Source organism: Pseudomonas sp. NFACC32-1 (genome assembly GCF_900101215.1).
Classification (GTDB): Bacteria; Pseudomonadota; Gammaproteobacteria; order Pseudomonadales; family Pseudomonadaceae; genus Aquipseudomonas.
On sequence record NZ_FMUL01000008.1, the window covers coordinates 1 to 57671 of the forward strand.

A 57671-nucleotide genomic window follows, 5' to 3' on the forward strand; every position below is an offset into this window, starting at 1 on the left:
AGTTGCGCGGCTACACCGAAGTGGCGGGGAAGTCGGCCCATGTCATCGTCGCCAACCCCTATGGCATCACCTGCAACGGCTGCGGCTTCATCAATACCCCACGGGCGACCCTGACCACCGGCAAGCCGGTCGTCGAGAATGGCCAGTTGAGCCGCTACCAGGTGGACCAGGGCAGCGTCGCCATCGAAGGCGCGGGCCTGAATGCGAACAACGTCGACCGCTTCGAAATCATCACCCGCAGCGCCAGGATCAACGCCGAGATCCAGGCGAAAAACCTGACCATCGTCGCCGGACGCAATGACGTCGATGCCGCCACCCTCAACGCCACCGCACGCGCCGACGACGGCAGCGACAAACCGCAACTGGCCATCGACTCCTCGGCCTTGGGCGGTATGTATGCCGGGGCGATCAAGCTGGTGGGCACCGAGGCCGGGGTCGGGGTGAAACTGGACGGCAAGCTGATTGCCAGTGGGAGGGATATCCAGCTCGATGCCAATGGGCATTTGAGCCTGACGCAGACCACCGCGGCCGGGGCTGTCGACCTCAAGGCGCAGAGCCTGGACGCTCGGGAAACGATCTATGCCGGCAGCCGCCTCCAGGTCACGACCCGAGGCGGCATCGACAACCGACGCGCCATGGCCGCGCGTGACAGCGTCACGCTGACGACCGACGGCCAACTCAGCAACCTTGGCATCATCGAGGCGGGGGTCAATGCCGACAGCACTCGCAACCAGGTCGGCGATGTCGTCCTTGCGGCGGCTGCCCTCGATAACCGCGGGCAAGCCGTGATTGCCAGTCGCGACTTGAAAGCCACGACCACCCAGACCCTGGACAATCGCGGCGGTACCTTGTCTGCGACGAAAACCCTGACCGTCGACAGCAAGGCCCTCGACAACCGCGCCGGCACACTGGTCAGCCAGGGCGCATTGAACGCGACAGTCCTCGGGACGCTGGACAACCGCGGCAAGGGCACCCTCGCCAGCGGTGGCGAGCAGGCCCTGGTCGCCGGGACGTTGAAAAACAGTGAAGGCGTTGTCAGCGCCAAGGACAGGCTGAAGATCGAGGCGAAAACCCTCGATAACAGCCGCGGCAAGATTGCTTCGGACGCGGCCCTGACCGTTGGCGCAGGTGACGTTGACAACAGCGGCGGCCAAATCACCAGCCAGGCGGATACGGTCGCCACGCTGGACAGTTTCAAGCAGCAGGGCGGCAAGCTGGTCAGCCAGGGGAAACTGACACTGACAGCAAACCGCATCGATAACAGCGACGACGGCTATATCGCCTCGGTCAAGGCCATGGCCCTGACTGCCCACCAACACCTGCTCAACACTGGCAAGGCGATTATCAGTACCGAACAAGGCCTGACCATCGCTGGGGGAGAGGTCGATAACACCAACGGCAGCCTGCTCAGCCAGGATGACCTGAAGGTTGATATCGCGGGGGACCTTCTCAATCGGGACGGCAGCGCCATCGCCCAGGCCGGTAACGTCGATATCGAGGCGAGCAGCCTCGACAATCGTGGCGGCGTGCTGGCAACGGTCAATGGCTGGTTGAAAACCGCTCTCGACAAGGTACTGGACAACAGCCAATCGCTCACCGCCGGCGGTGACGCCGGATTGATCCAGGCCCAGTCCATCGACCTTGGCGCAACGCAGGCGGTGCTCAACAACGGCGGACAGGTGTCGGCCCTGTCCGGGGCGGCTGAAATCGGCACTGGCGCATTGCACAATCGCAACGGTGCCTTGCTTGCCAGGCAGGGGCTGGCGGTCCGTGCCCATGATCTGGATAACAGCAACGGACGCGTAGCGGCGGACACCATCGATTTCGGACTTGGGGCAGCACTCATCAACCAGGGCGGCCTGGTAGAGGGCAGCAATGGCCTGGCGATCCGGGCTGCATCGATTGACAATCAGCGCGGCAAGTTGCGTTCGGTGGGCCAGCAGGGAGCGGCGACCCTGGAGGCTGGCCAACTGCTGGACAACCAGAACGGCCTCATCGAGGCGGCCAGCCACGACCTGTCCTTGCAGATGGCCGGTTTCCTGAACGCTGATGGCAGCGTTCGCCATGTGGGCAGCGGCACCCTGGACGTGGACATCGCCAGGTTCAGTAACGTCGGCGGCAGCCTGACGACATCGGGCACCTTGACCGTCGACGCGGCACGCTGGGATAACAGCTCGGCTATCCAGGCCGATGTCCTCGACCTGAAGGTCGGCCAGCTCAATCAGTCCGACCGCGGTAGCCTGCTCGCCGTCAAAAGCCTGCTCGCCACGGGTGGCAACTGGAACAACGCAGGCGTCATTGGCAGCGATGAGGCCCTCGATCTGAGGCTGACCGGTGCCTATGTCGGCACGGGCAGCAGTCGGGCTAGCAGCGTCGGTCGGTTCGACTTGAGTGCGGCAAGCATCGATGTTTCGAGCGGCTCGCGCCTGGCTGGAGGTGGCGCTACCACCATCGGCAGCCTCGGCGCACTGAACAATGCCGGGCGGATCACCAGCGGCGACACGTTCGCCCTGACCGCCGCCCGCTTGACCAACACGGGCACGCTGGGCGGCGCTCGGGCGGTCGAACTGACCGCCGACGAGGCGCGCAACGATCATGGCCTGATCTTCAGCGGCGCGGACATGGGACTGCGTTTCAATCGGTTCACCAACCATTTCGCCGATGTCTACAGCCTGGGGGCGCTGAATGTCGCGGCGCGGGACGGTGTGGCCCGCAGCGAACTGCTCGAGAACATCTCCGGCACCCTGGAATCGGCAAAGGACATGTCGCTGCGCAGCAATGTCCTGATCAACCGCAAGGACGTCTTTACCACTACCGATCAACTGGTGTCGGGTTCCATCAGCGTCAAATGCTACGACTGCAGCGGCGACCACCACAACGTCGACTACATCGCCAATGAAACCTACCAGAGCGTGGTGCTCCAGGACTCGGCCAGCGCCACCTTGATGAGCGGCGGCAAGCTGACCATCGACGGCCTTGCGGTAGCCAACCACCACAGCGTCATGGCCTCGGGCGCCGACCTGCTGATCAAGGCGGACAACTTTGCCAACGTCGGCGCCGCTGCCGGCTCCAGCGTCAGGACGCGGACCTGGAACACTGGCAGGGTGACCGACGGAACCGACGAGCGTTTCCGTTCGCGCTTCATCGTTCCCTACAACGCCCAGGCCAACCCCAAGGAAGTCCCGGTCGATGCACTCAACAGCTTCCGCCAGGTGGCTGACATCACCACCGTGACACCGGGTGCGCCGATGGCGCCGGCGGTCGTTCAATCGGGGGGCAATATCGACATCCAGGCCACCCAGAAACTGGAAAACAGCAGCATCGTGCAGTTCCAGGCGCCATTGGCGGGGACGGCCAGAACAGCGGCGACGGACGTCGCCACCTCCACGCAGCCTGCGGTGGTGGTGCTCAACCCGCAGTTACCGCCCGACCTTGCGCAACAACAGGTCAACCCGACCGGCATGCCCGGGTTCAGCTTGCCAACGGGGGAGAATGGCCTGTTCCGCATCGTCGACAGCGCGGCTGCGGCGCAAGGCAGCCGTGACCAGAGCCGGGCCACCGTCCAGGGCTCGGATGCGAGCCGGGTCATTGTCGGGCCCAAGTACCTGATCGAAACCAACCCTGCGCTGACCGACCTCAGGCAGTTCCTGAGTTCGGACTACTTGCTGGGCAACCTGGGTTACGACCCCGACACCAGCTGGAAGCGCCTGGGCGATGGCCTGTACGAGCAGCGCCTGGTCCAGCAGGCGGTGCTTGCCCGCACCGGACAGCGATTCATCGCCGGACAGACCAGCGATGAAGGCGTGTTCAAGTACCTGATGAACAACGCCATCGCCAGCAAGGAACAACTGAACCTGGCCGTTGGCGTGACCCTCACGTCGCAGCAGGTCGCCGCGCTCACCCATGACATCGTCTGGATGGAAGACCAGGTGATCAATGGCGAGCATGTGCTGGTGCCGGTGCTCTACCTGGCCCAGGCCAACCGCCGGTTGATGGCCGATGGCGCGCTGATCCAGGGCAAGGACATCACGCTGATTGCCGGTACCGACCTCAAGAACGCCGGAACGCTGCACGCCAGCGAAAACCTCTCGGCGGCGGCGGGGAACAACCTGGTCAACACGCGCCTGGCCGAAGCCGGCGAGCGGCTCAAGCTGGTTGCCGGCAAAGACCTCGTCAACATCCAGGGCGGGATTCTCAAGGGCCAGGATGTCGAGCTTTCGACCTTGACCGGCGATATCCGCAACGACCGCACCGTCAGCATCATTGAAAACAGCGGCCAGGGTTTCAGCTCGAAAACCTCGGTGGTCGACAATGCCGCACGCATCGAGGCCGGCAACAACCTCACCGCGCGGGCGGCGGGCGACCTGCTGAACGTGGGCGGCGCCATCACCGCAGGCAACGACATTGACCTGCGCGCGGGGGAAGACATCGTCATTTCCGCCGCCCGGGAAGAAAACGGCTCGATGCGCAAGGACAAGCGCCACTTCTGGGAACAGAGTCAGACCGTCCAGCATGCCAGTGAAATCAAGGCCGGCGGCGACCTGAATGCCACAGCCGGCAAAAACCTGACCGTCGTCGCCAGCCACCTCGAAGCCAAAGGCGATATCAACCTGACCGGCACCGACGTTTCCCTGATCTCGGCAGCGAACGAAGACGCCAGCGAATACCGCTACAAGCGCAGTGGCAAGAAGATCAACAAGGAAGAGGATCACGTCCAGCAGCAGGCGACCACCCTCAATGCGGGCGGGGATGTAGCGATTGCTGCGCGCAACAACCTGTCGGTGGTGGCGAGCAGGATTACGGCGGGTGACGAGGCTTACCTGGTTGCCGTTAAGCAGATAAGTCTGTTGGCTGAGCAGAATCGGGATTATTCGCTGTATGACATGAAGAAGAAGGGGGGATGGGGCAGTAACGCCGCAAGGCGGGATGAGGTGACTCAGATCACTCATATCGGCAGCGAGATCAAGGCCGGGGGCAACCTGAAACTGATCAGCGGTGGGGATCAGACCTACCAGGTGGCGAAGCTGCAAAGTGGCAATGACCTGACCCTAGACAGTGGTGGGCGAATCATCTTCGAGGGGGTCAAGGACTACCACGACGAAAGCCACACCAAGAGCAAAGGTGACCTGGCCTGGTACAAGATGAAAGGCGAGGGACGCACCGATGAAACCTTGCGCCAGAGCGAGCTTGTCGCCCAAGGACAGTTGGTCATCAAGGCCGTTGACGGCCTGCGTATCGACGTCAAGCAAGTCGATAAACAGAGTGTCAGCCAGACCATCGACGCGATGGTGAAGGCTGAACCGGGCCTGGCCTGGATGAAACAGGCCGAGGCGCGTGGCGACATCGACTGGCGTCAGGTGAAGGAAATCCACGACAGCTTCAAGTATGAAAACTCCGGTCTGGGTGCCGGAGCCAAAATCGCCATCGCGATTTTGATGTCGTTCATCATGGGCCCGGCCGGCTTCGGACTGTCAGGCACTAACCTTGCGGTAGCCACCAGCCTGAGTACCACCGCAGTCACCAGTACTATTGAGAACAAAGGCAACCTGGGTCGTGCGCTAAAGGAAACAGTGAGCGCCGATAGCTTGAAGAGTGCGGCGATTGCCGGTTTTACCGCCTATGCGTTCGAATACGCGGACAAAGAATGGTTTACCAGTGCCGACAGCGCCAATACTGCAACTCAAGGCGTCGAGCCGTCGGCGGGTTCGACGGGTTCGGCAAGTTCAGCATCAAGCGCGCGTAATTCATCCAAGGATATCTTCCGTTGGAGTAACGCGACTGACACGGCAGTCCGCACAACTGGGAAAGCGCTCATCCCCAGTAGCATTTCCACAGCGATTGGAGGCGGCAGCTTCGGCAGCAACTTCAATGCTGCCCTGCTGGGAGAGGCCGGCAATGTGGCGATGGCGACCGGTTTCAACTGGGTGGGCGATACCATCAAGTTCCCGGATGGCGGCCCTCAGAAAATTGTGGCCCACGCGATCATGGGTGGCCTGCTGGCTGAACTGACAGGCAGTGATTTCAAAACGGGGGCAGTCGCCGCCGGTTTGAACGAAGCGCTGATTCCCAGCATGGTCAAGGTGGCGGATAAAAACGAACATCTGCAACTGATGCTCTCGCAACTAACGGGGCTACTGGCTGCGGCCGCGGTCAACGGCGATCTCGATACAGGTTCGAAGATTGCCGAGAAAGCGACCGCGTTCAACTATCTGTTCCATGCGGAATTGGTGGAGAGAGAACAAAAGCTCAACAGCTGCACATCACCAGCTGATTGCCAATCCATCCGTGATTTTTACAACAACCTCGACACAGCCCGAAACCGGGAGTTTGGACAGTACTGCCTGCAGAATCCGGCGGGCTGTGCGCAGATTACGAAGCAGCTGGCGGATGAGATTTCGGCCAATGAAAAATTGCTGCATGACGGCAGAAGCTCAGGGCTGAATCGCTCGGTAGCACTTTGGGAAATCACGCGGAGTAACGAGCGGGCCATCAATACCGGCATTATCGAGAATACGCGTACCGAAAAAGGCGATGGCGCTGCATTACTGGCCGAGCTTGCGTCGGATGGATTGAGTCCGGATCGGGGATTGTTCGCGTCGACGGCTGGGGGGAAGGGTGGTACAACCGGGGTTAAGGTTGGGGTTGTTGGGGATAATAGTGCGAAAGGTGGGGCGAAGACACCACAAACTCTAGAGCAGATATCAAATCCCCCGCAGGCTCCTGTAATTCCATTCGGATGGATCAGTCGGCCAGGGAAAAATGGTGGGGAAATCTACTACCCACCTGGAACTGATCCGGCAAAAGGAGAGCACATCCGAGTTATGCCGCCTGGCTCATCACCTGTCCCGGGATATGAGAATGGATATTGGCGCTGGCAGAACTCCGGCAAGCAACCAATGAACCCCGCAACAGGCAAACCGGGGAAAGGTCAGGGGGATACACATGTTCCTCTTCTTCCTGACTCTTTGCCGCCGATTCGTCGTTGAAGCTATTTATCAATCAAGGTGGCGTATGTACTCATTACCGGCTGATTTTGACTTTTCACTGCTATCCGGCTGTTATCTGGAGATGGTATGTTTTGGTGTGCGAATGACGAAATTGGAATTTTCACGCCCCCAGATTTCTGCTGGCATCTCTCCATATAGAGTCTCTTTTTGTGTGGAAGGTGGTTTGAAATATGAAGTAAATGGCGTGTTAGGGCAAAGACGGTTTTCTGATTCATCCACAAGTGCGCCGTTATTGGATTTTTTGCTACAGGATGTCCTGTCGGTTAGAGAGGTTGAGGCAGCAGCGCTGCAGATACTATTTAACTCAGGCGACAGTATTGTTGTTGAACCGGATAACGACAGTGGTTATGAGGCTTATACAATTTACTTGGATTCCGGTGATGTAGTGGTTGTTTGAAGCGGTTAGAAAAGGTGGCGAAAAAAGGGGCAAATTTATTTGTCATGCTGGTAAATAAATCTGTCCTTATTTTTTGTCCCCTTTTTTTATTTTTTTGCTTCAGTAACAGCGACTCGGTGATTAACGCCCATAGAGATTTGGGGGATGACAAACGCGATGGTGAATGTTTGATCAAGGGTTGTGTGCCGGCGGTCTACATTATAGAGTAAAGAAATAAAGGTGTTTTATGGGGCCTGAAAAGTACGAGTTGTTGAATAGCGTTCCAGGGCATGCAGATTATGCCGTGAGCGCAGGGGACTTGGATCCGGAGGATATCCCGCAGGAAAGAATTAGTGCTGTGCTAGATCTGCTTCGTAATGCTAGTAATGATGAGGAGAGATTTTTTGCCGCAAAATTACTGACTAGTTTGGGCATCCATGAAGGCTTGATTGCTTTGGAAGCAAGTATGGAAAAGCCAGAGCAAATCGAGGGGATTTATTCTCATCGGGTATATGGGTACGACGATACTTATTACCAGATACTCTTGGCTGTTACTCGGTATTTTTCCAACGTGGCTGATCGTGGGGATATCGAAGTTGCTAGGGCTCAGATATATTCTATCCTTTCAAAAATCATTGCTTTAGCAAGTAGTAAATCTTCGAAATAGCCAAGATTTTTGATTTTGTGAGGCGTGAGAATTAAACGGAATATGTGCCTCTTATTGAAAATCATCTTATTGCTATAATCGATAAGCCCGAGGTGCATCGCTGGAAAGTCTATGACGCTATTGAATTTCTGACAGATTTTAATTCAGATTTCATTGCATCTTTATTGAAAGATAAAAATAAGTCGATTGATGATTATAGGCCAGGAACGTAAGGTGGACGAAAAGGGGGCAGATTTGAATGGCACTTCCTTAGCGGCTAAGCGATTGAACTGAAAGCGAAAAATTAAGAGGGGCTGGTCTTGGTCTACGGTGATAGTTGCGAACACACACCAGCGAACCAAGGACACAGCCCCAATGGATCGTAGACGGCAAATTCTTCAGCATCAATGAACGAAAAGGGGACAGATTTATTTGTCAGGCTGGTAAATAAATCTGTCCCCTTTTTTCTTTTTTGAAGAACTGGAAATAATGTACTCACAAGCCGATCTTGCAACGGATTTAGAAAAAACATTGGTTGATGGTTTCGAGGTTTTTAGGGCTTCGAAAGCCGCATTTGAAATATATCAAAATCATGGCTTAGAAATAACTGCGCCCATGGATCGAGTGCTCCTCACGCTGATTGCAATGGAAGAGGGTGAGGAATTTGAGTTGACTGAAGCTGAGTTTTTGGCTCTGATTTCAGAGATAAAAACTATGTAGATAAGGCGAAATTTACTGTGACGCTATGTAAGCCACAAAAAACGGGACAGATTTATTTTGCAGGGATGGGTTGGCTTTTAGCCTTGATTTGAGGCCGGCTAATGGGTGTCCACATTCTTCTGCATTCTTCTGCATTCTTCGATTCTTCAGTCCTCATTCTTCATAAGCGCGGTCTGTTGTCCCAACGGAGATCCCATCCGTTGGGCGTTATGACAAAGGACACGAGCTCCCCCTGAACCCTCTCAGCCAACCCAGCCAACTGCCGTTTTCGGAATGACCTCGGACTCGTCGAGCTTGGATGCAAACATGCTCACGGCTTCGAGTGCGTCTGTCGTCCCGGTGCGGATCTGTACGATGACCGATCCGGCCTGGTCCGCCAGGGTCACGCCGCGCAGGGCGCCTTCGTGGGTGACGTTCATGCTTGCGACGGCTTCGCGGGTTTCGGAGAGGATCATGCCGATCATCTCGGCGATCTCCGCTGTCGAGCGGCTTGTACGCCCTGCCAGCTGGCGGACCTCGTCGGCCACCACTGCGAAGCCTCGACCCTGGTCTCCCGCTCGCGCGGCCTCGATGGCGGCATTGAGGGCCAACAGGTTGGTCTGGTCGGCGATGCCGCGGATGGTGTTGACGATGGCGGTGATTTCCTCGGAGCGCGATCCCAGTTGCCCGACCAGGCGCGCGGAGGCGCCGATGTTGTCGGCGATCTGACGCATTTCCTTGGCTGTCTGGTGGATAACCTCGGCACCCTGTTCGGCCACTCGTTCGGTCTCGGCGGAGATGTGGTAGGCGCGGGAGGCTCCGCGAGAGTCTTCCTCGAACTTCTCGACTCGTTCGGTGATGTCGCTTGCGAACTTCACGATCTTGCACAACTTGCCCTCGGCGTCGTAGACCGGGTTGTAGCTGGCCTCCAGCCAGACGACCTTGCCGTGCTTGCCGAGACGCTTGTATTGACCGCTGAAGAATTCCCCGGCGTTCAGGCGCCGCCAGAAATCACTATATTCCGAACTGCTTACCAGGTTTGGCTCACAGAACATCCGGTGATGTTTGCCCTGGAGTTCGGTCAAGTTGTAGTTCATGACCCTCAGGAAGTTGTCGTTCGCGGTGAGGATGTGGCCGCTGAGGTCAAATTCGATCACCGCCATGGCACGATCAAGTGCCGCCAACTTGCCGCGGATTTCCGCCTCGTTCGCGACCTTGGCAGTGACATCAAGGGCGTACTTCACCACTTTCACCACGCGGTTGTGCTCATCCACCACGGGGTTGTAGCTGGCTTCCAGCCATACGTTCTGGCCACGCCCGCTACGGCGCTGGAACGTCCCGGAAACGAATTGACCGGCGCGCAACTGATTCCAGAATTCGCGGTACTCAGCGCTGCCCGCCAGCGCCGGGGTGCAGAAGTCCCGATGCGACAGACTGGCCAACTGCTCCGCACGGTAACCCATGGTATTGAGGAAGTTTTCGTTTGCGCGAAGCACCTTGCCGTCGGGACTGAACTCGACCACGGCCATCGACCGTTCCAAGGCACCCACCAGTCCTTTGTATGTCGTTAATTCGGCTGTCCTAGCCGTCAGTTCACTTTTTAGAATTTTGTTAAACATGACGTACCCTCGACGAACCCAGAAATGACTGGACCATGTCTCGGTATCGACTCGCTGACAGCGGAACTGAAGGGGATGGCCTAATCATGTTTCGGCGCCAAAAGGCGCCTTGTCCAATGATCCGGTTCTAAAGGTCCACAAAAAGAAGGGTTAATGCTTGCAGGTGTTGTCGCGAGGTACCGCCAGCAATGCTCCGCGAGCCGGTGGCAGGGGCGGAGCAAGGCGAGCACTCCCGTCCGGGATGCGGGAGTGCTCGAAGAGTCAGAGGCTGAAGCGCCCCACCATGCTGTTCAGGTCCACGGCCAGGCGAGACAACTCGGCGCTGGCGGCGCTGGTCTGATTGGCGCCGGTGGCCGATTGCACCGACAGATCGCGGATGTTCACCAGGTTGCGGTCCACTTCACGTGCCACCTGGGCCTGTTCTTCGGCGGCGCTGGCGATCACCAGGTTACGCTCGTTGATCTCCAGGATGGCCGCGTTGATGGTGTCCAGGGACATGCCGGCGCCACGCGCGATGTTGAGTGTGGACTCGGCGCGCTCGGTGCTGTTGCGCATGGAGTCCACGGCCTGTTCGGTGCCGTTCTGGATGCTGCCGATCATGCGTTCGATCTCGCTGGTCGACTGCTGGGTGCGATGGGCCAGGGCACGTACTTCGTCCGCCACCACCGCGAAACCGCGACCGGCCTCGCCGGCACGGGCCGCCTCGATGGCCGCGTTGAGCGCCAGCAGGTTGGTCTGGTCGGCCAGGCCACGGATCACATCCAGGACCTTGCCGATGTCGCGGGACTCATCGGCCAGGTTGCCGATCAGCGTGGCGGTGCTCTGCACGTCGGCGCTCATGCGCTCGATGGCGCCGACAGTCTCCTGCACCAGGTCCCGGCCGTCGCCAGCGGAGGTGGTGGCATTTTTCGAGGCTTCGGAAGTGCTGACCGCGTTGCGCGCCACTTCTTCCACGGCGCTGGTCATTTCATTGACGGCAGTGGCGGCCTGTTCGATCTCGTCGTTCTGCTGGGTCAGGCCACGGGCGCTTTCGTCGGTAACGCTGTTGAGTTCTTCGGCGGCGGAGGCCAGTTGCGTGGCCGAGCCGGAAATCCGCTGCAGGGTATCGCGCAGTTTTTCCTGCATGGTGGACATCGCCCGCAGCAGGCGACCGGCTTCGTCGCTGCCATCGACCACGATCGGCCGGGTCAGGTTGCCCTTGGCGATTTCTTCGGCGGCGTCCAGGGCGTTGGCGATCGGCCGGGTGATGCTGTTGGTCAGCAGCCAGGCGAACAGCAGGGTCAGGCCGGTGGCAACCACCAGCAGGGTGACGACCCAGTTGAACGCTGTCGAGTACTGTTGCGCCGCGCCCTGATTGAAATCATCGGCTTGCTGGTTGTTGATTTCCAGCAGGCGGCCGAGTACTGCGTTGATGGCTTCGGAGTTGTTCTGCAGTTCAGTGTTGAGCAGTGCCCGCAACTCATCGACCTGATTGTTGCGCGACAGGGTTTTCATCCGCTCTTCGAGTTGGCGGTATTGCCCCAGCAGTTGCACATACTGGTCATAGGCCGCTCGTTCTTCGGTAGCGCTGATGAGTTTTTCGTAAGCACTCTGGGCATCGCGAATCTGCTGGTTGCGTTGCTCGAACAGCTCGAAGGTTTTCTGCTGGATATCCGGTTCGCGGTTGGTCAGCAGGCGATAGGACAATACCCGCAGGCGCAAGGTGAGCTGGGTGAATTCATTCAGGGCCTGGATGCTGGGTACGCTGTTCTGGGCGATGTTTTCGCTGGATGCGCGGATCTTGCTCATCTGGGTCAGGGCGAATACCCCGAGGGCCAGCATTAGGGCGCCGATCAGGGCAAAGCCCAGGAACGCCCGCGGCGCGATGTTCATATTACGTAGAGACATGGAATGTACCGAGAAGGCGCGCCCGTGCGGGCTGTGGCTGGTGTTAATTGCCTTATCGGACATGCGACTGAAGTCTTGAGTGGGATGGGCCCTTTTGTCGCAGCACTACCCTGGCCAGGCGACGAAGGGTAGGAACCGGACTGCCCATTCACAGTCTTTACCACTCGCGAGCGAAGTACCGCCGCCCGTAAATCGTGGCGTCGGCGGTGACTTTTCTTTATCGTACGCGCCCCCTGGAAAAGCCTGGAAATCAATATGTTGGAAACATCCCTCAGCCAACTGGAGCAACTGGTCAACGACCTGGTGCAACAGAACCGCCACCTCGCCGGCCTGAACGAAACCCTGAGTGCGGAACTTGCCAGGGCCAAGGATGAAAACGAGAGCCTGCAATTGAGCCTGATGGAACAGGAAGAACTGCACGGGGCCACTGCGGCCCGCATCCAGGCGCTCATCGAGCGCGCCAGCGCAGGTCCCGTCGGCGCATGAGGCAGGGTGCCGATGGGGTGACAGTCATCTCGATCCTGGGAGAAGACTATTCAATCAAGGCCCCGACCGGACAGGAACAGGCGCTGCTGGACGCCGCGGCGATGCTCAAGGCCGCCCTGGCCGACACGAAGCGAAAATACCCGACGCTGATCGGTGATCGCCTGCTGGTGCTGGCGGCCATGAACCTGTGTTCGCAGCAGATCGAAATGCAGAAGCAGCATCGCGCCGAGCTCGACCGTTACCAGGAGCAGGTCAGCGCCACGGTCGATGTGATCGCCAAGACGATTCAGCAGGCCTGAACCTGCGACTGGCTTGAGAAGCAGCAGGCTCGCTCCACGGTGGAACTGTGTTCACCGAGGATCAAATGCAGGAATGAGCCTGCTGGGCGATCGGTCTCCGAGCGCGCTGCAGAACTCTTCTCAGAACCACTCATCCCGCATCGTCAGGCACGTATCGTCCCGCGCCTCGAGCAGTGTCAGCTCGTGCTGGCATCCTGGTACTTCCCAGGTAAGGAAGTAGCGCGCCGCTTGTAGCTTGCCTTTGTAGAAAGCCACGTCCGCCGGGTTGCCTGCGAGCAGGCCTTGCTCGGCGCGAATGGCCTGTTCCAGCCAGCGCCAGCCGATCACCATGTGACCGAATACCTTGAGGTAAAGAGCCGAGTTGGCGAGGCTGCTGTTGACCTTGCCCTGAGCCATGTCCGTAAGCAGCCCCAGTGTGACTGTCTGCAGGCGTGCTACCAGAGCCTCCAGCGGTTGACGCAGCGCATTCAATGACTCATACGCCTGGGCGCGCTCGGTGGTATCGGCCACCAGGCGGATCAACTGCTTGAGTCCGGCGCCGCCGTTCTGTGCCAGCTTGCGGCCCAGCAGGTCCAGGGACTGGATGCCATGGGTGCCCTCGTGGATCGGGTTCAGGCGGTTGTCGCGATAATACTGCTCCACCGGATACTCCCGGGTGTAGCCGTGTCCCCCCAGAATCTGGATCGCCAGTTCATTGGCCTTCAGGCAGAACTCCGATGGCCAGGATTTGACGATCGGGGTCAGCAAGTCCAGCAATTCATGGGCTCGTCGGCGTTCGGCTTCGCTGTCGAGTGTGGTGGTGTCATCGAACAGCCGGGCCGCGTACAGGCCCAGGTCGAACGAACCTTCGACGTAGGCCTTTTGCGTCAGCAGCATGCGACGCACGTCGGCGTGCTGGATGATCGCCACGGGAGCGGTGGTCGGGTCCTTGCTGTCGGGCACCCGGCCTTGCGGACGTTCGCGGGCATATTCCAGGGAATACAGGTAGCCGGCGTAACCCAGCATCACCGCGCCCATGCCGACGCCGATCCGGGCCTCATTCATCATCTGGAACATATAGCTCAGGCCGTGGTGCGGTTTGCCCACCAGGTAAGCGATGCATTCGCCGTTGTCGCCAAAGTTCAGTGCCGTGGAAGTGGTGCCGCGCCAACCCATCTTGTGGAACAGCCCGGCCAGCAGCACATCGTTGCGCTTGCCAAGGCTGCCGTCGTCGTTGACCAGGAACTTGGGCACGATGAACAACGAGATCCCCTTGACCCCGGGTGGCGCGTCCGGCAGCTTCGCCAGGACCATGTGCACGATGTTTTCCGCCAGCGGGTGATCGCCGCCGGAAATGAAGATCTTGTTGCCCTTGAGCCGGTAGGTGCCGTCGGGTGCCGGTTCCGCACGGGTACGGATATCCGACAGCGAAGAGCCGGCGTGGGGTTCGGTGAGGGCCATGGTGCCGAAGAAGCGACCATCGATCATCGGCTGCAGGAAGCGTCGCTTCTGGGCTTCGTCGCCGAAGCTTTCGATCAGGTTCGCCGCGCCCATGGTCAGGAACGGATAGGACGTCGATGCGGCGTTGGCCGACTGGAAGTGGGCGAAGCAGGCTTGGGACAGCAGCGTCGGCAACTGCATGCCGCCAGCCTCGAAACTGCGCGCGGCATTGAGGAAACCGGCTTCGAGGAATGCGTCCACCGCCGGTTTCACCTCGGGAATCAGGATTGCCTGGCCGTTCTCATAGCGCGGTTCGTTCTCGTCATTCTTGCGGTTGTGCGGCGCGAAATATTTCTCGGCAATGCTGCGGGCTGTGCCGATGGCTGCGTCGAAGGTTTCGCGGTTGTGTTCGGCAAACCGTTCGCGCTGGGTCAGCCCCTCGGCATCAAGGACTTCGTACAGCTCGAAAGCCAGATTGCGGGAACTGAGCAACGTCTCGGACATGGCGGCCTACCTTGTTTTGGGATGGGCCGAGTCTAGGTGTGAGGCAGGAGGGTGAACAGCAAGATTGATTTGGGTGATGGAGTGGCAGAACGCAGGGGGTGATCTGACGCGTAAAAAATGTGGGAGCGAGCTTGCTCGCGATAGCGATTTCACACACAACAAAGATGCTGGCTGTCAGGTCGCTATCGCGAGCAAGCTCGCTCCCACTGGGGCGGTGAACTGAGCATCTATTGTCGATGCTCAGCGAATGTCGCGCTTAACCGATAGTCATCAGGCTGGCGTTACCCCCCGCCGCGGCGGTGTTGACGCTCAGGGCCCGCTCGATCACCAGGCGTTCCAGCGCGATGCCGGTTTCGCCCTGGGACAGGCCATTGACGCCGACGATGGCACCGGGGCGCTTGGCTACCTGCTGGCAGACGCTGCGCAGCTGGTCCGAGTCGCCATGATGCAGGACAGCGTCGAACACCACATCATCCTTGGTCCAGTCGGCAACGCGCTGGATACGTGCCTGGATGTCCTTCGGCAAACGTGCGAACAGCGCCTTGGCGGTGTCGGTTTCCGGCCATACGGCCGAGCCACCCACGGCCAGTACCGCCGCCAGTTGCGTCAACAGGTCTCCTTCCACCTCGGCCAGGCACAGTACGTGTTCGCGCGGCAGGATGGCGTAGCTGTTGCGCTCGCCGGTCGGGCCGGTCAGTTGACGGGTGATACCGCTTTGCGACTGGGCTGCGAACTGCACGCACAACGCACTCAGTTCGGCGAGCTTCTGGCTGTCGGCCCAGGCTTTCAGGGCGTTCAGCGGTTTGCTCAGGGCATCGCGCAGGCGCAGGTCCGGCGCACTGGCGGCATCGCCACGAACGAAGGACTGCTGGATCGCATCGGCAGGACGTGTCGACAGCAGGCGGTACAGGTACAGCGGGCCACCGGCCTTGGGCCCGGTGCCCGACAGGCCTTCGCCGCCGAACGGCTGCACGCCGACCACGGCACCCACGATATTGCGGTTCACATAGACGTTGCCGGCATGGACGTTGTCGATCACCTTGGCGATGGTTTCGTCGATACGGGTGTGCACGCCCAGGGTCAGGCCATAGCCGGATGCGTTGATCTGGTCGATCAACTGATCCAGCTCCTTGCGCTTGTAGCGCACCACGTGCAGCACCGGACCGAAGATCTCCCGTTGCAGCTCGTCGAAGCTTTCCAGCTCAATGAGGGTTGGCATGACGAAGGTACCGCGCTTGCATTCCTCGCTGTCGGCGATTGCCATCTGGTACACGCTGCGACCTTTGTCGCGCATGGCCTGGATGTGCTTCTCGATGCCCGCCTTGGCTTCGGCGTCGATCACCGGGCCGATGTCCACGGACAGGCGCTCGGGGTTGCCGAGGCGCGATTCGGCCATGGCACCCTTGAGCATTTCGATGACACGGTCGGCGGAATCTTCCTGCAGGCACAGGACCCGCAGCGCCGAGCAACGCTGGCCGGCGCTATCGAAGGCCGAGGACACCACGTCGATGACCACCTGCTCGGTCAGGGCCGAGGAGTCGACGATCATGGCGTTCTGTCCGCCGGTCTCGGCGATCAGCGGGATCGGACGACCCTGGTTGTCCAGGCGACCGGCGATGTTGCGCTGCAGCAGGCGTGCGACTTCGGTGGAACCGGTGAACATCACACCCTTGACCCGATCGTCACCCACCAGGCGAGCGCCGACGGTTTCGCCGCGGCCCGGCAGCAGTTGCAGGACGCCTTCCGGAATGCCGGCTTCGAGCATCAGGCGCACGGCCTGGGCGGCCACCAGCGGCGTCTGCTCGGCGGGCTTGGCCAGTACCGGGTTGCCGGCGGCCAGGGCGGCGGCAACCTGGCCGCTGAAAATCGCCAGGGGGAAGTTCCACGGGCTGATGCAGACCACCGGGCCCAGCGGGCGATGGGCATCGTTGGTGAAGTCGTTGCGAGCCTGCACCGCGTAGTAGCGCAGGAAATCCACGGCTTCACGGACTTCGGCAATGGCGTTGGCGAAGGTCTTGCCGGCTTCGCGGGCCAGCAGGCCCATCAGGGGCTGGATCTCGCCTTCCATCAGGTCGGCGGCACGCTCCAGGATCGCGGCCCGCTCGGCCGGTGGCGTGGCCTGCCAGATCGGTGCGGCGTTGAGGGCGCACTGGATGGCATTGTCGACATCCGCCACCGTGGCTTCCTGCACGTGGCCGACCACGTCGCGGTGGTCTGCCGGGTTCAAGACGGGGGTCGGCGTTTCTTCGCTGGCGGCGCAGCCGAGCATCGGCGCGGCTTTCCAATCGTTATGGGCGGTCGCCAGCAGGGCGCAGGACAACGAGGCCAGGCGATGCTCGTTTGCCATGTCGATGCCGCTGGAGTTGGCGCGCTCGCTGCCGTACAGGTCGCGTGGCAATGGGATGCGTGGATGCGGCAGGCCGAAACCGCCTTCCAGGGTCGCCATCTGCTCGATGCTGGCCACCGGGTCGGCCACCAGTTCCTGAATCGAAATGGACTGGTCGGCGATGCGGTTGACGAACGACGTGTTGGCACCGTTCTCCAGCAGGCGGCGAACCAGATAGGCCAGCAGCGTTTCGTGGGTCCCGACCGGAGCGTACACGCGGCACGGACGGTTCAGCTTGCCTTCGGAAACCTTGCCTACGACCTGTTCGTACAGCGGTTCACCCATGCCGTGCAGGCACTGGAATTCATACTGGCCCGGGTAGTAGTTCTGACCGGCGATGTGATAAATGGCCGACAGCGTATGGGCGTTGTGCGTCGCGAACTGCGGGTAGATGGCTTCCGGCACCGACAGCAGCTTGCGGGCGCAGGCAATGTAGGACACGTCGGTGTACACCTTGCGGGTATAGACCGGATAGCCTTCCAGACCTTCGACCTGGGCGCGCTTGATCTCGCTGTCCCAGTACGCGCCTTTCACCAGGCGGATCATCAGGCGATGACGGCTGCGACGGGCCAGGTCGATCACATAGTCGATCACGTACGGGCAGCGCTTCTGATAAGCCTGGATCACGAAACCGATGCCGTTCCAGCCAGTGAGCTGCGGCTCGAAGCACAGGCGCTCCAGCAGATCCAGGGACAGTTCGAGGCGATCGGCTTCTTCGGCGTCGATGTTCAGGCCGATGTCGTATTGCTTGGCCAGCAGGGTCAGCGACAGCAGGCGCGGGTACAGCTCGTCCATCACCCGTTCGTACTGGGCACGGCTGTAACGCGGGTGCAGGGCCGAGAGCTTGATGGAAATGCCCGGGCCCTCGTAGATCCCACGACCGTGGGAGGCTTTGCCGATCGAATGGATGGCTTGTTCGTACGAGGCCAGGTACTTCTGGGCGTCATGCTCGGTGAGCGCGGCTTCGCCCAGCATGTCGTAGGAATAACGGAAGCCCTTGGATTCGAATTTGCTCGCATTGGCCAGGGCTTCGGCGATGGTTTCGCCAGTGACGAACTGTTCGCCCATCAAGCGCATCGCCATGTCGACGCCCTTGCGGATCATCGGCTCGCCGCTCTTGCCGATGATGCGGCTCAAGGAGGAGGTCAGGCCCGCTTCGTTGTGGGTGGCGACCAGCTTGCCGGTCAGCAGCAGGCCCCAGGTGGCGGCGTTGACGAACAGCGATGGACTGTTGCCCAGGTGGGGCTGCCAGTTGCCGGTGCTGATCTTGTCGCGGATCAGTGCATCGCGAGTGCCTTTGTCCGGGATGCGCAGCAGCGCCTCGGCCAGGCACATCAGCGCCACGCCTTCCTGGGACGACAGGGAGAATTCCTGCAACAGGCCCTGAACGATACCGGCACGACCACCGGCACTTTTCTGGTTACGCAGTTTTTCGGCGATTGACGCGGCAAGCTTGTTGGTGGCTTCGGCCATTTCCGCTGGCAGGCGAGCCTGCTCGATCAGCATTGGGACCACTTCCGGCTCGGGGCGACGGTAAGCGGCGGTAATGGAAGCGCGCAGCACCGATTGCGGCAGGATGCTTTCGGCGAATTCCAGGAAGCACTGGTGCGCGTGGTCGACCTGGACATCACCGGCTTCGTCACTGTCGATACGGGTCGAACCGTTCAGCTCGGTCAGGGTTGCACCACCCTCGAGTTTTTCCAGGTAATTGAAAATTGCCTGCTTGATCAGCCAGTGCGGCGTGCGATCAATCGAGGTTGCGGCCGCCTTGAGGCGTTCGCGGGTCGGGTCGTCGAGTTTGACCCCAAGGGTGGTGGTAGCCATATTTTTATCCTCATGTTTACCACGTATTGCGTGGCATCAGCTGGCGGCAAGATTAGCCTCGGGCTGTTCGAGGTGCAACCGGGTGCAACCCTTTTTTTGACGAAATATCCAGCAGCTCATCAGGAAGTGAATCCTGGGCTGCGGTCCGTTGCACCGGCTTAGTGCTTTGGCTTCTAGGCAAGGCTGGCGACTGCGCAAAAAGGGAGCAAAAAACATTGTCAGTGGTGAAAAAACCGATCAGGTGCAACTTATTTGAGCGAAACAGGTTGCACCTTATTTCACTTGTTGAATAGCATTCGCGGCCAAGGTGCAACCGGTTTGACGCCGAGTTGTATCGGCCGATGGCTTTCCTGGGGAAACATCGGTCATAAATTCGCGGGTTTGCAAATCGTCGCTACAACGTCTGCGTTGTCGGCGCTTTCAACTGCCACCGCTACATAAAAACAAAGCCAGGGCGTAACTCATGAGTGTAAGCAATCCCACCCTGATCACCTTCGTGATCTATATCGCAGCCATGGTCCTGATCGGCCTGATGGCTTATCGATCCACCAACAACCTTTCCGATTACATCCTGGGCGGTCGCAGCCTGGGCAGCGTCGTGACCGCATTGTCCGCCGGTGCCTCCGACATGAGCGGGTGGCTGTTGATGGGCCTGCCAGGTGCCATCTACATGTCCGGCCTGTCGGAAAGCTGGATCGCCATCGGCCTGATCGTCGGTGCCTACCTGAACTGGCTGTTCGTAGCCGGTCGCCTGCGGGTCCAGACCGAGCATAACGGCGACGCGCTGACCCTGCCGGACTACTTCTCCAGCCGTTTCGAAGACAAGAGCGGTCTGCTGCGCATCATCTCTGCGGTGGTGATCCTGGTGTTCTTCACCATTTACTGCGCCTCCGGCATCGTGGCCGGTGCCCGTCTGTTCGAAAGCACCTTCGGCATGTCCTACGAGACTGCGCTGTGGGCCGGTGCCGCCGCGACCATCGCCTACACTTTCGTGGGCGGCTTCCTGGCCGTGAGCTGGACCGATACGGTGCAGGCCACCCTGATGATTTTCGCGCTGATCCTGACGCCGATCATCGTGCTGCTGGCTACCGGCGGCGTGGACACCACCTTCCTGGCTATCGAAGCGAAGGATCCTTCGTCCTTCGACATGCTGAAGAACACCACCTTCATCGGCGTGATTTCGCTGATGGGCTGGGGCCTGGGTTACTTTGGCCAGCCACATATCCTGGCGCGCTTCATGGCCGCCGACTCGGTCAAGTCCATCGCCAGTGCCCGTCGCATCTCCATGACCTGGATGATCCTGTGCCTGGGCGGTACCGTTGCCGTCGGCTTCTTTGGTATCGCGTACTTCTCGGCGCATCCTGAAGTGGCCGGTCCAGTGACCGAAAACCACGAGCGCGTGTTCATCGAACTGGCCAAGCTGCTGTTCAACCCATGGATTGCCGGCGTGCTGCTGTCGGCCATCCTGGCGGCCGTGATGAGCACCCTGAGCTGCCAGTTGCTGGTGTGCTCCAGCGCCCTGACCGAAGACTTCTACAAGACGTTCCTGCGCAAGAGCGCTTCCCAGCTGGAACTGGTCTGGGTCGGCCGCGCCATGGTGCTGCTGGTGGCTCTGGTGGCCATCGCCCTGGCCGCCAACCCGGAAAACCGCGTACTGGGCCTGGTGAGCTACGCTTGGGCCGGTTTCGGTGCGGCTTTCGGTCCCGTGGTCCTGATTTCGGTGATCTGGAAAGGCATGACTCGTAACGGCGCCTTGGCCGGTATCCTGGTGGGTGCAATCACCGTGATTGTGTGGAAGCACTTCGAGCTGCTGGGCCTGTACGAAATCATCCCGGGCTTTATCTTCGCCAGCCTGGCGATCTACATCGTCAGCAAGATGGGCTCGCCTACCGCCGGTATGGTGCAGCGCTTCGAAGCGGCTGAAAAAGATTTCCGCCTGAACCAGTGATGCGCTCGGCGAGGCCTGGTTGGCTCGCTTGATCGATCCGAAACGGCCCGTCTCCAGTGGAGGCGGGCCGTTTTTTTTTTCAGCTCGGATCGGCATCGGGCTGGTTGAGGAAGATCAGCACTCCCAATATCGCCATGTAGAACCTGAAGGCGGCGTCCTGGCCGTTCCAGATTTGCGATTGCCACATCAGGAACCACTCGCCACCCACCACCATGAAGCCAAAGAACCAGACGAGGAACCCTGCCGTCAGGCCGCCGATGGCCCATCGCTTGGCCTGGGTGAAAACCGGGCCGTCGGCGTTGCGCGCCTGCCACAGTTTCAAGGCGCCGTAGCCCAGCAGCCCGGCGGTGATCGCTTCGCCGAGGATGATCAACCAGTAGGCGCCATGCCATAGCCAAGGCTGGACAATGGCGCGGTAGCGGGCGGCATTGTCCGGGAAGGTGGTGTCCATGCTCAGTACGTGCTGGACGAAGTTGAAGTTGGAGCGGTAGTCCGTGAGATTGTTGAACACGGTCAGGAAGGCGAATGCGGCGAGAGCCAGGGTCATTGCAATTTTCGAATAGCGGGTTGTCATGCGGTGCGTCCTTTGCTTTTTGCGACGCTGGAAACGTTATCACGCTCCGATGCAGTCCCGAGGCCCGCCATGTTGTAAGACGCGGCCGATTCCGCCGTGTGACGAGAACGTGTCCGGACATACGCATTTTCTTGGGGCCCACGTTCCTGTTCGTGGTTCCAGAGGGCCGTTTTGCTGACGGCGGGCGCTGACCCAGGTACATCCGCTCGGCTGCGAACGCCTGACGTCCGGCACGCTTCAAGGTAAACTCGTCGCCCTTCGCAGGAGCCGCCATGAATTATCGCCACGCCTTCCACGCCGGCAATCACGCCGATGTGTTCAAACACCTGACCTTGACCCGTCTGATTGCCCTCATGTCGCGCAAGGAGCAGCCGTTCGCCTACCTCGATACCCATGCGGGCATCGGGCTGTACGACTTGCAGGGCGACCAGGCCAATCGGACCGGCGAGTACCTGGAAGGCATCGCGCGGTTGTGGGGCCAGGACGACCTGCCGGCGCTGACCGCCGACTACATGAAGGTGCTGCACGAGATGAATCCGGACGGGCAGTTGCGCTACTACCCCGGTTCGCCGGAACTGGCGCGGCGCCTGACGCGGTCGCAGGATCGGGTATTGCTCAACGAGAAACACCCCGAAGACGGCGTGCTGCTCAAGGACAACATGAAGGGCGACCGTCGCGTGGCGGTGCACCTGGGGGAGGGCTGGCATGTACCCCGGGCGCTGCTGCCGGTGGCGGAGAAACGTGGCCTGATGCTGATCGATCCGCCCTTCGAGCAGCTTGACGAGATGCAGCGCTGCGCCGCGTCCCTCAAGGAGGCCATCGGCCGGATGCGCCAGACGGTGGCCGCGATCTGGTACCCGGTAAAGGACCAGCGCATGCTGCGCCGTTTCTACCAGGATCTGGCCGGCACCGGCGCGCCCAAGCTGTTGCGGGTGGAGTTGCTGGTGCATCCGTTGGCCACGCCCAACAGCCTGAACGGTTCCGGCCTGGCGATTGCCAACCCGCCCTGGGGGCTGGAAGAGGAGTTGCGTGAGCTGTTGCCCTGGTTGTCGAAGAAGCTTGGGCAGACCCAGGGTGGCTGGCAGATGGATTGGTTGATCGCTGAAAGCTGATTGCTGGCCAGCTGTATTGATACCGTCTGAAGGATAGTTTCGCGAGCAAGCTCGCTCTCACAGTGGGGCGCAGGTGTACGCAGCAGTTGCATACATCACCAGACCCTGCGGGAGCGAGCCTGCTCGCGTTGTCTTGCAGGGCTCCGGGGTCAGATCGGGCAGGTCACGCCCGTACCGCCGATTCCGCAATAGCCTTCAGGATTCTTCGCCAGATATTGCTGGTGATAGGCCTCGGCAAAGTAGAACGTCGGCGCTTCGTCGATTTCGGTGGTGATTTCCCCCAGGCCGGCCTTGGTCAGTTCGGCCTGGAACACTTCCTTGCTCTTCTTCGCCGCTTCCAGCTGCTCGGGGGTGGTGCAGTAGATCACCGAGCGATACTGGGTGCCGATGTCGTTGCCCTGGCGCATCCCCTGGGTCGGGTTATGCAGTTCCCAGAACATCGCCAGCAGTTGTTGGTAGCTGACCTTCTCCGGCTCGTAGACCACCAGCACCACTTCGCTGTGGCCGGTCAGGCCCGAGCAGACCTCTTCGTAGGTCGGGTTTGGCGTAAAGCCACCGGCATAGCCCACCGCCGTGCTGACCACGCCTTCGCGCTGCCAGAACCTGCGTTCGGCACCCCAGAAGCAACCCAGGCCGAAGATCGCGAAATCCACATTGGTTACGAATGGGCCCAGCAATGGCGCGTCGAGGACGAAGTGTTTTTCCGGCACGGCCATTGGGGTTTCACGGCCAGGGAGAGCTTGATCGGGAGTAGGAAGCACGTTTTTGTTCACCAGGATTTCCGAGCGCAAGACCATCATCAGTCCTCTCAGTCAGATTGAGTTGAGCGAAATAGACCGTCAGTGTGCCCAATGCCGATGGGTTAAGAAAGACGCAACTGCTGCGAGGGGGCTCTATCGCTTGTCGCAGTCAGACGAGTGGGCCGCGGGGATAGCGCTTGAGCTTCTCCACCAGTTCCGCACCGGGGATCGGCCGGTCGAACAGGTAGCCTTGGCCCACATCGCAGCGATGACGGCGCAGGAACGCCAGTTGCTGGGCGCTCTCGATGCCCTCGGCCACGACCTTGAGCTTCAGGTTGTGGGCCATGGCGATCACTGCCGAAGTGATTTCCATGTCGTCCTGGTTGTCGGGGATCTCATGGATGAAGCTGCGATCGATCTTGATGATGTCGATGGGGAATTTCTTCAGGTAGCTCAGGGACGAATAACCGGTACCGAAATCGTCCATGGCCAGGGTCAGGCCAAGCCGCTTGAGCTGGTCGAGCTGCTGGTGGGTGTCTTCGGTGGCCTCCAGCAGCAAACCTTCGGTCAGTTCCAGCTCCAGGAGGTGGGCGGGCAGTTGCTCTTCCTTGAGGATGCTGGCGATCGAGGCCACCAGGTCAGGATCGGAGAACTGCTTGGGCGACAGGTTGATCGCCACCTGCAGGTTGCCCAGCCCGGAGGCGGTCAACTGCTTGCTCATGCGGCAGGCCTGGCGGGCGATCCACTTGCCGATGGGGATGATCAGGCCGGTTTCCTCGGCCACGCTGATGAACTGGTCCGGACGGATCATGCCCTTTTCCGGATGGTTCCAGCGCAGCAGCGCCTCCATGCCCAGCAACCTGCCGCTGCGCAGGCACAGCTTGGGCTGGTAGAACACATCCAGCTCGTTCTGGGTCAGGGCGCGGCGCAGGTTGTTTTCCACGAACAGCTTGTAGCTGGCCTCTGCATTCAGTGCCTCGGTGAACACCTGGACCTGGTGCTTGCCGTTGGCCTTGGCCTTGTGCAGGGCAAGTCCGGCGTTACGCATGAGGGTCTGGGGGTCGCGGCCGTGCAGCGGCGCGCAGGCCAGGCCCACGGAGCCGGTCACGCTGATCAACTGGTTGTCGACGAACATCGGCTTGTCGAGGGTCATCAGCAATTGGCTGGCGACTTGCTGGCCGGCTTCCAGGTCGGTGTCGTCCAGCAGCACGGCGAACTCGTTGCTGGCGAACCGTGCCAGGCTGCCGCTGGGGCTCAGGCTGTTGCGCAGGCGTCGTGCCAGGCTGATCAGCAGTTTGTCGCCGGTCTGATGGCCGAGGCTGTCGTTGATGCGCTTGAAATTATCGATGTCCACCAGCAGCAGGCTGATGGGCGAATCGCTGTCCCGGGCGAAGCGTTCATCCAGGTTGCGAATGAACGCCGGGCGGTTGCCCAGGTTGGTCAGGTTGTCGGTGTAGGCCAGGCGTTCGATGCGCTGCTGGGCCAATTTGGCCTGGGTGATGTCTTCGTAGATGCCGATGTAGTGGGTCAGTTCGCGGTTATCGCCATAGACCTTGGAGATCGACAACTGGCCCCAGTACGGTTCCAGGTTCTTGCGTCGGCTCTTGAACTCGCCCTGCCAGCTGTTGCTCTGTGCCAGGGCCGAGGGCGCATCGAACAGCAGTTCGCTGAGGTTCTCCAGGGCCGGCAGTTCTGACAGGCGCTGGCCGTGGACTTCTTCGGTGGTGTACTGGGTGATGGCGGTGAAGCTGGGGTTGACGTATTCCACCACGCCATCGCAGTTGACCAGCAGGAACGCGTTGGCGCTTTGCTCCACGGCACGCTGGAACAAGTGCAGGGCGCTGGTGGCGATGCGGCGGTTGTGATTGTTGATCACCTGGGCGAATTGGTCCGCCAGTTCACCGGCAAAGGCGATTTCGTCCGACTGCCAAGCGCGGGTAGCGCCCACCTGTTCCAGGCACAGCACGCCCACCACCTGGCCATCGATGCGCACGCTGGCGTCGAGTATGGCGTTGACGTTGCGTGAGCGCAGGTTCTCGGCCATCTCCCGGGTCCGCGGGTCGCGGGTCGCATTATGGGCGTCGATGGCGCGACAGGTCTGCAAGGCCTCCATGTAATCGGGATACTCGCTGGCATCGATCACATCCGGGCGAAAGTATTCCTGGGTGGCGCGGTTATAGGCCGAGATGGGCACCAGCTTGCCATCTTCCAGGTTCCAGATGCTGGCGCAGTCGATCTGGTAAATGTCGCAGGCGCTGCGGGTAATGAGTTCGGCGGCTTCCAGCAGGGAGTTGTTGGCGCTGTAGCGTTGGCGGGTCAGCAGCAGGATCAGATCCTGCTGTGCACGCACCCGGTCCAGGTGCTGGAGCTGTTCCTGCTGGGCGCGCTGGTTCAGCTCCAGAGCGATCTGCAGGCGCGAGTTCTGGGTTTCCAGGTCCAGGGACGGCGTAGACGGCTCGCTTTGCAGCAGGCTGTCCACCGCCATCAGGTAGCCGCGCAGCAGGTGGCGGTTGTGTTGCTTGTAGGACTCTCCCATTTCCAGCAGGTTCATGGGGCCCTTGGCAGTGTGCAGCGTGTAGCGAACCTGGTAATGCGGGGCCTGGGCCAGTTGCTGCTGGATCGCATCGTGCAGCTGATAACGTGCTTCGGGCTCCATCAGGCTGGCATAAGGCGAACTGACCAGCGAGCAGAGCTCCACAGCCGGCACGCCGAAGTAGCGTTCGCAATTGGGATCGAGAAACAACAGCGCCCAGCTCGCTTCATTCAGCCGTTCGAAACGCAGCATACCGAGCCGCGAGGGCACCGGTAATTGCGTCACTACCTCGGCCGCCATACGGCTGGCGGCATCGGGTTGGCTTTTCATGGGAAAACTCGCTTCGAAAATGCTGATCGCGCCGGGCTGACGCCCTCGTTCTCAAGGATTGCCGCAAGGTTGCATCATTGCGACACTGGCTGACAAGAGAGATGAAGGCCAAGTGCTATAAACCTTATCGGCCGATCGGCGGATTTCTCCAGTCCCCAGCCGATCAGAGGGCTCGGCCAGGGCGACCGTTTGTCAGCGCAACGGGATTTCGACTACTTCCAGCGGGCGGCCGTCACAGTCGTGAAACGTCACGCGGACGCTCTGGGCCGTGACTTGCAAGTGGGCGAAGTTGTCCTGACCGATCACGGGGCTGGTCAGTTCATAGCGGTAGTCCCCTTTTTCGCTCCGGACCATGGGGCTTTCGAAAATAAAATCCGAGGCCGTGGCGTATGGCAGCAGTTCGCTGTTGAAAAACGGCGAGGAAACGATGGTGTGGACTTCGAAGTCGGCATCCTCGCTATGGCCCAGGCGACTGGTCATGGAGCCGTGGACGTCGCCGGACACGAAAATCACGTTCTGGATCCTGTGCTGGCGGATGCTTTCCAGCAGCCGCAGGCGCTGCTGCGGGAAAGCCTGCCAGGCATCGCCATCGTTACGCTTGCTGTCCGGGTAGAACAGGACGCTGGTCACGATGAATTTGACCCGGGCGGTGCTGTTGACGAGCCATTGGAGCAGCGACCGTTCCTGCCTTGCATCCAGGATGCGTCGATCATCCGGCGACAGATTGCGCTCGGTCCGGCTATCCGTGACAAACCATTCGATATCCCCGTGAGCCAATGTATACCAGTACTGCTGCAGCGGTCGGCTCAAGGTTCCGGCGCTCGACAGTTCATGGGCCGGACTGTGGCTGGCCTGATACAGTTGATAGGCGCTCATGGCGTTCGCATACAGGATTTCATCGTTGAGTTGTTTGTTGGCGGGCCAGTTATCCTCGATCTCATGATCGTCGAGGATCATGTACGTCGGCACGCCGGACATCAACTTGCCGATATGAGGCTGGGAAAAGACAGTGCGATATTTGAACAGGATGTCCTTGTAGGTTCGATCCGGCGCCACGATGTTCAAGTCGTCGAGATACACCTGGTCCCCTGTCATCAGGAGGCCGCGGATCGGTGGGTCGGCCTGGTCCACGATACGCTGGATGCCGGCGAAGGTCCGGTCCCCCCGTTCTGGCGCCCTCGGGATGCCGGCGGTGATCCGCAGATAACGGCATGAACCCACGATATAGGCGTACGCAGCATCGCGCGCGCGGGGCAGGGTGCGCAGGCAATAGATATCCTGGGGCCACTGCAGTGGCGGTTCCTGAAGCGTTCCCAGGGGCTGGCTCGGGTTTGCATGGACAAACCAGCCTGCTTGATATTGGTAGCGGCTGTCGGCCTGGAGTCCTGTCAACACAATGACATCGGACATATCGCGGTGGGCATGCAACTGGACGAAATGGCCGTCAGACCATGTTGTCTCACCCTGGCGCCTGTAACGCAGGCCGGCGAATACCGGATTGTTGTGATTGCCATGGTTGCCGCGCAGGAATATGCGCGCGTGGTCGGTTGTCGTGTGGCCAATTATGGGGCCCACGGTGGGTTTGAACATATTCGAATCCATTCGAAAGCAATGCTTGATCAACTGTGTGAGTACAAACGTTCGGTTGTTTTTGCACGGGCCATGCTAAAGCCTGACGGGGCATGGCTATTCAACGGGAGGGGGACAGAAGTTGTCGGCAATGATCAACAGGTTGTGTAGTCATTGATGGTTTGCGCGGTAGGAAAGTTGACGGCGGCGTTTCCTATAGCGCTGTCGACGACGTATGGCGGGCAAAAAAAGCCCCGCCAACTGGGCGGGGTTGAGGTACGAGCGTGGCGCTCGGAAACAGCGGCCTGGATGGCCCTCCGATGAAGGAGGGCCGTCCGATTACAGCAGGATGGTACGGATGTCGCCCAGCAGGTCGCTCAGGCGCTTGGTGAAGCGTGCAGCGGCGGCGCCGTTGATCACACGGTGATCGTAGGACAGCGACAGTGGCAGCATCAGCTTCGGCTGGAAGGCCTTGCCGTCCCAGACCGGCTGGATGGTGGCCTTGGAAACACCCAGGATCGCCACTTCCGGCGCGTTGACGATCGGCGTGAAGCCGGTACCGCCAATGTGGCCGAGGCTGGAGATGGTGAAGCAGGCGCCCTGCATGTCGTCGGCGGTGAGCTTCTTGTTCCGGGCCTTGTCGGCCAGGGCAGCGGCTTCGCCGGCCAGTTGCAGCAGGCTCTTCTGGTCGACGTTGCGGATGACCGGTACCAGCAGGCCTTCCGGGGTGTCGACGGCAAAGCCGATGTGCACGTACTTCTTGCGGATCACAGCCTTGCCGCTTGGGGCCAGGGAGCTGTTGAAGTCCGGCAGTTCCTTGAGCAGGTGTGCGCACGCCTTGAGCAACAACGGCAACACGGTCAGCTTCACGCCGGCCTTTTCCGCCACGGCTTTCTGCGCGACGCGGAAAGCTTCCAGCTCGGTGATGTCGGCCTGGTCGAACTGCGTCACGTGCGGGATGTTCAGCCAGCTGCGATGCAGGCTCGACGCGCCGATCTGCATCAGGCGAGTCATGGCCACTTCTTCGGTTTCGCCGAAACGGCTGAAATCCACCGCCGGGATCGGCGGGATGCCCGCGCCACCGGTGGCGCCTTCGGCCGGTGCGTTCTTGGCCTTCTGCATCATGGCCTTGACGTAGGCTTGCACGTCTTCCTTGAGCACACGACCGTGCGGCCCGCTCGGGCCAACGGCCGACAGCTCGACACCGAATTCACGGGCCAACTGACGCACCGCCGGGCCGGCGTGCACCTTGGCACCGCTTGGCGCAGGCGCGGCGGCGACAGGGGCAGGCGCTGCTTCGGCCTTGGCGGCAGGCGCGGCGGCTGGCGCTGGAGCTGCTTCAGCCTTGGCGGCGGGTGCAGCGGCCGGGGCAGGCGCGGCAGGTGCCGAGGCACCCGCTACTTTCAGCTTCAGGATCAGGTCGCCGGTGCCGACTTCGTCTTCCAGCTTGATCTCGACGCTTTCCACCACACCGGCAGCCGGCGATGGGATCTCCATGCTGGCCTTGTCGGATTCCAGGGTGATCAGCGACTGGTCGGCTTCGACGGTATCGCCGGCCTTGACCAGCACTTCGATGATCTTGGCCTTGCCCGACGAACCAATGTCCGGAACATGAATGTCCTGGACAGTGGCGGCGGCCGGCGCAGCGGCCGGAGCAGGCGCTGCTTCGGCAGCCGGGGCCGCAGCGGGCTTTTCAGCCGCCGCAGGCGCTGGCGCAGGGGCAGCCGCTTCAGGCGCCGCAGCGGCGCCCTCGACTTCCAGCTCCAGCAGTTCGTCGCCTTCTTTCAGGCGATCGCCCAGCTTCACCTTCAGGCTCTTGATCACACCGGCCTTCGGCGCAGGCACTTCCATGCTGGCCTTGTCCGATTCAAGCGTCAGGATGCTCTGGTCGGCTTCGATACGGTCGCCGACCTTCACAAACAGTTCGATTACTTCACCTTCACCGCTGCCGATGTCAGGTACGCGAATGAGTTCGCTCACGAAAATTCTCCTCAGCAGTCCAGTGGGTTGCGTTTTTCCGGATCGATGCCGAACTTGACGATGGCCTCGGCCACCACCTTGGGTTCGATATCGCCACGGTCAGCCAGGGCTTCCAGGGCTGCCAACACAACGAACTTACGATCGACTTCGAAGAAGTGACGCAGCTTCTTGCGGCTGTCGCTACGGCCGAAACCGTCGGTGCCCAGCACCTTGAATTCCTTGGAAGGAACCCACTGGCGGATCTGCTCGGCGAACAGCTTCATGTAGTCGGTAGAGGCGATGACCGGACCTTTGCGACCGTTCAGGCATTCTTCGACGTAGCTCAGCTTTGGCTTCTGGCCAGGGTGCAGGCGGTTGCTGCGCTCTACGGCCAGGCCGTCGCGACGCAGTTCGTTGAAGCTGGTGACGCTCCACACGTCGGCACCGACGTTGAATTCTTCACGCAGGATCTTCGCCGCTTCACGCACTTCGCGCAGGATGGTGCCGGAGCCCATCAACTGGACGTGGTGCGCCGCTTCGCGGGTGTCTTCCTCGAGCAGGTACATGCCCTTGACGATGCCTTCCTCGACACCGGCCGGCATGGCTGGCTGCTGGTAGGACTCGTTCATCACGGTGATGTAGTAGAAGACGTCCTGTTGCTCTTCGGTCATCTTCTTCATGCCGTCCTGGATGATCACCGCCAGCTCGTAGCCATAGGTCGGATCATAGGTGCGGCAGTTCGGGATGGTACCGGCCAGCATGTGGCTGTGACCGTCTTCGTGCTGCAGGCCTTCGCCGTTCAGCGTGGTGCGGCCGGCGGTACCGCCGATCAGGAAGCCACGGGTGCGGCTGTCGCCAGCGGCCCAGGCCAGGTCGCCGATGCGCTGGAAGCCGAACATCGAGTAGAAGATGTAGAACGGCAGCATCGGCTGGTTGTGGCTGGAGTACGAAGTACCGGCGGCAATGAAGGAGCTCATGGCGCCCGCTTCGTTGATGCCTTCCTCCAGGATCTGGCCCTTCTTGTCTTCGCGGTAGAACATCACCTGGTCTTTATCGACTGGCTCGTAGAGCTGGCCGACGGACGAGTAGATGCCCAGCTGGCGGAACATGCCTTCCATGCCGAAGGTACGGGCTTCGTCCGGGATGATCGGAACGATGCGCGGGCCGATTTCCTTGTCCTTGACCAGTTGCGCGAGGATTCGCACGAAGGCCATGGTGGTGGAGATTTCACGGTCGCCCGAACCGTCCAGGATAGCCTTGAGGGTTTCCAGTGGCGGCGTCGGGACGCTGAAGCTCTTGGCGCGACGCTGTGGTACGAAACCGCCCAGCGCGGCACGGCGCTCGGCCAGGTAACGGGCTTCGGCGCTGCCTTCTTCGGGCTTGAAGAACGGCAGGTTTTCCAGCTCGCTGTCCTTGACCGGAATGTCGAAGCGGTCGCGGAACAACTTCAGGCTGTCGACATCGACTTTCTTGGTGTTGTGCGCGGTGTTCTTCGCTTCGCCGGCACCTGTGCCATAACCCTTGATGGTCTTGGCAAGGATGACGGTCGGCTGTTCTTTGTGATTGACCGCCTGGTGGTACGCCGCGTAGACCTTGTACGGGTCGTGGCCGCCACGGTTGAGCTTCCAGATTTCGTCGTCGGACAGGTCGGCGACCATGGCCTTGAGCTCAGGCGTGTTGAAGAAGTGCTCGCGGACGAACGCGCCGTCCTTGGCCTTGTAGTTCTGGTATTCGCCGTCGATGACTTCGTCCATGCGACGCTGCAGGATGCCGTCGACGTCCTTGGCCAGCAATGGGTCCCAGAAACGGCCCCAGATAACCTTGTTGACGTTCCACTGGGCGCCACGGAACACGCCTTCGAGTTCCTGGATGATCTTGCCGTTGCCGCGAACCGGGCCGTCGAGGCGCTGCAGGTTGCAGTTGATGACGAAGATCAGGTTGTCCAGCTTCTCGCGGCCGGCCAGGGAGATCGCGCCGAGGGATTCCGGCTCGTCGCACTCGCCGTCGCCCATGAAGCACCAGACCTTCTGCTTGCCTGGCTGGATGAAGCCACGGGCTTCCAGGTACTTCATGAAACGTGCCTGGTAGATCGCCTGGATCGGGCCCAGGCCCATGGAAACGGTCGGGAACTGCCAGAAATCAGGCATCAGCCAAGGGTGCGGGTAGGAGGACAGGCCGTTGCCGTCCACTTCCTGGCGGAAGTTGTTCATCTGGTCTTCGGAGATGCGGCCTTCCATGAACGCACGGGCGTAGACGCCTGGCGATGCGTGACCCTGGAAGTAGATCAGGTCGCCGCCGTGTTCGTCGGTCGGGGCCTGGAAGAAGTAGTTGAAGCCGATGTCGTACAGCGTCGCGCTGGAGGCGAAGCTGGAGATGTGACCGCCCAGGTCGGAATCCTTCAGGTTGGTACGCATCACCATGGCCAATGCGTTCCAACGTACCAACGAGCGAATGCGGCGTTCCATGAACAGGTCGCCAGGCATGCGTGCTTCGTGGGTAACGGGGATGGTGTTGCGGTATGGCGTGGTGATGGCGTAGGGCAGTTGCGAACCGCTGCGGGTCGCGAGTTCGCCCATGCGGGTCATCAGATAATGAGCGCGGTCTTCGCCTTCTTTGTCGAGAACCGATTCCAGGGCGTCCAGCCATTCCTGGGTTTCGACGGGATCGAGGTCTTGCATGGCTTGCTCCAGGGCGGAAAGGCTACCAGAATCGGTTGCCTGAGTTTGCGACTGGCCTTGTGGGCAGACGATATAAATTCTTGGATTGCCGAAGGTTGTTTCGGCGGCGTGTAGTTTTACTACAAATCGTCGACCGTTTCAGCCTCCCGAATGTATAGACGAGTAGTAAAACTACACATGAAAGGCTTTTGGCCCCTCGTTTCGTTGTGAGAATAATCGTTACTGTTGGTCTTTAGCTAACTCGAACAGGTAAAAACTTGATGTCGGCTGCCAATAAAATCAGATTTTCAGCTATTTATCATCTTTGTTCGACAGTCGATCAGGTAGTGGCTCTCGAAAAAACACTACATCCAGCCTTTCCCGCGCCGATCAAGGATAGACCATGAGCCTGCCCCCGCTTGCCGAAGTACCGGCAATTCTCCTGCCGTTGGTCAGCCGTGCCGAGCAGTCGTTCCGTGCGTCGGTCGCCTCACTGGATGACGATCACGGATTGGCCACCTGGACGCCGGAACGCTGGGGCGAATTCAACCGCGTCGCCGCCGCCAGCGATTTCGTCATCGAGCAGAGTCTTCGTGACCCCGTGATGCTACTGGAGCTGGTACGCAGCGGCGAGCTGGATCGCGACCTGGCGACCGGGGAAATGTGCCGGCAGATCGGCGCCGCGGTCCAGGCCGCCGAGACCGAGGACGAGCTGGCTCGGGTCCTGCGCCGCCAGCGCACCCGGCAACAGGTACGGATCATCTGGCGCGACCTGAACCGTCGGGCCGATCTGGTCCGGACCTGTCGCGACCTGTCGGACATGGCCGACACTTGCATTGACCAGGCCTATCAATGGCTGTATCAGCGCCTCTGCCAGCAATTCGGCACGCCCACCGGCCGGCGCAGCGGTACGGCGCAGCAGATGGTCATCCTGGGCATGGGCAAGCTCGGCGCGGTGGAGTTGAACCTGTCGTCGGACATCGACCTGATCTTCGCCTACCCCGAGGGAGGCGAAACCGTCGGGGTGAAGCGGCCACTTGATAACCAGGAGTTTTTCATCCGCCTGGGCCAGCGTCTCATCAAGGCCCTGGACCCGATGACGGTCGATGGTTTCGTGTTTCGCGTCGACATGCGCCTGCGTCCCTACGGCTCGGCCGGTGCGCTGGTGCTGAGCTTCAACGCGCTGGAGCAGTACTACCAGGACCAGGGCCGCGACTGGGAACGCTACGCCATGATCAAGGCGCGGGTAGTGGCCGGAGACCAGGCGGCCGGCGCGCAACTGCTCGATATGCTGCGGCCCTTCGTGTATCGCCGCTACTTGGATTTTTCCGCCATCGAAGCGTTGCGCACCATGAAGCAGTTGATCCAGCAGGAGGTGCGGCGCAAGGGCATGGCCGATAACATCAAGTTGGGCTCGGGTGGCATTCGCGAAGTGGAGTTCATCGCTCAGGCATTCCAGCTGATCCACGGCGGCCGCGATTTGAGTCTGCAGCAGCGGCCGTTGTTGAAGGTGCTGGGGACGCTGGAGGGCCAGGGTTACCTGCCGGCCAAGGTGATCGACGAATTGCGCCAGGGCTACGAGTTCCTGCGCTATACCGAACACGCTATCCAGGCCATCGCCGACCGCCAGACCCAGATGCTGCCCGACACCCCCCAGGACCAGGCGCGCATTGCGTTCATGCTGGGTTTTGCCGACTGGGCGGCTTTCCACGAACAACTGATGCATTGGCGCGCACGCGTGGCCTGGCACTTCGGCCAGGTCATCGCCGACCCGGATGAAGAAGAGGGCGGCGAAAGCGAAGTGGTGGTGGGCGGCGAATGGTTGCCCTTGTGGGAAGACAGTCAGGACGAGGAAGCGGCGTGCCGGCAGTTGCAGGAGGGCGGCTTCCGTGACGCGCCCAAGGCGCTCAAGGCCCTGGCGGCCCTGCGCGGCAGTCCGCAGTTGCGCGCCATGCAGCGCCTGGGGCGCGAACGCCTGGATGCCTTCATTCCGCGCCTGCTGGCCCAGGCCGTCGAGCACGCCGATCCGGACCTGGTGCTGGAGCGGGTACTGCCGTTGGTGGAAGCGGTGGCCCGCCGTTCGGCCTACCTGGTGCTGCTGACGGAAAACCCCGGTGCCCTGCGACGTTTGTTGACGCTATGCGCGGCCAGCCCGTGGATTGCCGAACAGATCACGCGTTTCCCCCTGCTGCTCGACGAGCTGCTTAATGAAGGTCGTCTGTTCAAGCCGCCCCTGGCGCCGGAGCTGGCCGCCGAGCTGCGCGAGCGCCTGACGCGGATCCCCGAGGATGATCTCGAACAGCAGATGGAAGCGCTGCGGCATTTCAAGCTGGCGCATCGCCTGCGGGTGGCGGCTTCGGAAATTGCCGGCAGCCTGCCGTTGATGAAGGTCAGCGATTACCTGACCTGGCTGGCCGAGGCGATTCTCGAACAGGTCCTGGCCCTGGCCTGGCGCCAGACCGTGGCCAAGCACGGTGTGCCGCTGCGCACCGACGGCAGTCTGTGCGATCCGGGCTTCATTATTGTCGGTTATGGGAAAGTCGGCGGCCTGGAGTTAGGGCATGGTTCCGACCTGGACCTGGTGTTCATCCATGACGGCGATCCCCAGGCGGAAACCGACGGACCGAAACCCATCGACGGAGCCCAGTTCTTTACCCGGCTGGGCCAACGGATCATTCACCTGCTGACGGCCCAGACCAACTCCGGGCAGTTGTATGAAGTGGACATGCGCCTGCGGCCTTCCGGTGCTTCGGGGTTGCTGGTCAGTTCCCTCGGGGCGTTCGCCCGCTACCAGGAAAACGAAGCCTGGACCTGGGAGCATCAGGCACTGGTGCGGGCCCGGGTGCTGGTGGGAAGCCAGGATGTGGGCCAGGCCTTCGAGAAAGTCCGCGCCCAGGTGCTGGGGCGCAAGCGTGACCTGTCGACGCTGCGCCAGGAGGTCAGCGAGATGCGCGCCAAGATGCGCGACAATCTCGGTAGCAAGGCCACCGCCGCCGGGACGGCGGCAAACGCCTTCGACGCCTCGGCGCCCTTCGACCTCAAGCAGGACGCCGGAGGTATCGTCGATATTGAATTTATGGTGCAATACGCGGCTCTGGCGTGGTCCGAAGAGCATCCCTCGCTGGTGCGCTACACCGATAACATCCGCATCCTGGACGGGTTGCAAGAGGTCGGTCTGATGCCGGCCGAAGATGCCACGCTGTTGCGCGAAGCCTATAAAGCCTACCGCTCCGCCGCCCACCGCCAGGCCTTGCAGAAAGATGCCGGGGTGATCGCAGGCGACCAGTTCGTGGATGAGCGCCGCCAGGTATTGCGGATCTGGGGTGAGCTGGGGCTGAGCTGAAGCTTTAATGTGAGAGCGAGCTTGCTGGCGATAGCGGAATGTCAGGCGACATTGATGTTGAATGAGCTGGCCTTGTCGCGAGCAGGCTCGCTCCCTCGGTAGATTGGCGGTGTGTTGTAGATTAGGGCAGCAGGCAACGACCTAAGCCACAGTGATTCTCGAGGCGGGGAGGCGTAGGCCTCCCCGTATCGTTTTTGGAAAGCACATGAATATTCTGATCGTTGGGCCCAGTTGGGTCGGTGATATGGTGATGGCGCAGACACTGTTCCAGTGCCTCAAGCAGCGCCATCCGCAGTGCGAAATCGACGTCCTGGCCCCTGAGTGGAGCCGGCCGATCCTTGAGCGCATGCCCGAAGTACGCAAGGCCTTGAGCTTCCCGCTCGGTCACGGCGTGCTGGAGCTGGCGACCCGCCGGCGTATCGGCAGATCCCTGGCCGGCCAGTATGACCAGGCGATCCTGCTCCCCAACTCGTTGAAATCTGCCCTGGTGCCGTTCTTCGCCGGTATTGCCAAGCGCACCGGTTGGCGCGGCGAGCTGCGCTACGGCCTGCTCAATGATGTGCGCAAGCTGGACAAGGACCGCTATCCGCTGATGATCGAGCGGTTCATGGCCCTGGCCTATGAGCCGGGTGCCGAGCTGCCGAAACCTTATCCGCGGCCGAGCCTGCAGATCGACCCGGTGACCCGTGACGCTGCTTTGGCCAGGTTCGGCCTGAGCCTTGACCGTCCGGTGCTTGCGTTGTGCCCGGGGGCCGAGTTCGGCGAATCCAAGCGCTGGCCGGCCGAGCATTACGCCCAGGTCGCGGAAGCGAAGATCCGTGAAGGCTGGCAAGTGTGGCTGTTCGGTTCAAAGAAGGATCACCCAGTGGGCGAAGACATCCGCTCGCGCCTGATTCCCGGCCTGCGGGAAGAGGCGGTGAACCTCAGTGGCGATACCTCCCTGGCCGAAGCCATCGACCTGCTGTCCTGCGCCGACTCGGTGGTGTCCAACGATTCAGGCCTGATGCACGTGGCGGCGGCCCTGAACCGTCCGCTGGTGGCTGTCTATGGCTCCACCTCGCCGGGCTTTACCCCGCCGCTGGCCGACAAGGTCGAAGTAGTGCGTCTGGGCATCGAATGCAGCCCATGCTTCGACCGCACTTGCCGCTTCGGCCACTACAACTGCCTGCGCCAGCTCATGCCGCCATCGGTAACCGATGCCCTGGCGCGCGTGCAGGGCACCCCCGTGGAGGTCCAGTAACTTGCGGGTATTGCTGATCAAGACCTCCTCCCTGGGCGATGTGGTCCACACCCTGCCGGCATTGACCGACGCCGCGCGAGCGATCCCTGGCATCCGGTTCGACTGGGTGGTGGAAGAAGGTTTCGCCGAGATTCCCACCTGGCACCCGGCCGTGGGCAAGGTCATACCGGTGGCGATTCGGCGCTGGCGCAAGAACCTCTGGCAAACCATCAAGAGCGGCGAGTGGCGAGGCTTCAAGCAGAGCCTGCGGGCGCAAAAGTACGACCTGGTCATCGATGCCCAGGGCCTGCTCAAGAGCGCCTGGCTGACCCGTTACGTCAAGGCTCCGGTGGCCGGCCTGGACAAGCAATCGGCCCGTGAACCCCTGGCCGCGCGGTTCTATTCCCGTCGGTTGGCGGTGGCTCGCGGTCAGCATGCGGTGGAGCGGGTGCGGCAGTTGTTCGCGCTGGCGCTGGGGTATGACCTGCCCCAGACCCTGGGCAACTATGGCCTGAACGTCGACAAGCTGGTGGAATTGCCGCGCCAGTACCCCTACGTGGTGTTCCTGCATGGCACGACCTGGGAGTCCAAGCACTGGCCGGAGCTTTATTGGCGCCAGCTCGCCGAGCGCATGGGGCAGCTCGGCGTGGTGGTGAAGTTGCCGTGGGGCAGCCCCCTGGAAAAGGCCCGGGCCGAGCGCATCGCCAAAGGGCTGCGCAACGCCCAGGTGTTGCCGAAGCTGAACCTGGGCGCTGTGGGCAAGGTGCTGGCCGGCGCTCAGGCTTGCGTGGCCGTGGACACCGGGCTGGGCCACCTGGCCGCGGCGCTGGACGTGCCGACCATTTCCCTGCTCGGCCCCACCAACCCGGTACTCACCGGTGCCTACGGCAAGGGCCAGGTCCACCTTGCCAGTGATTTTCCTTGTGCACCCTGCATGCAGAAACAATGCACCTATCCGCCGACCGCCGAAGATGCCCGGCGGTTTGACCTGAAACGCGAGCAGCCCCTGTGCTTCACGCGTCTGAACCCCGAGCGTGTCGCCAGCCACCTGAGCACGTTATTGGCTGAGGAATCACGCTGATGCAATTGGCTTTTGTCCTGTACAAGTACTTCCCTTTCGGTGGCCTGCAGCGTGACTTCATGCGCATTGCCCTGGAGTGCCAGCGACGCGGTCACCAGATCCGTGTCTACACGCTGATTTGGGAAGGAGACGTGCCGCCCGGTTTCGAGGTGCTGGTGGCGCCGGTCAAGGCGCTGTTCAATCACCGCCGTAACGAGAAGCTCAGTGCGTGGATGGAGGCCGACCTGGCCAAGCGCCCGGTGGACCGTTTGATCGGCTTCAACAAAATGCCCGGCCTGGACGTGTACTACGCCGCCGACGGTTGTTTCGAAGACAAGGCGCAGAACCTGCGCAACTCGCTGTACCGGCGCTGGGGCCGCTACCGGCATTTCGCCGAGTACGAGCGGGCCGTGTTCGCCAAGGATGCGAAAACCGATGTGCTGATGATTTCCGAAGTCCAGCAGCCGCTGTTCATCAAGCACTACGGCACACCGCTGGAACGCTTTCACCTGCTGCCACCGGGCATCGCCCAGGATCGCCGACGGCCCGCCGATGCCGATGACATACGCGCCGCGTTCCGTGCCGAATTCGAACTGGCTGACGACGAGCTGTTGCTGGTGCAGATCGGCTCCGGGTTCAAGACCAAGGGCGTGGATCGCAGCCTCAAGGCCCTGGCCGCGTTGCCGGCGGAACTGAAAAAACGCACCCGATTGTTTGTAATCGGCCAGGACGACCCCAAGGTATTCCAACTGCAGAGCGCCGCGTTGGGTCTGGGCGACAACGTGCGGTTCCTCAAGGGCCGCAGTGACATCCCGCGTTTCCTGTTAGGGGCCGATCTGTTGATCCACCCGGCGTACAACGAGAACACCGGCACCGTGCTGTTGGAAGCGTTGGTGGCCGGTTTGCCGGTGCTGGTCAGCGCGGTGTGCGGGTACGCTCATTACATTGCCGAGGCCGATTGCGGCCTGGTGCTGGACGAGCCGTTCGAACAGGCCCAGCTCACCGAGTACCTGCAGCGGATGCTGAGCGACGCCGAGGCGCGGGCTGCCTGGAGCCGCAACGGCCTGGCTTTCGCCGAAACGGCGGACCTCTACAGCATGCCGCAGCACGCGGCCGACGTGATTCTGGCGGAGCACGCACAATGAAAGTGATGTTGGCCGAACCGTTCAAGAGCCTTTGGGCCGGACGCGATGCGTTCGCCGAAGTCGAAGCGCTCAAGGGCGAGGTCTATCGCGAACTGGAAGCCCGGCGCACCTTGCGCACGGAGGTGGACGGTCGCGGCTTTTTCGTGAAGATCCACCGGGGAATCGGTTGGGGCGAAATCTTCAAGAACCTGCTGACTGCCAAATTGCCGGTCCTGGGGGCGGGGCAGGAGTGGAAAGCCATCCAGCGCTTGCAGGAAGTCGGTGTACCCACCATGACGGCCGTGGCCTATGGCGAAAAAAGCAGCAACCCGGCAGACCAGCACTCTTTCATTGTCACCGAGGAGCTGGCGCCTACCATCAGCCTCGAAGATTTCAGCATCGACTGGGTCAGGCAGCCGCCGCAACCGGCACTCAAGCGGGCCCTGATCGCCGAGGTGGCGCGCATGACCGGCATGATGCACCGTGCCGGGGTCAACCATCGTGACTGCTACATCTGCCATTTCCTGCTGCACACCGACAAACCGGTCACGGCTGCGGATCTCAAGCTGTCGGTGATCGACCTGCACCGTGCCCAGACCCGCCCGGCCATCACCCGGCGCTGGCGCAACAAGGACCTGGCGGCGCTGTATTTCTCGGCGTTGGACATTGGCCTGACACAGCGTGACAAGCTGCGTTTTCTCAAAGGCTATTTCCAGCAGCCGCTGCGCCGGATCCTCGCCGAAGAAGCCACGCTGCTGCGTTGGCTCGAAGGCAAGGCCAACAAGCTCTATGCACGTAAACAACGGTACGGGGACGCGCTCTGATGTCGGGCTGGAATCTGGAACCTGCCTACGCTGAACTGGCGCGGGATTTCGGCAGCCTCGACGCGGTGTTCGCCCTGGAGGGCGAGCGCCTGACACGCGACCCGCTGTCGGAGGTGATCCGGGTACAGCGCAATGGCGTGAACTATTACGTCAAGCGTTACACCGGGGCCGGCAAGGGCCTGCGGCGCTACCTGGGCAGGCCCCGGGTCAAGTCCGAATGGCAGAACCTCAAGCGTTTCGCCAAATGGGGCATTCCCACGGCACAAGTCGTCGCCTGGGGGCTGGAACGGCATGGCGCGGCCTATGCCCGCGGCGCGATGATCACCCGTGAGCTACCCCATACCGAGGACCTTTCCGCCCTGGCCGAGCATCACGACCAGCGCCTGGCCGATCGCGCCTGGGTCGAAAAGGTGAGCCAGCAACTGGCGGGGTACACCCGGATCATGCATGAACATCGTTTCACCCATAACGATTTGAAATGGCGCAATCTGTTGGTGGACGACCAGTCGCGACTGTTCCTGATCGACTGTCCCAACGGTGATTTCTGGCGTGGTTTCTGGCTCAAGTACCGTATCACCAAAGACCTGGCATGCCTGGATAAAGTGGCCAAGTATCACCTGTCCGCCACCCAGCGCCTGCGCTTTTACCTGCAATACCGCCAGCGTGACCGGCTCGATGCGTGCGACAAGAAGCGCATCCGCCATGTAGTGAGATTTTTCGAGGGGCGTGAATGACTGATTTTCTGGCCGCCGAAGACCGGCCCTTGCTGGCGCGTCACGGCCTGGACAGCTTCGAGGCTCTGTGGGCGCGGCAGTTGGACGCCGTGGATGAACCCAATACCTCGGGCGGGGGCTGGAGCAGCGTGTTCCGGCTTGAACTGGAAGGGCAGGGCTATTACCTCAAGCGCCAGAGCAATTACCTGACTCGAACCTGGTCCCATCCCTTCGGCGAGCCGAGCTTTTCCCGGGAGTTTCGCAATATCAGCCGATATCGCGAACTGGGGATCCCGGCGCTGCAAGCAGTGTTCTACGGCCAGCGCAAGGTGGACGGCGAGGTGCGTGCGATCCTGCTGACCCGGGCGCTCGACGGCTGGGACGACCTGGATTCGTTATTGCATCGCTGGCCGGCGCTGACGGTAGCGCAACGCTGCGCCATCCTGCAGGCCTGCGGCCAATTGGCGCGGCGCCTGCACGGCATGCGTCAGGTCCATGGCTGTTTCTATCCCAAGCACATCTTCCTGCAGGCGATCGCGAACGGCTACCAGGCCCGGTTGATCGATCTGGAGAAGACTCGACCACTGCTGTTCGGCCAGCGCGACCGGGTCAAGGATCTGGAGCCCTTGCTGCGTCGCGCTCGCGCCTGGAATGACAACGACGTGCGCGAGCTACTGTCTGCCTATCTGGACCAGCCGATCGAAGGGGCACTGGTCGATAGCTGGATGAGCCGCCTTACCGCCCGGCGCAGCCACAAGGAAGCCCATTGATGCAATTGTCCGAACTGAAAGATGCCGGCCGCAGCCCGGTCCTGCCGCTGAGCCTGGAATTGGCGGACGCCGCCGGGCCGGCGCAACTGCAGCTGCTGACGCTGTTGCGAGTGTTGCCGGGGCAGCGTTATGTCGGTGCCGGTGTGTGGCGCGGCCGGCCGGTGTTGGCCAAGTTGCTGGTGGGCAGCAAGGCCGCCCGGCACTTCCAGCGAGAATTGCAGGGCGTGCGCTTGCTGGCCGAGCAGGGCTTGACCACTCCGCTATTGCTTGCCGATGGCCTGAAAGAAGGTGAGGGCGGCTGGTTGCTGTTCGAGTTGCTCGAAGAGGCCGAGAGCCTGGCGGATGCCTGGAAGCAGGTCGAGCACCTGCCCTTGCTGGCGGACGAGCAGACGGCTGTGCTGGCCGAGGCCTTGGGCGCCATTGCCCAGCTGCACAGCAAAGGCCTGTGGCAGGAAGATCTTCATCTGGACAACCTGCTGCGTCATGGCGGCAAGCTCTATCTGATCGACGGTGCCGGCATCCGCGCCGAAACCCCTGGGCAACCCTTGTCGCGACAGAAGGTGCTGGAGAACCTCGGGGTGTTCTTTGCCCAGCTACCCAAGTCCATCGAGCCGTTCAACGAGGAACTGCTGGTGCATTACCTGCTCGGTAACGCCGAGCACGCGCTGCCCATGGAAGCGCTGCAGAAACAGATCGACAAGGTGCAGGCCTGGCGCCTGAAAGATTTCCTGGAGAAGATCGGTCGCGAATGCAGCCTGTTCAGTGTGCAACGGGGACCGTTCGGCCTGCGGGCGATCCGTCGTGACGAGGAGGCAGCCATGGCACCGGTCCTGGCGCAGGCGGATGCCTTGCTTGACCAGGGACACCTGTACAAGACCGGTGGCGCGGCCAGTGTTGGCAAAGTCGAAGTGGACGGTCGTCCCCTGGTGATCAAGCGCTACAACATCAAGAATTTCGCCCACTGGCTCAAGCGCTTCTGGCGCCCCAGCCGTGCCTGGCATTCCTGGCGCGAAGGCCATCGCCTGGCCTTCCTCGGCATCGCCACGCCCAAGCCGCTGGCATTGCTGGAAAAGCGTTTCCTGTGGCTGCGTCGCGGTGCGTACCTGGTGACCGATTACCTGCCTGGGCCCGACATCATCGAGCGCTTCACACCCTACATGGAAAGCGGTGAAGCGCCGGAGCCCGAATTGCTGGCGCTGGACCGTCTGTTCGCCGACCTGATCCGCGAGCGCATCAGCCACGGCGACCTCAAGGGTCACAACCTGTTCTGGCAGCACGACCGCTGGGCGCTGATCGACCTGGACTCGATGTGCCAGCACCGCACCCACGCCAGCTTCGCCCCGGCCTACGCACGTGACCGGGCCCGGTTCATGCGCAACTGGCCTGAGGGCAGCGCCTTGTACCGGGTGATTGACCAGCGGTTGCCCAGAACAATCGATAGCGCCTCGTCCTAGCGAGCAGCGTACGCCGGCAGTCGGATGCAGTCCTGGTGGCGAGGGGATTCCCGTTGAGTCGCGCCGCGACCCCAAACCCGTTGAGCGCAACCAGGCCGCCGATTTTGGGACTGCTTCGCAGCCAGGCCGATGGATCCCCTCCCCACAAGTCCCAGGCGCCGGCTTGCCGTGGCCCCTCCGAACAGTGCGTCCCAGGCTTGCCACTCACCGCTAGAGGCTTAGGATCGCTTTTAAGCTATAATCCCGCCCTTTAGCTGCCCCGCGCCCCGGCACGTGGCACATCATTTTTTCGCGGCGCTTGGCGCCCACATGCAGACATAAGAGGCTAGACCCCTGTGGCATTGACGATTCTTGGCCTGTCCGGCGCCCTTAGCCATGATCCTTCCGCAGCGCTGTACATAGACGGCAAGCTGATCGCGGCGGCCGAGGAAGAGCGCTTCGTACGCGATAAACATGCAAAGAACCGCATGCCCTACGAGTCGGCGAAGTTCTGCCTGGAGCAGGCCGGCATCAAGCCTTCCGACGTCGATGTGGTGGCGATTCCATTCGCCCCGATCAGCCTGTTCGGCGAGGCTCGCTGGCATTACGCCAAGCGTTACTGGTACGCCCCGGACCGCGCCCTCGACGCGATTCTGATGGGGAACCGCCGCTACAAGCGCTATCGCCGCAAGATCGTCTGGTGCCTGGAGCAACTGGGCTTCGACCCGAAGAAAATCAAGATCGAGCCGGTCGAGCACCACCTGGCCCACGCCTCCAGCGCCTATCACTGCTCAGGCTTCCAGGAAAAGACCGCGATCCTGGGCATCGACGGCAAGGGTGAGTACGCCACGACCTTTTTCGGCTACGGCGAAAACGGCAAGATCCACAAGATCAAGGAATTCTACGATCCGGACTCCTTGGGCGGCCTGTACGGCGCCATTACCGAGTTCCTCGGGTTCGAGATGCTCGATGGCGAATTCAAGGTCATGGGCATGGCGCCCTATGGCGACGCCAGCAAGTACGATTTCTCGCGCCTGGCCTCGTTCGAGAATGGCGAGCTGGTGATCAACACCGACTACGCCAACGTGATCGGCCTGCGTCGCTACAAAGAGAAGGGCAAGGGCTTCTACTTCTCGCCGAAGCTGATCGAATGGCTCGGTCCGAAACGTGAAGGCGACATCGCCGACGAGCCGTACATTCACTACGCGGCCAGTATGCAGGCGCTGTTCGAGAAGCTCGCGCTGCAGATGATCGATCACTACCTGGGCGACATACTCAAGGAAACCGGCAAGCTGGCGTTCGCCGGCGGCTGCGCCTTGAACGTCAAGCTGAACCAGAAGATCATCGCCCGCGACGACGTCAAGGAACTGTTCGTGCAACCGGCCTCCGGCGACGCCGGCACCGCAGTGGGGGCGGCAGCCTATGTGTCCCACGCTCGCGGCGTACCGGTGGAGAAGATGGAGCATGTCTACCTCGGCCCAGCCTACAGCAACGAAGACGTGATCGCCGCGTGTGCCCGTCATCCAAGCAGACCGGCGTGGCGCAAGATCGACAACACGCCCGAGCGCATCGCCCGGATCATGGTCGACGGCAATCCGGTGGCCTGGTTCCAGGGGCGCATGGAGTTCGGTCCGCGTGCCCTGGGTGGTCGCTCGATCATCGGTTGCCCGAGCGCCACTGGCGTGGCCGATCGCATCAATGAGCAGATCAAGTTCCGCGAGCGCTGGAGGCCCTTCTGCCCTTCGATGCTCGACACCGTCGCGCCGCAGATGATCAAGGTCGATCACCCCGCGCCGTTCATGACCTTCACTTTCGAAGTGGCCGAGGAATGGAAGACCCGCGTACCGGAAGTCGTCCATGAGGACGGTACGTCCCGTGCCCAGGTGCTCAAGCGCGAATACAACCCGCGCTACTACGACATGATGAAGGCTCTGGAAGTGCTGACGGGCAATGGCGTGTCCTTGAACACTTCGCTCAACCGTCGTGGCGAACCGATGATCTGCTCGCCCACCGATGCGCTGAACATGTTCTATGGTTCCGACCTGCAGTACCTGATCATGGAAGACATCCTGGTGGTCAAAGACGGCGTGGACGCTTATGACACGCTCGGCTGAGCGACATGTGCTGCAGTTCTGCCACGGTTATGACGGGCCGTTCCTCGACTGTGCCCGTCAATACGCCAGTCTGTTCGCCGGCACTGGCTATCGCGTGACCACGGTGTTCCTCACCGGCGCTGCCGACGCCGAGGTCGCCGCCGGCTGTGCCTCGGACGAAGTGCTGTTCATGGAATACAGCTCCAGTGCCGTGCGCGGCCTGAAGCTGGGCGCCATCGCCGATCTGCGCAGGATCGCCGCCTCACGCAATTTCAGTTTCTGCATTGCCCACCGCTTCAAGCCAATCTATATCGCCCTGCTGGGCACCCGTCTGCCGGTGATAGGCGTGCACCATGCCTTTGGGGACTATCAGCGGCGGACCCGCCGGCTGTTCGCCCATGTCTACCGCAAGCGCCTGAGCTTGCTTGGCGTCTCTGATGCAGTGCGCGACGACCTGCGTCGCTGTCTGCCGAAATGGCCGGCCAGCCGGATCCAGACCCTCTACAACCGTATTGACCTCGACGCGACGCAGGCCAGCCTGCTTTCCCGGGATGAGGCGCGGCAGACCCTCGGGCTGGATTCGAACGCCTGGATCATCGGCAATGTCGGCCGCCTGCACCCGGACAAGGACCAGGCTACGCTATTGCGAGGTTTCGCCGCGGCGCTGGCGCATCTGCCTGGCAACAGCCAGCTGGCGATTCTCGGCAAGGGGCGCCTGGAGAAAGACCTTCGAGAGCTGTCCCTGGAACTGGGCATTGCCGACCGTGTGCTGTTTCTCGGTCAGGTGCCCGAGGCGCGTCGCTATTTTCGCGCCTTCGATGTGTTTGCCCTGAGTTCCGATCACGAACCGTTCGGCATGGTATTGCTCGAAGCCATGGCCGCCGGCGTGCCATTGCTGGCCACGGCCTGCGGCGGGGCGAAGGAGGTGGTCGAGGGCGTGGGCATCCTGTTCCCGCTGGGTGACGCCGAGCATATGGCCCAGGGGCTGCAGCACCTGGCGGCCATGGACGATCTGCAGCGTCGTCAATGCGCCGAACTGATGCTCGACCGCTTGCGTGAACGCTTCTCGGATCGCGCCGTACGCGAGGCTTTCTGGCGTCTGCCACAAGTGACCGAACTGGCGCCGGGGGCCTGATGTTCAATCGATTTCAAGGCTGGCGCGAACGCGGTTGGACAGCCGTAGACGCTTCGGTCTATGCCCAGGCCTGGCAACGTTTTGGTGGCAGCGTGGCAACCCATCCCATGGTGGTGGAGCGCCTCGCGGCCCTGGCTGGCATCCCCGTGCGATACCTGGCCTATGAGCAGCAGGGTGAGCTCAAGGCGGCGATTCCCACCTGGGGGCGCGACCTGGCGTTGTCCAAGGACGTGCTCAAGCGCAGCGGCAAGAAAGGCCTGTTCGACCTGGGCAATGCCGAGCTGATCCTGCCGGCGGCGCCCGATGCCCTGGCACCGTTGCGTCATCGTGGACGTTACCTGTCGGCCCTCAACGAAGGACGTTTCAGTGGCTTGAAGCCACAAAAAGAACAGCTGGCCATGGCCCGCACGCCGGAAGAACTGTCGAAGAAGTTTCGCTATAACCAGCGTCGCGAGTTGCGTTTGCTGGAAGAGGCTGGTGGTGTGGTTAGGCCGGTCGAAGCGTTCTCCAGCGACGAGCTGGCCGCGATCTACTGTGATCTGTTCCTGCGTCGCTGGGGCTTTGCGGCCACCGGAGCCGAGCGCATGGGCGAAGTGATCGAATTGCTGCGCGAACTGCTCATCGGTTCGGTGATTTTGCTCAACGATGCGCCGATTGCCATTCAACTGGTGTATCGCGTCGAAGCGCCTGAATGGATCAGCGTCGAGTACATCAACGGCGGTGTCGACCCGCAGACCCGTGAGTTCAGCCCTGGCAGTGTCTTGAGCTTCCTCAATACCCAAGGGGCCTGGGAGCATGCCCGTGCCCTCGGCAAGCCGATGCGTTTCTCTTTCGGCCGGGCAGACCGGGAATATAAGGACCGTTGGTGCAACCCCGTGCCGGTGTTCAGCGTATGAACCTGCCCTTGAGTCGCAAGCAGCAATTGCTCAAGCGCCACCGTCGCAACAAGCGCGTCGTGCTGTTGCTCGCCCTCATGGTGCTGGTCCTGTCGGGTGTGCTGGTCGCCTGGTGGTTGCCATTGTTGCTCGCGGTCCTGGGCTGGATGGCCCATGAGGCATGGTTCGCCGACCATCTGTTCTATTCGCCTCGGGAGGACTATCTGTACAGCTTCCCGCCGTTCACCCAGCAGCCCAAGGTGCATCTCGATGCCGGGCGGTTGCGATTGGACGAGGGGGTGATGCTGGATGAAGGGGCGACGTTGATCCTGTCGCTACGGGTCAAGAGTACTTGGTTGGGGCGCTTCATCGATCCGGTCGTCGTATTGTCGGGCGGTGAGTATTCGGATCGGCAGACTTTCGAGCGCGGGGTCAACGGCGTGCGCTACCTCAACCTCAGTGAGCAAGGGGCCGCGCTGACCGCTGGCGAGCTGCGCTTGCGGGGGCGCTTCTGCCGCTTGCTGGGGGGGGCGACCTTATGGTCCTTCGCACCCGTGGACATGCGCCATCAAAGGGTGATGGTCATCGCCCCCCATGCCGACGATGCGGAATTGGCCGCGTACGGCTTGTACAGCCAGGCTGACGAAGCCTGGGTCGTGACGCTGACCGCTGGCGAGATAGAAGCCGAACACTATCAACGGATGGGGCTGGACCGCATCGAGGCGGCTCGGCTCAAGGGACGCCTGCGTGCCTGGGACAGCATCGCGGTGCCGCGCTGGGCCGGGGTGCCGGAAACACATTGTGTGCAACTGGGATACTTCTGCCTGCAATTGGCGGCGATGCAAGCGACGCCCGGCCAGCCGCAAGGGTCGCGCGAGGCGGACCTGAGTGATACCCGGCTGTTTCGTCAGATGAACCCGTTTGCCTTGCCTGGCGATGTCGATGGGGCACCGACCTGGAACAACCTGCTGGCCGATCTGCGCGAGCTGATCCTCAAGGCTCGCCCCGACGTCATCGTGCTGCCGCATCCAACCCTGGACCCGCACCCCGATCACCTCTGCGCCCATCAGGCCGTCCTGCAAGCCCTCGAAGGCTTGGAGTGGCAGCCCGCAACGCTGCTGGGTTATGCCAACCACCTGCATGACAATGACCGCTGGCCAATGGGCAATGCAGGGGAGGGGGTCGCCTTGCCGCCGTTTTTCGATCCGGATCGGTCGATGCAGCCCCTGAGCCTGCCTCTGTCATTGAGGGGGCAGCGGGACAAGGCCATGGCGCTGGGGATGATGCACGACTTGCAACCGTCTGCGCCATTGAAGCGCCGAGTGAGGCGATTGATACAGCGCTTTATGGCGGGTAGAGTTATTCCCGTTTATGGTGAGAACGAATTTTTCCGCAAGGCGGTCAGGCGTCACGAACTTTTTTGGTTGTTGAAACCTTCTGAAGCGAAAATAAAACATAAATGACGCATAACAGGCCCTGGCGTCTTCGTCCTTAGTGAAGGTGAGTTGTTTTGATCAATCCCTGCCCGCGCATTCTTTTTATCATTCCTTACTTCGGCCGTTGGCCTTACTGGATGCCATTGTTCCTTGAGAGCTGTCGGCGTAACGCTGATATCGATTGGCTGTTATTCAGCGATTGTGGCGTGCCGGAAAATCTTCCGCCAAACGTGACGGTAGAAAGCATGACGTTCGCAGCCTATTGCCAGTTGGTTTCCCGGAAACTGGATATCGATTTCAGGCCTGCCGAGCCTTATAAATTGTGCGATATCAAGCCCGCCCTTGGTTACATCCATGTCGACCGCCTCGACGGCTATGATTTCTGGGCTTTTGGCGATATTGACCTGATATATGGCAACCTCCGGCAATACTTCACCGCTGAGCGCCTGGCCCGGTATGACCTGTTTTCAACCCATGAGCGACGTGTCGCTGGGCATTTGTGCCTGATGCGCAACACTGCACGCAAGCGTGAAGTGTTCAAGCTGATGAAGAACTGGAAAGAGCGTTTTACCGACGACGAACATCACGCCTTGGACGAGGGGGCGTTCAGCCGCATTTTCCTGTGGCGAAAGAATTTTCCCAAGCCGCTGTTTTCCCTGGTCGGAAAATTCAATCCATGGCGTCGAAGCAGCGAGTTCATCGAAGCGTTCAGTACGCCGGGCGGTTGCATAAAGTGGCACGACGGTTCGCAAGACTTCCCTCATCGCTGGTACTGGCGCGACGGCTGCCTCACCAATGATCGAGATGGGGAGCGTGCTTTTCCTTATTTTCATTTTGTTTCCTGGAAGCACAATGAATGGTCGGTATTGCCTGTCCCCGATACTGCATCGATCAAACAACTGGCGGCGACATCCTCTTGGGAGATCGATGCGACAGGTTTTCATCAGGGAAAGTTATGAGTCAGCGTTTGAAATGGATGCAGTCGAGCTGTTTTGAAATATTAAGCAACATATTTTCCTTGGTCCGATAGGAAGACGATGAAAGTTCTATTCCTGGTGCAGAAAGAACAACGGGCCATTCTTGATCGGCTTTATGAAGGTGTCGCCGCCCATTGCGAATGTGACCTGCGTTGGCTCGACAGTGGTGAACAGCGCAATCTGCGGGGCTATTTCAGGCGCCATGTGGACGTGTCGCGTTACGACCGGATCGTCTTTTTCCTGCGCTTCAAGCAGGAGATCCGCCAGGCCGGATTCATCCGTACGGTCCCCAACCTGGTGATCCTCGAACACGATGCCTACCAGAACTATATTGCGTGCAAATACACTGGAAAATTCAGTGCTCATTACCGCCGCCTGCCTTGGGCACGGGTGATCAGTTCCGGCTTCACGGTCGCCGAGCGTCTGCGCGGGGAAGGTTTCGATGCGGTATTCGTGCCCAAGGGCTACGATCAATCCTTGTTGCAGGATCAGGGGCGCGAGCGGGATATCGAGTTGGCTTTTGTCGGCAGCACCAACAGCGTTGCCTACAGTGGCCGCAAGGCTCTGCTGGACGAGTTGGGGCGCGTCGAGCCGCTGGTGGTGACCCGCACCAAGTCGGGCGAAGAATATTGCGAGACGCTCAATCGTATCCGCTTTTTCGTCAGCGCCGATGTGGGCATGGGGGAGTTCATGATCAAGAACTTCGAAGCCATGGCCTGTGGCTGCGTGCTGCTGGCGTTCGACCAGGGCGCCGATGAGGCCCGGGCGTTGGGCCTGCAGGACATGCAGAACGTCGTGTTGTATCGCGACATCCCGCAGCTTCAGGAAAAGCTCGCCCAGCTTCGTGCCGATCCCGCAATGGCGCAGGGTATCGCGCGCAACGGCCAGAAACTGGCGCTGGAGCAGTTCAGTTTTGCACGCATAGGCCAGAAGATTGTCGAGGCGCTGGAACCGCCGTTGCGGCCTCGTGCGCCGTTGAGCCTGCTTGAAAAACTACGCCTGAGGCTGGGCGTTTGACAGGAATCGTTCGGCTGCCCGATGCGGGGTAGCGTTTAACTAAATGGTATTTCAGGTGCAATTTTCCGAAGAGAGTGACATTACCCTGGTGGTAACCAGTTGCGGTCGGCTCGATCTGCTCAAGCGGACTCTGGAGAGCTTCGACCGTTTCAATACCGCGCCTATCCGGGAAGTCTTCATCACCGAGGATGCCGGCGATGAAGGGGTACATGAGGTCATTCCGGCGCATTGGAAAGATCACTGCACAGTTTTCGTCAACAGGCCGAAGCTGGGACAACTGGCCTCGATCGACCTGGCCTATGGGCACGTCAAGACCCCTTATATCTTTCACTGCGAGGACGACTGGGAATTCTATCGCCCGGCCTTCGTGGAAGATTCGCGTGCCATTCTCGAGCAGCGTCCCGATATTCTCCAGGTGTGGTTGCGCAACTATGTTTACGATTTGTGCGTACACAGCCCTTACATACACCTGGGGGAGCGTGAAGTCATCGCTGGAGTGGCCTGTTACCCGTTGATCTCCGACAAGCCTGAATGGCAGAGCTTTTCGCTCAATCCTGGGCTACGACGGCTGAAGGAGTATCGCTTGTGTGCCCCGTTTGCCGGCTTCGGAGGCGAAAAAGCCCTGTCGCTTCGCTATGCACAGCTGAACTTGACGGCGGTCACGCTGGAAGGAGATGCTGTTTTGCATACTGGTTTCGGGGATCACGTCGAAGTACCTGTGGAACGTCAGCGCAAGGCACGCCGCAGGCGCCGCGAGCAGATCAAGCTGGCTCTGGTTCTGTTGCTCGGAGTCTGCATTGGCTGGCTCATCAATTTTTAAATGCCCGGCAGCACGAATCCCGGAACGCGATGAAAGGTTTGCTGCTCAATGAGCATTATTAACGTCATGTGGGCGGGCGGTTCGCCGTTCGCTTCGGTACACAAAGTCCATCACCAGATCCTCTCGCAGCTTGAACCTGCGATGCCGGTCAAGACATGGTTCTTGCAGGGCGCGGGCGTGGCCTGTCAGGTCAACATGGGGCAGGCGCTGGAGTGGCGTCTCTCGTCGGCCCGTCTGAAGGGGCGACATGTCTGGCGGTTATTCAAGCCCTTGATGCGTAAGCGATTCCGACAGGCACTGCTCGACAGCGATGCTCGCGTCGTGCTGCTGGACGGTCTGGGTGTCGCCCGGACCTTGTTGCCTGTCCTTGAGGGCATGCCACACATACAGGTGGTGGTGATTTTCCACGGTGCGACGCGGATAAAAGCTGAAAGTCGTGAGCTGCTGCGTGGCTTCCCTGCTTCACGCCTGGCGCTGGTGGCGGTTTCCCAGACCCTTGCGACCGCGTTGCAGGACGCGCTAGGTCTCCCTGTGACGGTGCTGCGCAGCGCATTCGACCCGGCGGCTTTCCAGCACGCACTCATCCCGCGCCAGGAAGCCCGTATCCGCTTGGGCTTGCCTTCTGGCGGTCTGCGGGTATTTGGAGCCGTTGGACGCCTGGTGGACGACAAGGGCTTCGCCTGCCTGCTGGAGGCGTTTGCCCTTGCAGCGGCAAACCAGCCTGATTGGCGCCTGGTCATTGTCGGTGAAGGGCCGCGGCGCGAGGCGCTTCAGGCGCGGATCGCCCAACCGGATCTACGAGGGAAAGTGTTGCTGACGGGGCATCTGGATGATGTCGCAACGCTTTACAAGGCGTTTGACTGGGTGGTGATCCCCTCCCTCGAGGAAGGGCTCGGGCTGATCCTGCAAGAGGCGGTCATGGCCGGTATTCCGGTGCTCAGCAGCCAGCTGGCGGTGTTTCGCGAGCAACTGGGCGATGCGGGGCGGTACGCTCCGGCGAACGATATCAACGCCTGGAGCGAGGCACTTCTCCAGACTTCACAGGGTTCGGCAGAAGCGGTCGCGGCGGCTCAATATCAAGCGCTGGCACCTGACCAGGCTTGGCTGAGCTTCAGCCAGACCGCGCGGCAACTGGTTTCAGGCAGGCAGTAGCGCTTCTTCCAGCGCCTGCATCGGAAAGCTCTCGTTCAGGTTCTCGCGGGCAATATAACGAGCGAAATGCTGCAAATTGCGGCGCGTCAGATGCCGCGGCAAGGGCGCGCGCAAAAAGCGCATATCGGCCACATCGATCAGGCCCAGTTCGTTTTCCGGAGTGACGACGATGTTACCCAGGTGCAGCGAGCGGAAGTAGATACCGCTGGCGTGCAGCCTGCGGATCATTTCGATCAGTTGCGGAAGCGCTTGCTGCCAACTGAAATTTTCCTGATTCGATATTTGACGCAGGGTTTTTCCAGGAAGCGGCCGATACAGTACGGCGGTCATGCCGGGGCTTGGCAATTTATAGAAAGCCAGTACGTCGAGGGTCGGTATGCCAAGCTCTCGCAAGCGAGCCGCGTTTCGGATGAACCGTACCGAATAAGGCCGTAGAAGAGCCGAAGAAAAAAGCCGCTTGCGGCGAAATAACTTAAGGATGTTGCCATCCTGCAACAGATAGACTTTTGGGCCGGAGCTGTCGGCCTCCAGAATGCTGGCGCCTTCAATCAGTTGATTCAAAGCGGCTTGGGGAAGCCGTGTGGATTGCATCGTAGGGAAACCTTGTTGAAAGGGCCGGTACCTTGGCGGGCCATGATGCCCAAAAGTTTTTGTTTTAACCATGCCTGTTTGGCAGGTGAACCATTTAGGAGCGAAGATGCAAGCAACACGTTGGGCGCAGCGATGGATGGCCTTTGGCTTGTTCTGGTTTCTGCTGGCAATCGCCCTGGCACCAAGCAATAAAGTTTATCAACAGGGCCTTGTTATCTTTGTCTGGTTGCCGGCAATTCTGTTTGCCTGGCCGGCGCGTCAGCGGTTGGCAGAACTGTGGCGTGCCCAGCGTGTCATCTACACCGCGCTGCTGGCACTGGCAGTCTGGTCGCTGATTACCCTGTGCTGGGCCGATGCACCGGAGCCGGCGCGTGAGGCCAAGCGGTTGCTCTACATCCTGGTGTTCCTGTTGTCCTTTGCCATCCTGGCCGATGGCCAGCCCGAGCGAGTCATCCGCATCATGCAATGGGGGGGAGTGGGGCTTGCCCTGACGGCCTTGATGGCGATCGTTCATTTCTACGGCGTTGAAAACAATCCCTGGGTAGCCCGCCTGGAAGGACTGGGCGAGTTGTCCCATCCAATCCTTGGCGGCTACGTGATTGGCCTGGCGGCGATCTGGCTGTTGCACTGGGTGCCTCGTTCCATCGGCCTGCAGGTTGTTTGGGCGGTGGCCCTGGCACTGTTGGGCGTATTCGTCGTGATGAGCCAGAGCCGTGGCGCGGCGCTGGCCTTGCTGCTCAGCGTCCTGGCCATGCCCATCTACTGCCGCGACCAGCGTAGCCGTGTGATCGCAGCCACCGCCCTGGTGCTGGCGATGCTGACCTTCTGGCTGCTCGAGCCGCTGGTCCTGGCGCGTGGTGCTTCCTACCGGCCCGAGATCTTCATGTCGAGCCTGCACATGATTGCCGAGCACCCGTGGGGTGGCCTGGGACTGGCGGCAGACTACCGGATCCCCGTTGGCCGTATTTCCTTTGACCACGCACACAACCTGTTCAGCCATGTCGCCATCCAGCTTGGATTGCCGGGGCTGGCGCTGTGGTGCATTGCCTGGTTCGCCGTGCTGCGCGAAGCCTGGCGCGCACGGGAAAGCCTGCTGGGACGGGGTGTGCTCGGCATGTGGATATTTTCGTTCCTGGCGATGCAGTTCGATGCCGCAAGCCTGACCGGAACGCCGCGCGCCGAGTGGTTCATCAGCTGGCTGCCGATCGGTTTGGCCGGTGTTTTGACCTGGGCGCGGGTCAAGCCGGGTGGCTGTGATAAAATTCCGCGTTCTTCCTAACCAGTGAGCTCTACGATGAGTGATGCACCGCCCAAAGCGGAACAGGACTCCAGCCTGAAAATCTATTTTCGGCTGCTGGGATACGTCAAACCCTACGTGGGCATCTTTTTGCTGAGTATCGTGGGTTTCGTGATATTTGCTTCCACCCAGCCCATGCTGGCCGGGATCCTCAAATATTTCGTCGATGGCTTGAGCAACCCCGATGCGGTGCTCTTTCCCAACGTGGCCTACCTCAAGGACTTGAAGCTGCTGATGGCGGTGCCGCTGCTGATCATCCTGATCGCCGCCTGGCAGGGCCTGGGGTCGTTTCTGGGCAACTATTACCTGGCCAGGGTTTCCCTGGGGCTGGTCCATGACCTGCGGGTCGAGCTGTTCAACAAGCTGCTGGTGCTGCCCAACCGCTATTTCGATACCCACAATTCGGGGCACCTGATTTCCCGCATCACCTTTAACGTGACCATGGTCACCGGTGCTGCCACCGATGCCATCAAGGTGGTGATCCGCGAAGGCCTCACCGTGGTGTTCCTCTTCGTTTACCTGGTCTGGATGAACTGGAAACTGACCTTGGTGATGCTGGCGATCCTGCCGTTGATCGCATTCATGGTCGGCAATACCAGCAAGAAATTCCGCAAGCAGAGCAAGAAAATCCAGGTGGCCATGGGCGACGTCACGCACGTGGCGTCCGAGACCATCCAGGGCTATCGCGTCGTGCGCAGCTTTGGCGGCGAAGCCTACGAAGAACAGCGTTTTGCCCGGGCCAGCCAGGGCAATACCGAAAAACAGCTGCGCATGACGCGTACGGGCGCTGTCTATACGCCAATGTTGCAACTGGTGATCTACACCGCCATGGCGGCCCTGATGTTCCTGGTGCTGTTCCTGCGCGGGGATGCCACGGCCGGTGATCTGGTGGCCTACATCACGGCCGCGGGCCTGCTGCCCAAGCCGATCCGCCAGCTTTCGGAAGTCAGTTCCACCATCCAGAGAGGCGTGGCCGGTGCGGAAAGCATCTTCGAGCAACTGGATGTCGCGCCGGAAATCGACAACGGTACGGTCGAGCAGGAACGCGTCAGCGGCCGTCTCGATGTGCGCAACCTGAGTTTCACCTACCCCGGTGCCGACCGCGAGGTCCTCAAGGACATCAGCTTCACGGCAGCGCCTGGGCAGATGATAGCCCTGGTGGGGCGTTCGGGCAGTGGCAAGTCGACCCTGGCGAGCCTCATCCCGCGCTTCTATCACCATGAAGTCGGCCAGATCCTGCTCGATGATGTGGAAATCGAGGACTATCGCCTGCGCAACCTGCGCCGGCATGTCGCCCAGGTGACCCAGCACGTCACGCTGTTCAACGACACCGTGGCCAACAATATCGCCTATGGCGACCTGGCCGGCGCGCCACGGGCCGATATCGAGAAAGCTGCCCGTGATGCCTACGCCATGGATTTCATCGAGCAGTTGCCCAAGGGGCTGGATACCGAAGTGGGTGAGAACGGCGTGCTGCTGTCCGGTGGCCAGCGTCAGCGCCTGGCCATTGCCCGGGCACTGTTGAAGAATGCGCCGTTGCTGATTCTCGACGAGGCCACCTCGGCACTGGATACCGAGTCCGAGCGGCATATCCAGGCGGCCTTGGACCAAGTGATGAAAGGTCGCACCACCCTGGTCATTGCCCACCGCCTGTCGACTATCGAGAAAGCCGATCTGATCCTGGTCATGGACCAGGGGCGTATCGTCGAGCGCGGCACCCACGGCGAACTGCTTGCCCAGAACGGCTACTACGCACGCCTGCACGCCATGGGCCTGGATGCGCCAGCCCAGGACATCGCCTGATACAGCGTGATACCCGCGGGAGCATCCGAGCTCCCGCGGGCATTTGTATCCAATGGGTTACCTGTGTGAACCAACCCGCCATAAATCCGCGCGCCGCGTTTGATAACGTCCTGGCTACAGGACTTTTCCTGAACGACCTTCACTGATCGATGAGACGATCCCCTTCGCGCGGGTACTCCAATGCTGCAACGTTATCTCTGGAAACTGTTGCCCAAGTCGCAACGCTCCTTTCTGTTGGGCCGCCTGTCGATTGTCGATCGGCAAGCCGTCAACAAATCATTGTCGGCCAACTGCCGCTTCCCCGAAGCCTTCGCCCAGCGCGCCTGCCTGTTCATCCATGTTCCCAAATGCGCCGGCAGCAGTGTCTGCGTGGGCATGTTCGATGGTTTCAGCCCCGGGCATCTACCGCTGTACTGGTACGAGGAGCAGTTTGCGGAGCAATACGCCGCCAGCTTCAAGTTCGCTTTTGTCCGTGATCCTCTGGAGCGTGCCTATTGCGCCTATGCTTTCCTGCGCGGCAATCAGCTGGGGCCGCGGGACCAAAGGGCGCAAGCGCTGGTGAGGCATTACCGTGACTTCGACGATTTCGTCGCCCGCTGGCTGCATCCGGAGAATGTCGCGCGTCAGTTGCATTTCGCCCCACAGACTGAATTTCTCACCGATTCCCTCGGTCACCTGGCGATGGACTTCATCGGTTATCAGGAACATATGGGTCGAGATTTTCGGCGGGTATGCGAGCATCTGGGCCTTGCCGCTACACTGCCTCATGTGAACCGCACCGCGCAGCGTACCTCGATGCCGGTCCGGGAAATCTGTTCGGTGCGTACCCGCCGGCTGGTTCGGCGGGTTTACCAGCGCGACTACGAGATGCTCGGCTATGAATGAGACGTCAAAGGTATCGATGCAACAGGTGCAGATCCGCCCCTACGCGCCGGCGCTTACCCCCGGTGACCGGGCCGCGCTCAAGTCCCAGCGGCCGCGTTGTATCTGGCTGACCGGTTTGTCGGGAGCCGGCAAGTCGACGCTGGCCAATGCCCTGGAGGTGCAGCTCAACCAGCAGGGGTTGCACACCTGTCTGCTCGACGGCGACAACCTGCGCCAAGGGTTGTGCCGCGACCTGGGGATGGATGACGCGGCCCGCAGCGAGAATGTCCGGCGCATTGCCGAGGTTGCGCGGTTGATGGTGGACGCCGGCCTGATCGTCATCGTCGCGGCGATCTCTCCGTTTCGCAATGATCGGGATGCGGCCCGGCGGTTATTTCCTGAAAAAACGTTTCTGGAAGTGTATGTAAGCACGCCTTTCGAGATCTGCGCCCAGCGTGATCCCAAGGGGTTGTATCGCGAGGCATGCGCCGGGCGGATCAAGAATTTCACCGGTCTGGACAGCCCCTACGAAGCGCCGCTGGCGCCCGAAT

The 57671-nt window shown here is 61.0% G+C and carries 39 protein-coding genes and 3 pseudogenes (1 of these 42 running past the window's edge); 29 read left to right on the plus strand and 13 right to left on the minus strand.

Annotated elements, in window-relative coordinates; genetic code table 11:
• The first annotated feature begins 2 nt into the window (after window positions 1-2).
• The 4 genes and pseudogenes from BLP99_RS14165 to BLP99_RS14175 all read left to right on the plus strand — a co-directional run bounded on the left by BLP99_RS14165 (window position 3) and on the right by BLP99_RS14175 (window position 8749).
• Window positions 3-6986: a two-partner secretion domain-containing protein gene (locus BLP99_RS14165; RefSeq protein WP_256327856.1), complete on the plus strand. Its 6984-nt coding sequence runs from the start codon at window positions 3-5 to the stop codon at window positions 6984-6986.
• Complete coding sequence (locus tag BLP99_RS26230; protein ID WP_143007951.1) at window positions 6943-7404, plus strand: hypothetical protein; 462 nt, start codon at window positions 6943-6945, stop codon at window positions 7402-7404. The genes BLP99_RS14165 and BLP99_RS26230 overlap by 44 nt, the downstream gene beginning before the upstream one ends.
• 226 nt (window positions 7405-7630) lie before the next feature.
• Window positions 7631-8262, plus strand: a pseudogene (locus BLP99_RS14170) (hypothetical protein).
• A gap of 256 nt (window positions 8263-8518) precedes the next feature.
• The gene (locus tag BLP99_RS14175) at window positions 8519-8749 is read left to right on the plus strand and encodes a hypothetical protein (RefSeq protein WP_092180593.1); all 231 of its coding nucleotides are present in this window, start codon (window positions 8519-8521) and stop codon (window positions 8747-8749) included.
• A 242-nt stretch (window positions 8750-8991) separates the two neighbouring features.
• On the opposite strand, the gene BLP99_RS26855 is transcribed toward BLP99_RS14175, so the two are convergent.
• The 4 genes and pseudogenes from BLP99_RS26855 to BLP99_RS26870 all read right to left on the minus strand — a co-directional run.
• Window positions 8992-9606 carry a methyl-accepting chemotaxis protein gene (locus tag BLP99_RS26855; RefSeq protein ID WP_371128600.1) on the minus strand — a complete coding sequence of 205 codons (615 nt, stop codon included), beginning with the start codon at window positions 9604-9606 and terminating at the stop codon, window positions 8992-8994.
• A pseudogene (locus tag BLP99_RS26860) lies at window positions 9580-10347 on the minus strand (PAS domain-containing protein); the annotation flags it as partial. The gene BLP99_RS26855 and the pseudogene BLP99_RS26860, both read right to left, overlap by 27 nt.
• Window positions 10348-10608: 261 nt before the next feature.
• Complete coding sequence (locus BLP99_RS26865) at window positions 10609-11481, minus strand: methyl-accepting chemotaxis protein (protein WP_371128601.1); 873 nt, start codon at window positions 11479-11481, stop codon at window positions 10609-10611.
• Window positions 11464-12297: pseudogene (locus BLP99_RS26870) on the minus strand (MCP four helix bundle domain-containing protein); the annotation flags it as partial. The gene BLP99_RS26865 and the pseudogene BLP99_RS26870, both read right to left, overlap by 18 nt.
• Window positions 12298-12489: 192 nt before the next feature.
• Here BLP99_RS26870 and BLP99_RS14190 point away from each other — a divergent pair.
• The gene (locus BLP99_RS14190; RefSeq protein WP_072398566.1) at window positions 12490-12720 is read left to right on the plus strand and encodes a hypothetical protein; all 231 of its coding nucleotides are present in this window, start codon (window positions 12490-12492) and stop codon (window positions 12718-12720) included.
• Window positions 12717-13019, plus strand: a complete 303-nt coding sequence (locus tag BLP99_RS14195) for a cell division protein ZapA (protein WP_072398565.1) — start codon at window positions 12717-12719, stop codon at window positions 13017-13019. Before BLP99_RS14190 ends, BLP99_RS14195 begins: the two co-directional genes overlap by 4 nt.
• A gap of 120 nt (window positions 13020-13139) precedes the next feature.
• Here BLP99_RS14195 and BLP99_RS14200 read toward each other — a convergent pair whose 3' ends face one another.
• Both BLP99_RS14200 and putA read right to left on the minus strand, forming a co-directional pair.
• The gene (locus BLP99_RS14200; protein ID WP_072398564.1) at window positions 13140-14942 is read right to left on the minus strand and encodes an acyl-CoA dehydrogenase; all 1803 of its coding nucleotides are present in this window, start codon (window positions 14940-14942) and stop codon (window positions 13140-13142) included.
• 256 nt (window positions 14943-15198) lie between these two features.
• Window positions 15199-19152 (minus strand): trifunctional transcriptional regulator/proline dehydrogenase/L-glutamate gamma-semialdehyde dehydrogenase, encoded by a 3954-nt coding sequence (putA, locus tag BLP99_RS14205; RefSeq protein ID WP_092180599.1) that lies wholly within the window; start codon window positions 19150-19152, stop codon window positions 15199-15201.
• A 463-nt stretch (window positions 19153-19615) separates the two neighbouring features.
• Between putA and putP the strand changes: the two genes are divergently transcribed.
• Window positions 19616-21100, plus strand: coding sequence for a sodium/proline symporter PutP (gene putP, locus BLP99_RS14210; protein WP_072432177.1), 1485 nt, complete (start codon window positions 19616-19618; stop codon window positions 21098-21100).
• Window positions 21101-21179: 79 nt separating this feature from the next.
• Here putP and BLP99_RS14215 read toward each other — a convergent pair whose 3' ends face one another.
• Window positions 21180-21674 (minus strand): DUF2165 family protein, encoded by a 495-nt coding sequence (locus BLP99_RS14215; protein ID WP_072398561.1) that lies wholly within the window; start codon window positions 21672-21674, stop codon window positions 21180-21182.
• Window positions 21675-21946: 272 nt separating this feature from the next.
• Here BLP99_RS14215 and BLP99_RS14220 point away from each other — a divergent pair, with 272 nt between their 5' ends.
• The gene (locus BLP99_RS14220; RefSeq protein WP_092180602.1) at window positions 21947-22786 is read left to right on the plus strand and encodes a 23S rRNA (adenine(2030)-N(6))-methyltransferase RlmJ; all 840 of its coding nucleotides are present in this window, start codon (window positions 21947-21949) and stop codon (window positions 22784-22786) included.
• A 149-nt stretch (window positions 22787-22935) separates the two neighbouring features.
• On the opposite strand, the gene msrA is transcribed toward BLP99_RS14220, so the two are convergent.
• The 3 genes from msrA to BLP99_RS14235 form a co-directional block, all read right to left on the minus strand.
• Window positions 22936-23583 (minus strand): peptide-methionine (S)-S-oxide reductase MsrA, encoded by a 648-nt coding sequence (msrA, locus tag BLP99_RS14225; protein WP_072398578.1) that lies wholly within the window; start codon window positions 23581-23583, stop codon window positions 22936-22938.
• A gap of 112 nt (window positions 23584-23695) precedes the next feature.
• Window positions 23696-26389, minus strand: a complete 2694-nt coding sequence (locus BLP99_RS14230) for a putative bifunctional diguanylate cyclase/phosphodiesterase (protein ID WP_072398559.1) — start codon at window positions 26387-26389, stop codon at window positions 23696-23698.
• A 192-nt stretch (window positions 26390-26581) separates the two neighbouring features.
• Window positions 26582-27799 carry an alkaline phosphatase D family protein gene (locus BLP99_RS14235; RefSeq protein WP_243750485.1) on the minus strand — a complete coding sequence of 406 codons (1218 nt, stop codon included), beginning with the start codon at window positions 27797-27799 and terminating at the stop codon, window positions 26582-26584.
• A 12-nt stretch (window positions 27800-27811) separates the two neighbouring features.
• Between BLP99_RS14235 and BLP99_RS26625 the strand changes: the two genes are divergently transcribed.
• A complete protein-coding gene (locus BLP99_RS26625; protein WP_256327857.1) occupies window positions 27812-28129 on the plus strand; it encodes a hypothetical protein in 318 nt (105 codons plus the stop codon).
• A gap of 168 nt (window positions 28130-28297) precedes the next feature.
• Here the strand turns inward: BLP99_RS26625 and aceF are convergent, their stop codons facing one another.
• Window positions 28298-29938 (minus strand): dihydrolipoyllysine-residue acetyltransferase, encoded by a 1641-nt coding sequence (aceF, locus tag BLP99_RS14240; RefSeq protein WP_092180605.1) that lies wholly within the window; start codon window positions 29936-29938, stop codon window positions 28298-28300.
• A gap of 11 nt (window positions 29939-29949) precedes the next feature.
• On the minus strand, window positions 29950-32595 hold the full coding sequence (gene aceE / locus BLP99_RS14245; RefSeq protein ID WP_072398556.1) for a pyruvate dehydrogenase (acetyl-transferring), homodimeric type: 2646 nt from the start codon (window positions 32593-32595) through the stop codon (window positions 29950-29952).
• Window positions 32596-32977: 382 nt separating this feature from the next.
• Here aceE and glnE point away from each other — a divergent pair, with 382 nt between their 5' ends.
• From glnE to BLP99_RS14325, 16 genes are all read left to right on the plus strand, one after another.
• On the plus strand, window positions 32978-35917 hold the full coding sequence (glnE, locus tag BLP99_RS14250; RefSeq protein ID WP_092180608.1) for a bifunctional [glutamate--ammonia ligase]-adenylyl-L-tyrosine phosphorylase/[glutamate--ammonia-ligase] adenylyltransferase: 2940 nt from the start codon (window positions 32978-32980) through the stop codon (window positions 35915-35917).
• Between the two features lie 205 nt (window positions 35918-36122).
• Window positions 36123-37157, plus strand: a complete 1035-nt coding sequence (gene waaF / locus BLP99_RS14255) for a lipopolysaccharide heptosyltransferase II (RefSeq protein WP_072432172.1) — start codon at window positions 36123-36125, stop codon at window positions 37155-37157.
• A 1-nt stretch (window position 37158) separates the two neighbouring features.
• Window positions 37159-38217 carry a lipopolysaccharide heptosyltransferase I gene (gene waaC / locus BLP99_RS14260; protein WP_072398553.1) on the plus strand — a complete coding sequence of 353 codons (1059 nt, stop codon included), beginning with the start codon at window positions 37159-37161 and terminating at the stop codon, window positions 38215-38217.
• Window positions 38217-39341: a glycosyltransferase family 4 protein gene (locus tag BLP99_RS14265; RefSeq protein ID WP_072398552.1), complete on the plus strand. Its 1125-nt coding sequence runs from the start codon at window positions 38217-38219 to the stop codon at window positions 39339-39341. The genes waaC and BLP99_RS14265 overlap by 1 nt, the downstream gene beginning before the upstream one ends.
• Window positions 39338-40144, plus strand: a complete 807-nt coding sequence (rfaP, locus tag BLP99_RS14270; protein WP_092180611.1) for a lipopolysaccharide core heptose(I) kinase RfaP — start codon at window positions 39338-39340, stop codon at window positions 40142-40144. The genes BLP99_RS14265 and rfaP overlap by 4 nt, the downstream gene beginning before the upstream one ends.
• Window positions 40144-40878 (plus strand): lipopolysaccharide kinase InaA family protein, encoded by a 735-nt coding sequence (locus BLP99_RS14275; RefSeq protein WP_072398550.1) that lies wholly within the window; start codon window positions 40144-40146, stop codon window positions 40876-40878. Before rfaP ends, BLP99_RS14275 begins: the two co-directional genes overlap by 1 nt.
• On the plus strand, window positions 40875-41627 hold the full coding sequence (locus BLP99_RS14280; protein WP_072458646.1) for a lipopolysaccharide kinase InaA family protein: 753 nt from the start codon (window positions 40875-40877) through the stop codon (window positions 41625-41627). Before BLP99_RS14275 ends, BLP99_RS14280 begins: the two co-directional genes overlap by 4 nt.
• Window positions 41627-43081 (plus strand): lipopolysaccharide kinase InaA family protein, encoded by a 1455-nt coding sequence (locus BLP99_RS14285; RefSeq protein ID WP_072398548.1) that lies wholly within the window; start codon window positions 41627-41629, stop codon window positions 43079-43081. The genes BLP99_RS14280 and BLP99_RS14285 overlap by 1 nt, the downstream gene beginning before the upstream one ends.
• A gap of 335 nt (window positions 43082-43416) precedes the next feature.
• Entirely contained in the window at window positions 43417-45174 is a 1758-nt protein-coding gene (locus BLP99_RS14290; protein ID WP_072432168.1) for a carbamoyltransferase family protein, read from the plus strand.
• A complete protein-coding gene (locus BLP99_RS14295) occupies window positions 45158-46288 on the plus strand; it encodes a glycosyltransferase (RefSeq protein ID WP_076405687.1) in 1131 nt (376 codons plus the stop codon). The genes BLP99_RS14290 and BLP99_RS14295 overlap by 17 nt, the downstream gene beginning before the upstream one ends.
• The gene (locus BLP99_RS14300; protein ID WP_072398545.1) at window positions 46288-47184 is read left to right on the plus strand and encodes an antimicrobial resistance protein Mig-14; all 897 of its coding nucleotides are present in this window, start codon (window positions 46288-46290) and stop codon (window positions 47182-47184) included. The genes BLP99_RS14295 and BLP99_RS14300 overlap by 1 nt, the downstream gene beginning before the upstream one ends.
• 8 nt (window positions 47185-47192) lie before the next feature.
• Window positions 47193-48626 (plus strand): PIG-L deacetylase family protein, encoded by a 1434-nt coding sequence (locus tag BLP99_RS14305; protein ID WP_092180703.1) that lies wholly within the window; start codon window positions 47193-47195, stop codon window positions 48624-48626.
• A gap of 47 nt (window positions 48627-48673) precedes the next feature.
• Window positions 48674-49558, plus strand: coding sequence for a DUF6625 family protein (locus BLP99_RS14310; protein ID WP_072398544.1), 885 nt, complete (start codon window positions 48674-48676; stop codon window positions 49556-49558).
• 78 nt (window positions 49559-49636) lie between these two features.
• A complete protein-coding gene (locus tag BLP99_RS14315) occupies window positions 49637-50593 on the plus strand; it encodes a glycosyltransferase family protein (RefSeq protein WP_072398543.1) in 957 nt (318 codons plus the stop codon).
• Window positions 50594-50648: 55 nt separating this feature from the next.
• Window positions 50649-51413, plus strand: a complete 765-nt coding sequence (locus BLP99_RS14320; RefSeq protein ID WP_076407323.1) for a glycosyltransferase family protein — start codon at window positions 50649-50651, stop codon at window positions 51411-51413.
• Window positions 51414-51461: 48 nt separating this feature from the next.
• On the plus strand, window positions 51462-52565 hold the full coding sequence (locus BLP99_RS14325) for a glycosyltransferase (protein ID WP_072458644.1): 1104 nt from the start codon (window positions 51462-51464) through the stop codon (window positions 52563-52565).
• On the opposite strand, the gene BLP99_RS14330 is transcribed toward BLP99_RS14325, so the two are convergent.
• Window positions 52551-53156 (minus strand): lipopolysaccharide kinase InaA family protein, encoded by a 606-nt coding sequence (locus tag BLP99_RS14330; protein ID WP_072398541.1) that lies wholly within the window; start codon window positions 53154-53156, stop codon window positions 52551-52553. The genes BLP99_RS14325 and BLP99_RS14330 overlap by 15 nt on opposite strands.
• Before the next feature lie 106 nt (window positions 53157-53262).
• Between BLP99_RS14330 and BLP99_RS14335 the strand changes: the two genes are divergently transcribed.
• From BLP99_RS14335 to cysC, 4 genes are all read left to right on the plus strand, one after another.
• Window positions 53263-54435: an O-antigen ligase family protein gene (locus tag BLP99_RS14335; RefSeq protein ID WP_092180614.1), complete on the plus strand. Its 1173-nt coding sequence runs from the start codon at window positions 53263-53265 to the stop codon at window positions 54433-54435.
• 15 nt (window positions 54436-54450) lie between these two features.
• A complete protein-coding gene (gene msbA, locus BLP99_RS14340; protein WP_072398539.1) occupies window positions 54451-56256 on the plus strand; it encodes a lipid A export permease/ATP-binding protein MsbA in 1806 nt (601 codons plus the stop codon).
• 180 nt (window positions 56257-56436) lie between these two features.
• On the plus strand, window positions 56437-57141 hold the full coding sequence (locus tag BLP99_RS14345; protein WP_072398538.1) for a sulfotransferase family 2 domain-containing protein: 705 nt from the start codon (window positions 56437-56439) through the stop codon (window positions 57139-57141).
• Window positions 57134-57671, plus strand: the 5' portion of a protein-coding gene (gene cysC / locus BLP99_RS14350) for an adenylyl-sulfate kinase (protein ID WP_072432161.1). It continues 74 nt past the right edge of the window; 538 of the gene's 612 nt are visible here — the first part of the coding sequence; it begins with the start codon at window positions 57134-57136; its stop codon lies off the right edge, out of view. The genes BLP99_RS14345 and cysC overlap by 8 nt, the downstream gene beginning before the upstream one ends.

What these genes read in the sequence shown, in the direction of transcription:
- BLP99_RS14330 (WP_072398541.1), bottom strand. Translation starts at nt 53,156, where the DNA reads ATGCAATCCACACGGCTTCCCCAAGCCGCTTTGAATCAACTGATTGAA.
- BLP99_RS14195 (WP_072398565.1), top strand. Translation starts at nt 12,717, where the DNA reads ATGAGGCAGGGTGCCGATGGGGTGACAGTCATCTCGATCCTGGGAGAA.
- BLP99_RS14265 (WP_072398552.1), top strand. Translation starts at nt 38,217, where the DNA reads ATGCAATTGGCTTTTGTCCTGTACAAGTACTTCCCTTTCGGTGGCCTG.
- BLP99_RS14325 (WP_072458644.1), top strand. Translation starts at nt 51,462, where the DNA reads ATGAGCATTATTAACGTCATGTGGGCGGGCGGTTCGCCGTTCGCTTCG.
- BLP99_RS14315 (WP_072398543.1), top strand. Translation starts at nt 49,637, where the DNA reads ATGAAAGTTCTATTCCTGGTGCAGAAAGAACAACGGGCCATTCTTGAT.
- putA (WP_092180599.1), bottom strand. Translation starts at nt 19,152, where the DNA reads ATGGCTACCACCACCCTTGGGGTCAAACTCGACGACCCGACCCGCGAA.
- BLP99_RS26230 (WP_143007951.1), top strand. Translation starts at nt 6,943, where the DNA reads ATGTTCCTCTTCTTCCTGACTCTTTGCCGCCGATTCGTCGTTGAAGCT.
- BLP99_RS14215 (WP_072398561.1), bottom strand. Translation starts at nt 21,674, where the DNA reads ATGACAACCCGCTATTCGAAAATTGCAATGACCCTGGCTCTCGCCGCA.
- BLP99_RS14295 (WP_076405687.1), top strand. Translation starts at nt 45,158, where the DNA reads ATGACACGCTCGGCTGAGCGACATGTGCTGCAGTTCTGCCACGGTTAT.
- rfaP (WP_092180611.1), top strand. Translation starts at nt 39,338, where the DNA reads ATGAAAGTGATGTTGGCCGAACCGTTCAAGAGCCTTTGGGCCGGACGC.
- BLP99_RS14220 (WP_092180602.1), top strand. Translation starts at nt 21,947, where the DNA reads ATGAATTATCGCCACGCCTTCCACGCCGGCAATCACGCCGATGTGTTC.
- BLP99_RS14200 (WP_072398564.1), bottom strand. Translation starts at nt 14,942, where the DNA reads ATGTCCGAGACGTTGCTCAGTTCCCGCAATCTGGCTTTCGAGCTGTAC.
- BLP99_RS14280 (WP_072458646.1), top strand. Translation starts at nt 40,875, where the DNA reads ATGACTGATTTTCTGGCCGCCGAAGACCGGCCCTTGCTGGCGCGTCAC.
- BLP99_RS14300 (WP_072398545.1), top strand. Translation starts at nt 46,288, where the DNA reads ATGTTCAATCGATTTCAAGGCTGGCGCGAACGCGGTTGGACAGCCGTA.
- BLP99_RS14175 (WP_092180593.1), top strand. Translation starts at nt 8,519, where the DNA reads ATGTACTCACAAGCCGATCTTGCAACGGATTTAGAAAAAACATTGGTT.
- BLP99_RS14275 (WP_072398550.1), top strand. Translation starts at nt 40,144, where the DNA reads ATGTCGGGCTGGAATCTGGAACCTGCCTACGCTGAACTGGCGCGGGAT.
- putP (WP_072432177.1), top strand. Translation starts at nt 19,616, where the DNA reads ATGAGTGTAAGCAATCCCACCCTGATCACCTTCGTGATCTATATCGCA.
- BLP99_RS14345 (WP_072398538.1), top strand. Translation starts at nt 56,437, where the DNA reads ATGCTGCAACGTTATCTCTGGAAACTGTTGCCCAAGTCGCAACGCTCC.
- glnE (WP_092180608.1), top strand. Translation starts at nt 32,978, where the DNA reads ATGAGCCTGCCCCCGCTTGCCGAAGTACCGGCAATTCTCCTGCCGTTG.
- waaF (WP_072432172.1), top strand. Translation starts at nt 36,123, where the DNA reads ATGAATATTCTGATCGTTGGGCCCAGTTGGGTCGGTGATATGGTGATG.
- BLP99_RS14230 (WP_072398559.1), bottom strand. Translation starts at nt 26,389, where the DNA reads ATGAAAAGCCAACCCGATGCCGCCAGCCGTATGGCGGCCGAGGTAGTG.
- BLP99_RS14190 (WP_072398566.1), top strand. Translation starts at nt 12,490, where the DNA reads ATGTTGGAAACATCCCTCAGCCAACTGGAGCAACTGGTCAACGACCTG.
- msbA (WP_072398539.1), top strand. Translation starts at nt 54,451, where the DNA reads ATGAGTGATGCACCGCCCAAAGCGGAACAGGACTCCAGCCTGAAAATC.
- msrA (WP_072398578.1), bottom strand. Translation starts at nt 23,583, where the DNA reads ATGGTCTTGCGCTCGGAAATCCTGGTGAACAAAAACGTGCTTCCTACT.
- BLP99_RS26625 (WP_256327857.1), top strand. Translation starts at nt 27,812, where the DNA reads ATGCAACTGGACGAAATGGCCGTCAGACCATGTTGTCTCACCCTGGCG.
- BLP99_RS26865 (WP_371128601.1), bottom strand. Translation starts at nt 11,481, where the DNA reads ATGTCCACCATGCAGGAAAAACTGCGCGATACCCTGCAGCGGATTTCC.
- BLP99_RS14235 (WP_243750485.1), bottom strand. Translation starts at nt 27,799, where the DNA reads ATGTCCGATGTCATTGTGTTGACAGGACTCCAGGCCGACAGCCGCTAC.
- BLP99_RS14285 (WP_072398548.1), top strand. Translation starts at nt 41,627, where the DNA reads ATGCAATTGTCCGAACTGAAAGATGCCGGCCGCAGCCCGGTCCTGCCG.
- aceE (WP_072398556.1), bottom strand. Translation starts at nt 32,595, where the DNA reads ATGCAAGACCTCGATCCCGTCGAAACCCAGGAATGGCTGGACGCCCTG.
- BLP99_RS14335 (WP_092180614.1), top strand. Translation starts at nt 53,263, where the DNA reads ATGCAAGCAACACGTTGGGCGCAGCGATGGATGGCCTTTGGCTTGTTC.